Source organism: Mycobacterium sp. 1423905.2, assembly GCF_001673155.1.
Taxonomy (GTDB): Bacteria; Actinomycetota; Actinomycetes; order Mycobacteriales; family Mycobacteriaceae; genus Mycobacterium.
Map to the genome: position 1 here is coordinate 1 of NZ_LZLE01000352.1, position 45693 is coordinate 45693.

The following is a 45693-nucleotide window of genomic DNA, read 5'->3' on the forward strand; positions in this document are numbered from 1 at the left end:
GTTTCTGGGCACTACGGAAACCTGGGCCGACCTGCGACGCCGGGTGGGGGCGCTGGCCGGTGCCTTGAGCCGCCGAGTGAGTCGGCTGACTGGCCAGTTGCGCGGTCAACTATGCCTTCCTTTCACATACGCACCGCTTGCGCCAGATTGATATTTGATAAAACATAGTGTTGCCCGGGTCACATTAATGGCCTGGGTGGCCCTGTGACAAGACTTCGTTACCAGCTCAGTCCAGACCTGTAACAAACTCCGACTACACGAGAAAGTCCTGGCAGGCCCCGTGAACGCACCTCTGTCGGCTAAGCAGCGCAGCCGGCCGCTACGCCGCGCGCAACTGTCTGACGAAGTCGCCGGCCACCTCCGCGCAGCCATCATGTCCGGCACATTGCGGCCGGGCACCTTCATCCGCTTGGACGAGACGGCGGCTCAGCTTGGGGTGAGCATCACGCCGGTGCGCGAGGCGCTGCTGAAGCTGCGCGGCGAGGGGATGGTGCAGCTGGAACCGCACCGTGGCCACGTGGTGTTGCCGCTGACTCGTCAGGACATCGAAGACATCTTCTGGTTGCAGGCGACCATCGCCCGCGAGTTGGCGGCCGCGGCCACTGCACGCATCTCCGATGTCGAGCTCGCAGAACTCGACCGCATCAACGATGGGTTGGAGTCGGCCGTCGCCGTCGGCGACACCGAGACCATCGCCTCGCTCGAGTTCGCCTTCCATCGGGTGTTCAACCAGGCCAGCGGGCGGATCAAATTGGCGTGGTTCCTGTTCAATGCCGCGCGTTACATGCCCGCCCAGATGTACGCCGCCGACCCCGGGTGGGGGGTGGCCGCCGTCGACAACCATCGGCAGTTGATCGAGGCGTTGCGGCGACGCGACACCGCGGCGGTGATCGAGCACACCGTTTGGCAGTTCACCGACGCGGCTCGCCGGTTGACCGAGGCGCTGGATAAGACGGGGATCTTCAGTTAAGCCAGCTGCTCGGCGCGCTGTTTGACGTTCGCGGCCAGGGCGTCGAGCACGTTGTTGAGCATCATCTTCACCATCGGCGCGGGCACCGGCATGCTCGGCTCGACGTCGATGTCCACGGTCAGCAGGCTGCTGGCACCGGTCGCCACCACACTGAACAGTTGCTCCTGTTTGGCGAACAGGTCGCCTTGCTGCATGACGGTCTGGATCTGGTTTTCCCCCGGGTAGTACACCGCGTGGATATAGATGCCTTCGAGGCCGTTAATAGAGGTGTCCAGTCGCACCTGACTGGGACGGCCGTCGTCGTAGCGGGCGAGCACCCAGGCGCCTTTGACTCCCTCGTTCCACTCCGGGTAGCGCTCGATGTCGGCGACGATGCCCATGATGGACTCGGCGTCCGCGGCGACCTCGACGGTCTTGCTCATAACTGCCATTGGCGCAGCATACTGAATCGGCTGCGGCGGACCTTATTTCACGCACGCCGTCGACAACAGTGCGCGGATCTCCTCGGGGATCGGCACCGCTTTGCGGGTGGTCCGATCGACGTAGACGTGCACCCAGTGTCCCAGCGCGGTGATCGGTCGGTCGGCCTGCGGGCCGGTCTGGAAGACCCCGAGCCGATAGGTGACGCTGCTGCGTCCCAGCCGGGTGACTGCCAGCCCTACCTCCAGGCTTTCCGGGAAGCGCAGTTCGGAGAAGTATCGGCAACCCGATTCGGCCACGATGCCCAGCGCCGGGATGGTCAACGGGTCGGTGCCGGTGGTGACGTTGATCCAGGCGTTGATCGCGGTGTCGAACAGCTGGTAATAGACGGCGTTGTTGAGGTGGCCGAACATGTCGTTGTCGGCCCAGCGGGTCAGCACCGGCCAGAGCACCGGGAAATCGGTGCTGGTGAGCTTGTCGGGTGCGGGTGGCACCGACGGGATTTCAGACACCTCAGCCATGGTTGTATTCCAACATGATTCACATTCGGGGCGCGGTGCTGGACCGGATTGGCTCGCCTCGGCCGTATTCGCAATCGAGGCCGATCAGCGTCGGTGAGCTCGACCTGGACGGCCCGCAGCGCGACGAGGTCCTGGTTCGTATCGAGGCGGCCGGCGTCTGTCACTCCGATCTGTCGGTGGTCAACGGCAACCGGGTGCGGCCGGTCCCGATGCTGCTGGGGCACGAGGCCGCCGGGGTCATCGAGGCGGTCGGCCCCGACGTGTCCGATGTCGCGGTCGGCCAGCGGGTGGTGTTGGTGTTTTTGCCGCGCTGCGGTCACTGCGTGGCCTGCGCGACCGAAGGCCTGACGCCGTGCGAGCCGGGCAGTGCGGCCAACACCGCCGGAACGCTGCTGGGCGGCGGCATTCGACTGGACCGCGGCGGCCATCCGGTGTTCCACCATCTGGGCGTGTCCGGCTTTGCGACGCACGCGGTGGTGAACCGGGCCAGTGTGGTGCCGGTACCTAAGGACGTGCCGCCGCAGGTCGCCGCACTGTTGGGATGTGCGGTGCTGACCGGCGGCGGCGCGGTCCTCAATGTGGGCACTCCACGGCCGGGTCAAAGCGTGGCCGTCGTCGGGCTTGGCGGAGTCGGTATGGCGGCGGTGATCACCGCGCTGACGTATGAAAATGTGCGGGTGATCGGCGTCGACCAGTTGCCGGCGAAGCTTTCGGCCGCCGAAGCGCTCGGCGCCCACGAGACGTACACCCCGCAGCAGGCCGCCGACGCCGGGGTCAAGGCCGCCGTGGTCATCGAAGCGGTCGGGCATCCGGCCGCGCTGGAGACGTCGATCGGATTGACCGCGCCCGGCGGGCGCACCATCACGGTCGGGCTGCCGCCGCCCAGTGCGCGAATCAGTGTGTCGCCGTTGGGGTTCGTCGCCGAGGGGCGTTCGTTGATCGGCAGCTACCTGGGATCGGCGGTACCCAGCCGCGACATCCCGCGGTTCGTCGAGTTATGGCAGTCGGGGCGGCTACCGGTCGAGGCGTTGGTGTCCTCGCAGATCCGGCTGGACGACATCAACGCGGCCATGGATCACCTGGCCGACGGCACAGCGGTGCGCCAGCTCATCACGTTCTGAGTCGGTCGGCTAGCCCTGCCACGCCGCGTCGGTGAGCAGGGTCTCGGTCAGATCAAGGCTGGCGCAATCGATTCCGGCTGCGGTCAGCGCCTGCAGTTTGAACGCGCGGGCGGCCGCGCTGAGCACGTGTTGTGCTCTGGTAAGTCCCCGGTCGACCCCGAGCGGCCACCCCTCACCCCATAGGGCAACTTCGGTGAGCCGGTGATCCAACGCCTTGCGAACCCGGTCCCGAACACAATTGTGGGCGGAGAACGCCTCGACGCCCACGGCCAGACTGTGGCTCGAGGCGCCCAGCCGTGACTCCATCTCCACCGGTTGCAGGCCGAGGATGCGCAGCGGCCGGGTGTCGCAGCCGTGCGGCAACAGCACGGCCACTTCCCAGCCCGCCATCGCCCGGTCATAGAGCCAACCTCCGGCCGATCGCACGACGTCGATGGCGTTGGTGGCCACGACGTCGAGCTGATACCGCAGACATTCGCCGTCGGGACGGGGTGAGCGCGCAGTACGCGTCCGAGTGCTTACCGAAGTGACCATCAATCCGTTCCTCTGCCACACCAGGACCGGTGCGCTGAGTGTGGCTGTCGCGCTCGTCATAGGCTGTCGCCGCGTCCGCCCGAAGGGCGGCGGCTCTCCGGCTAGCGTGACACTTTTGTCCGGATTTGTAAAGGTTCGGCGGCTGGGTCAACGGTCGCGGCGCGCGGCGATTCCGGCCAGGATTTCCTCGGTGTGCTCACCGAGTTTCGGTGCAGCGCTGCGGGGTGTCCACGGCGTGCCGTGGAAATCGGCAGGTGTTGCGACCATCGGCACGCTGGCGTCCGCGTCGGGGACATCGACGATGCCGCCCGCTGCATGGAACTGTTCGTCGGCCACTACGTCTTCCAGAGAGTTGATCGGCGACCAGAAGAAGTCAGGCTCAGCGGCGAAGACTTGGGCCCACTCGTCGAGCGTCTTGGTGGCGAAAATCCGGTCCAACTCCGCGATCAATCCGACGGCGTTCTGAGCCCGGGAGCGGGCGTCGGCGTAGTGGACGTCGGTCAACCAGTCGGGTCGCTCGACGGCGCGGCACAAGGCGGGCCAATGCCGGTCGACTTCCAGTCCCACGATCCAGAAGCGCCGCCCGTCGCTCGCGGCGTAGTTGTTCATGCACGGGTTGCCCATCGTCTCCCGTTGCCCGATGGCAACGGGCTGACCAGTGAGCAGATAGGTGTTGAGGTCGAAGCTCACCGTGTAGGCGCCTTGCCGGTAGAGCGACGTGCTGACGAGTTGGCCCGCTCCGGTGCGCGCGCGGGCCAGCAGGGCCGCGCATACCGCGGCGGCCAGACTCATGCCGGCCGAGTGATCACCCATACCGCCGCGCTGAAATGGAGGTGTGTCGCCCGGGCGGGTGAGCAGGTGGGCGACACCGGCGCGGGCCCAGAACGCCGCGACGTCATAGGCGGCGCGGTCGGCGTCCGGACCAGTTTCGCCATAGCCGGTGATCAGTCCGTACACCAGGTGGGGATGATTCCCGGCTATCGATTCGTAATCCAGGCCCAGGCGCCGCAACGCCCCGGGCCGTACGTTGGTGACGAAAACGTCTGCGTCGGCGAGTAATTCGAGTGCCGTGTCGCGGCCGTCGTCGGTGGTGAGGTCGAGCACGATGCTGCGCTTGGAGCGGTTGTCCATCTCGAAGGGCGGGTTGACTCCCAAGTCGCAACCCAGCATGCGGCCGAACAATCGGCCCGGGTCACCGGTCGGCGGTTCGATTTTGATGACGTCGGCACCCCAGTCGGCCATGATCGCGGCCGCAGCCGGCCCCGCCACCCACACTCCGAGCTCGACAACTTTGACGCCCTCTAACGGTCCCGGCATGGTGGCACCCTAATCAGCCGCCTCAAAAGGGAGGTTCGTCGGGTGGGGGGTCTGGTGCGGGTTCAGCGGGCCGCCAGTCGGGCGGGAGTTCTTCGGGTTCGCGCGGGTCGTTGACCCAGCTGCAGAAGGGACTGGTGCTGGGGCCGCCCATGAACGCAAAGAGCATGTCCCGCATGTGATTACGGAAGCGGCGTGCGGCGATCTCTTCTTCGCGGGCCTGCTGCAGGTAGCGGCGCGCTTCATTCATTGGCCGCTGTTCACGGTTATGCCTGCGCTGGGCGGCGATGCGAGTGCTGCGCCGTTGGGCTCGGCTGCGTTTGACCGGCACTGGTGGCGCACAGGCCGGGGGACGCGCCTGCGGGAAGAGATCTAGCCCCGCTGGGACCGTGCGGTACGTGCGCCCAATCGGTGACGTCCAGATGACGGTGCCATCGATCAGCTGTTCGTCACGCCAGCCACCAAAGGTCTTGAGCCGGTGATGCAGCCGGCACAAGCACTTCATGTTTTCGAAGACCGTGCCGCCGCCCGCATTCGGGTCTTGGTGGTTGAACGGCACCGTATGGTCGAGGTCGCAGACGACAGCCGGACGGCTACACCCGGGGAACCGACACGTCAGGTCCCGGCACCGGACCGCGCGTTCCAGCGCCGCCGAAGGCTGATACCGCAACGCCTCGGCCGCACTAGTCAACGGATTGACCGTATGCAGCGACGCCGTGGCCGCCAACTGGCGCACTTGCTCTGCATCGATGATTCCGTAGCCCTCGAGGTAACCGGGTCGCTCGCTGTCGCCCAGCACGGTCTGGTCGGTTGCGACCACGTTGACCACCACCCGCACTGCGCCTGACTCGATGCAGTCACCTGCTTTGGCCGGGCAGTCCGGCTGACCGCACGTACACGCCAAAGCGCGGCCTTCGGCCAAGGCGGACAGCGCATCGGCTCGACGCTGATCCAGCGTGCGCGGATCGGCAGCACACACCTGGGTGGCTAATTGCGACAGTCGCCGATCAAACGCCGTGGCCGCCACCGCGGCGACCCGCCCATACACTTCGGCCATCCCGTCGTCGGCGGCGGTGATTGCGATATGGCGATCCTGATCCGCAGTCTCCCGGCGCTCACGCGCGGCGTCCGGATCCATGACACGCACCGTGGCATCCACCGCATTGACGATGCGGCGCTTCGACCACCCACGCCAGGAAGCGATCCGCGCGACCAGCGACTCATCGACCGCCGCCATGACCCTTGCGTCAGTGATCAGATCGGTCCCTCCGATGATCAGTCGTACTGTGCGCCAATCGGTACCGCCTCGCGCCAGCAGCGCCCCGATCTTGGGCAATCGGGTATCGAGCGCTTCCGCATCGCTCACCACATAGCTCGCTGCCGCCAGCGACAGATTCATCACCGCGGCCACCTCGGCCGCGGTCTGCTCGAAGGCCCCGATGTCGGCATAGCCGCCGTGCTCGTCGGCGCGTTCGGCGGCATCCAGGCGCCTCCGTAACAAAGCCGCCACTGCCGCCATCCGCTGCGCCATCAACACCGACTCGTGTTGATATGTCGACGCGATGACGGCCACCAATGCTTCCGGGCCGAACGTACGCATCGATTCGAACATGTTTTCGATTGTAACTGCGGCTACTGACAACATCGCGTGCCGACCACTCCTGCGAGACTGGAAACCGTTGCCGCCGTGCGAGGAGGAGCTGTAGATCATGAGCCTGGTAGCCGGACGCGGTCCCCTCAGCGCCGACCCCACCGGTTGGTTCACCCCGCCGATCCCCGCCGACGTCGTCTACATCGAACCGCACCCGCGTCGGGTACAAGCGTTCCGGAACGGCCGCTGCGTCATCGACACCGAACAGGCGCTCCTGGTGCACCGCCGAAATCAACCGCTCAGCTACGCCTTCCCCGCCGACGCTGTCACCGACCTACCCAGTGAACCGGAACCGAACGCCCCAGGATTCGTTCATGTCCCATGGCAAGCCGTGGACACCTGGCTGGAAGAAGGACGCCAGCTCGTCCACTACCCACCCAACCCCTATCACCGGGTCGACTGCCGCCCCACCACGCGCAGGCTGCGGGTGTCCGTAGGTGACACCGAGTTGGTCGACACCGACGACACGGTCATCGTCTTCGAAACGGCGCTTGCCCCGGTGCTTTACGTAGATCCCAAACACGTCCGCACCGATCTGCTGCGGCCGTCGAGCACCTCGAGCTACTGCAATTACAAAGGCACCGCGACGTACTGGTCCACCGACGACACCGAAGACGTCGCCTGGAGCTACCACGATCCACTGCCGGAAAGTGTTGCGATCAAGAGTTTTCTAAGCTTCGACGCCAGCCGCGTTCAGGTCTTCGCCGAACTTCCATAACTGGGCCGCCCCAGCCCGAGGTGATGCTGGGCGATCATGTTGCGGAAGACCTCGAGCGTCCCGCCATAGATTCCCATCGGCAACGACAATCGGAAGATCGCTTCCACGACGCCGTCCCCCACGGCGCCGTCGGCGTCCGCGGGTAATGCCGACACCGAACCCAAGACATCCATCAGGTCGATGGAGATGTCACGCATCGTCTGGCCGATCGCCACCCGCCCGAACATGCCCGGAGTGGACAGTGCGGCTTCCATCCGGGCGTAGCTGCGTCCCAACCGGTGCCGCACGGATTCGTCCTCGCTGCCCACCACGAGTGCGGCGACGGTGTCCACCGCTTCGGCCATCAGCATGCCGTGACCGGCCATCGCCGCAACGTCTTGCAGCCCATGGTCTTCGGGGTCGGTCATACCGTGCTCGGCGTCCAGCGCCGCCCGCATCACCGTCCACCCGCCGTTGACTTCACCGATTCGGTAGCGGTCGTCGACTCGCACGTCGCTGTAGTAGACGATGTTGGTGCGGTCTCCGTCGAGCGTCCGGATGCCTTGTATTTCAATGCCGGGCGTATCCAGTGGCACCAGGAACATAGTGAGGTTCTTGTGTTTCGGTGCTTGCTGGTCGGTGTTGGTGAGCAGGAAGACGTACTTGGCGTTCTGCGCGTTCGAGGTGAACATCTTCGACCCGTTGATCACCCAGCCCGCACCGTCGCGGACCGCTCTGGTCTTGCAGGTGGCGACATCGGAGCCGCCTTCTGGCTCGGTGTAACCCAGGCACAACCGGATGTGCCCGGACAGCACCCCCGGCAGGACCGCGTCGCACAACTCCGGGCTAGCGAACTGCTGCACCAAGCGGGCGACCACCGACGTGGTCCCCCAGTGATACCAAGGCGTGTGCGCCCGGCCGATCTCGAGGTTGAAGATGCGACGACGAACGGCGCTGAAGCCGCCTTCGGATTCCAGCCGCCAATCCGAGGCCAGATATCCCGCCTCCCCCAACGCCAAATGCACCTTCTCATCGAAATTTTCGCCGAATTCACGGTTGCGCTGGCGCACCTCGTCGGTGACGTGCTTGGTGACGAAGGCACGCGTTTCGGACAGGAAGGCCTCGTCTTCGGCGGAGAGCGTGACCCGGGCGAAGTCCATTCAGATCACATCGATGACCGTGGCGGAGAACCGCTCAATGATTTCCACCGCATGCGCCACACTGTCCCCAGGCAGGCTCACTTGCAGCCACGTAACCCCGAGCGCGGCAAGCTTTTCCAGTCCGCTGAGATACGCATCGGCGTTGAAGCCATCGCCGGCGGGACTGCCGCCCTCGAAGTTGGTGAACGCGACGTCGACCGCCGACCAATCCTTGCCGGCCGCATCACAACGCCGACGCAAGTCGTCGATGCCCTCGACCAACCGGTCCACCGAGTCGATGACCGCGGTACCCGCCGTGCGGGCCAGACCCGCCGGTGCGGGGAACGGGCACCAACCGTCGCCGTGCTCGGCGACGCGCTGGCGCGCGGCCGCGGTGTTGCCGCCAATCCAGATCGGCGGGTGCGGCACCGACGTGGGGCGCGGGTGCGCAGTGATGCCGCGCGCCGTGAAATGCCGACCTTCGAAGGACAGGTCGTCCGACGTCCACACCGCCCGGATCACGGCGAGCGCTTCCTCGAACAACTCCGCACGCTCGTCATAGTCGACACCGACGGCGGCGAATTCCTTCTTGAGATATCCGACTCCGACCGCCAGCGTGAAACGCCCACCGGACAACAAGTCCAAGGTCGCCCCGGATTTGGCTACCACCAACGGGTTCCGATACGGCAACACCACGATGTTGGGGATCAGCCGCAGCGTTGTGGTGCACGCCGCCGCGAAACCCAGCGCCACAAAAGGATCCAACGCATCATGGCCGCCGGCATCCAGCCATCGCTGCGACGGCGCCGGGTGATCGGTGAATCCGAACCCGTGAAATCCTGCCTTCTCGGCCGCCACCGCCACCGCCGCGATGCCGGCTCCGCTGACCAGCTCCGGGTTGTAGGGATGGCTGTGCATCGGGTGAGTGATGGTGAAGCGCATGGGAGGTCAGAACCGCGCGCGGGAGTCGATCGTCGAGTCCGTGGTGCGCAGCGGCCGGATCAGCGCCTCCTGCGCGAAGGAGGCGATCAACTCGCCCTGCTCGGTGTGCACCGTGCCGCGCACATACGACATACCCGCGCCGACTTGAGTGCTTTCGTGACTGTAAAGCAGCCAGCCGTCCCAGCGCACCGGCTCATGGAAGGCGACGGAAATCGACATGGGCGCCGTCGACACCGTCAGGTGCGCCTGACTGGTGCCGATCCCCTCGTGTGCTCGCATGGTGGTCGAAATGCCGAGATGACCGGTGAAGTACGCGACCAGCGCCTTGGCCAAATCGTCCCGGCTGGGTATCGGGTCGTAATGCAGCCAGGCGTATAGCTCCGGCGGCCCGACCTCATCGGGACTGTTGACGTCGACCACGTCCACGAGTCGCAACTCGCGGCCGACCATCGGCATCTCCGAGACGTGGGCGTCGGCGGGCGGCGCTACGTCGGGGCGCGGCAGGTGGTGGCGAATCACGTCCCCGGTCGGCACGTCGGTCAGCACCGTCACGCTCACGCAGCGCCGGCCGTTCTGCTGCACGGCCACGATGGCGGAGGCGGTCGAGCGTCCTTCGTGTACCACGTCGACGACCAGTTCCACCGGCGGACCGACCATGACCGCACGGACGAACACCGCCTGCACCGAGCGCACCGACTTACCCGGAAAACGTTGCGCGACAGCCGTTATCGCTTGCGCTACGAGCTGGGTGCCTTCCACTACCTGCCGCTCGTCCTGGCCGGCGATACCCGTCTCGGCGGTGAACCGGTCGGTCCCGTCCGCGCGTGCCTCGAACAGTTCGAGCAGACCGTCAACCGACCACTGCGCCTGTTCTGAATCTGTGGTCAATGTGCTCACCTCTCAGCTCAGGGCTCAGCGTGACACTTTAGCCCTGCTTTGTAAAGGTGGCTGGACCGTCGGGCCCGCGTTGACAGCACCACCGTGGGTGCGTGACACTTTGGCGATGATTTGTAAAGTCATGCTGGAACCCACACCGTTGTCGGACGGCTTCTGCTTCGGGGAAAGCCCGCGCTGGTTCGAAGGCCTGCTGTGGTTCTCCGACATGCTCGGCGAGGCCGTCCACACCGCGGACCTACGGGGGTCGCTCACCACCTTGCCCCTGCCGGGCCACAACCCGGCCGGTCTGGGCTTCCGCGCCGATGGATCACTGCTGATCGCGTCTGCCGAGCAGCAGCTGATCTTGCGCTACGACGGTGACACCGTCGTCCCGATCGCTGACCTTTCGCACCTGGCGCCGGCCAGCCTCAGCGACATGGTGATCGACCGCGCCGGGCGCGCCTACGTCGGCTGCCAAGCGTTCACTGGCGGGGTACTCATTCGCGTCGACCCCGACAACAGCGCGACCGTCGTCGCCGCAGACCTCGACTTTCCCAACGGTCTGGTCATCACCCCTGACGGGCAGACCTTGCTCGTCGCGGAGTCCATGGCGCGGCGGCTGACCGCGTTCACCATCGGCCGCGACGGCGCACTACGGGATCGCCGCGTCTTCGCCGACGGTCTGGACGGCCCACCCGATGGCATCGCGCTCGACGCCGACGGCGGGGTCTGGACCGCCATGACGCTGGCTCACCAGTTCCAGCGCATCACCGCCGGCGGCACCGTCACCGACTGCATCGACATGGGCGAGCGCGTGGCCGTCGCCTGCACACTCGGCGGTCCGCAGCGTCGCACCTTGTTCCTGCTCTCCAGCACGGACGCCAACCCGCAGCGCCTCGGCGGCACCCGACTGTCCCGCCTGGATGCCGTGATCGTCGATATCCCGGGCGCCGGTCTGCCGTGAGTCGGCCATGACCGACGCCTACTACGAACTGCTCGACGACGCCGACGCGCTCGGCGAGAAGTTCCGGGCGACCGATCTGGTGCGCAGCACCTGGACGGCGGCAATCCAGCACGCCGCGCCGGTATCGGCCTTGTTGGTGCGGGCGCTGGAGCGTTGTGACGCCCGAGACGACACCCGGCTGAGCAGAGTGGTCGTCGACCTGCTCGGTCCGGTTCCGGCCGAGGGAGACCTGTGGGTGCGCCCGCAACTGCAACGGCGCGGCAAACAGATCGAACTGGTCAGCGCGGAGATGCTGGGCATCGGCCCGGACGGCGAACCCCGCCCCGTCGCGCGGGCCAGCGGCTGGCGCTTGCAGTACCTCGACACCGCATCGCTGGTGCACGCGGGTACAGCGCCGCCGCGCCCGCGGGCCGAGGCGCGCAGCCGCAACCTGGAGAAAGACTTCGACCGCAATTACGTACACAGCCTGGACTGGCGCTGGCTCACCGAACCCTTGAGCCCGGGGCCCGGCGAATCCTGGATCAACCCGACCGTCGACTTGGTCAACGGCGAGACCATGACCCAGCTACAGCGACTGTTCGCGGTGGCCGACTGCGCCAACGGCATCGGCAGCCGACTCGACATCACCAAATGGACATTCCTGAACACCGATCTGGCCGTACACGTATTTCGTGTACCTGACGGGGATTGGATCGGCATCCGCGCGGAAACCAATTACGGGCCCGACGGCATCGGCACGACGGTCGGCACCCTGTTCGACGAGCAGGGCGCGGTCGGTGCGATACAACAATCCGTGCTCGTGCGCCGGCGGCCCCAGTGACAGACACGGGAAATTTCGTAAGGTTTCACACATGAGCCAGGCGGCGCAGACGGCAGACATCAACGAGACCGACACCTCGACTCGTCAGCGCATCCTGGCGGCCACCGCCGAAGTGCTGGCTCGCAGCGGCAAATCCAAACTCAGCCTGTCCGAGGTCGCCGCCCAGGCCGGCGTCTCGCGCCCCACCCTTTACCGCTGGTTCGCGTCGAAGGAGGAGTTGCTCTCGGCGTTCGCGACCTACGAGCGCCAGGTCTTCGAACGCGGCTTGGCCAAGGCGACGTCGGGGCTCAAGGGTGTCGAGCGCCTCGATGCCGCGCTGCGGTTCATCGTCGAATATCAGTACTCGTACTCAGGGGTGCGCATGGTCGACATCGAGCCCGAACATGTCATCGCACAGATGTCGGGTGCCATCCCGGAGATGCGCGAAGGGCTGCAACGGTTGCTGCCCGGACCCAACGCCGCCGTCAAAGCAGCCACGGTGATCCGAATCGCCATCTCGCACTACGTCGTTCGCAGCGACGACGCCGAACAATTCTTGGCCCAATTGCGCCACGCCGTCGGCATCAAGGGCAACGGGGGCTAGTAGCCGGGCGCGCCACGGTCAGGACTCAAACAACACTGCAGCGTTCAGATATCCCGTCGGATCCAGGGCCGCCTTGAGCGTGCGCATCGCCGCGATGTCGGCCGGCTCCCGAGACATCGTCAAGTAGGCGCGCTTGCGGGTACCGACGCCGTGCTCGGAGCTGACATTGCCGCCGCAGTCGGCGACCAGCTCCATCATCGGGGCGTACAGCGCAGGCTCTCGCTCCGGCGGAACGCGCAGCACGTTGAGGTGCAGGTTCCCCTCACCGACGTGGCCGAACAACACCGGCAGCGCGTCGTCGACCCGCTCGTGCACCAACGCGGCCGCGGCAGCGGCGAACCGTGCGATCGACGGCAGCGGCAGCGAGACATCGAATTTCAGCGGTGGCCCGTACCGGCCGAGCGCCTCAGCCAGTGCCTCTCGCGTCCGCCAAAGTCGTTGCTGTGCAGCGCCATCCACGCCTACCGCAGGCTCACCACACAGTGGCACGCTATCCAGTAGATCGGCGAGCCGCTCGGTCTGGTCATGGTCGGCGGCCAGTTCGACCAGCAGCAGCCAGTCGCCCGCGACGGGCCGCTCGCCGGTCAGTTCCGCGGCCCGGCCGTCGATCAACTCCAGCGCCGCGATGCCGTCGACGTCGCGAAACGTCCGCCCGGCCGACACGAGCGTCTCGAGATCATCGAAGCCGCATACCGCGGTGACCCGATGCGAGGGAGCCGGATGCAACCGCAGATCCAGCTCGGTGATCACCCCCAAGGTGCCTTCGGCGCCGACGAAGAGCCCGGTCAGGTCGTAGCCGGTGTTGTCCCGGCGCACCTGGCTGTGCCGACGCAGCACCGCGCCGTCGGGCAGGGCGACCTCGAGGCCGACCACTTGCTCGCCCATGTTGCCGTAGCGCACCGTGCGCAGCCCCCCGGCGTTGGTCGACGCCATGCCCGACGGTCGCGGTGTCGCGTGCCGCCAGGTCGACGCCGAAGGTCAGGCCGGCGGTGACGGCGGCCTGCTGCACCGCCGCCAACGTGGCACCCGCACCCGCCCGCAGGCGGCGCTCGTCGGGGTCGACTTCGCCTACCGTGCGTAGCCGTTCGGTGGACAGCAGCACGTCGTCGTGTTCGGGAACCGTGCCTGCTACCAAGGACGTGCGGCCGCCTTGCACGGTGACGTGGGCCCCCGCATCGCGGCACATCCGCAGAACCTCGGCGACTTCCTCGGCCGACCCGGGGCGCACCAGGGCCCTCGCGCGGCCGCGGTATCGGCCGGTGTAGTCGACGCTGCGTCCGGCCAATACGTCGGGGTCGGTGATGACGTGGTTGGCGCCCACCATCCTGGTCAGACTCCGCAGCATATGCGCGGTTATAGCACCGCGTTACATCTGTTTGTGCGGTACGTCGGTCACCAGGCCGCCGTCCATGACGAACTCGCTGCCGGTGGCGTACGAGGCGTCGTCACTGGCCAGGAAGACGACGAAGGTGGACACTTCGCGAGACTCAGCCGGGCGGCCCATCGGGATGGTGACCATGTCCTCGGGCAGGTGTTCGGTCATGGGGGTGCGGATGAAGCCCGGGTGCAGCGAGTTGACCCGGATGTTCAGCGGCGCAAGTTCCAGGGCCGCCGACTTGGTGATGCCCCGCACCGCCCACTTCGACGCGACGTACGGGTGCACGCCCGGGGCGCCGCGCAATCCCTCGATCGAGGAGACGTTGATGATGGAGCCGCCGCCGGCTTCGGTCATCGGGTCCACGGCTACCCGCATGCCGAGGAAGGTTCCGGTCAGGTTGACGTCGATGACCTTTTGCCACTTGTCCATCTTGAAGCTGCGCAGCGGCCCCAACGCGACGATCCCGGCATTGTTGACCAGCACGTTGAGCTTGCCGAATTCGCCGGTCGCCGTGGCGACCGCTGCCTCCCACTGGTCGAGTTGGGTCACGTCGAGGTGGACGTAGCGGGCGGCGTCACCGATTTCCGCGGCCAGCGCCTTGCCCTCGTCGTCCAGAATGTCGCCGATCACCACCTTGGCACCCTCGGCCACCAGCAAGCGGGCGTGTTCGGCGCCCATGCCGCGGGCTCCGCCGCTGATCAGCGCAACTTTGCCGTCTACCCGTCCCATGTAGCCGGGCTCCTTTCGGTTAAGTGGTTACCAAGTCGTTCGGCGCGTAGAGCCCTTTCCCGGTGACCAGCGGGAGGTCCACGGTGGTCCGAATGCCGGGCGGCGCAGCGACGACCGCCGGAATCGAATTCACGATGCGGCCCGCGGCGCCGACGATCGCGGCGTGGTTGTGGTCGCCCTTGCGGCTGGTCGGCACGATGTCCACCGCATACGACGGCTCGCCGGTGATCTCGACGCGATAGGAGCCGCCGCCGGCCGCGGGTTGCGGCCAGTCGGGTCGCAGGTCAGGACGTAGCCGGGTGATGTGCTCGATGACGATCGCCGGGTGGCCGTTGACCATGCCGCGGATCTCGAATCGCAGCGCGGCCAGCGTGCCCTGCGGGACCCGACCCACGGCGATGTCGAAATCTTCCGGTGCCGGCGCGCGCTCAACGGACTCGTTGATCTCGTCGACCTCCACGCCCAGTCCGGCCGCCAACTGACGGATCGCGGTCCCCCAAGCGATGCTCAGCACGCCGGGCTGCAACAGCATCGGCTTTTCGTCCAGTGACCTGCCGAATCCCATGTAGTGCATGACCTCGGCCCCGTCGTAGGTTGCGTAGTCGGCAATCTCCATGCACCGCACTTGCTCGATGCGCTGGCAGGTCCCGGCGAGCGCGAAGGGGATGAGGTCGTTGATGAATCCCGGGTCGACGCCGGTGATCAGGATGCTGGAATTGCCTTGGCGCGCGGCATCTTCAACGCGGTCGATGTACTTGTCGGGCATGACGCCCCACGGGTACTGCAACAGCCCGGGTGACGACCCGACGACGTTGACGCCGGCGGCCAGGATCCGCATGACGTCGGTCATCGCTTCGGGCAAGCGGGTATCTCCCATGGCGCAGTAGACGATGCATTCGGGGCCGGTGGCCAGCACCGCGTCAAGGTCGTTGACCGCCGTGATCCCCGTCTCGACCGGGGCGTCCAAGCCGACGCCGCAGAGCTGTCCGGCGTCGCGACCCACTTTCTCGGGGTTGGACACGCACAGCCCAGTGAGCTCGAACTGGGGGTTGGTGATGAGTTGGGCCAGCGCTAACCGGCCGACATTCCCGGTGCCGACGTGGGCGACGCGGATCGCCATAGTGTCTCCCATCCGAGGTGCAACGCTGCAACTTTTCTAGACAGTAGTCCATTATTTGTGCGTCGGCCGCCGCAGGCGCAGGATTTCTTCAGCGTTCGCGGTGACACTTCGGCCCACAGCCGCGACAGGAGGAAGCGATGGCGACGGTCTCCGCCAAAGTTCATGCGGCTCTTCCCGAGTGGGAGCCCTTCGCGCATGCCGTGCAAGCCCGCAGACCCGACGCCGGTACCTGGTGCGAGGGATGGACCGTGCGCGACGTGCTGATCCACAACACCGGTAACGCCGACGAATTCACCCGGGTGCTCCAAGCGCACATGAACCAGCGCCCCGTGCCGACCCGCAGTTTCGAGGAGCGAGAGGCACCGTACCGAGCGATGACCGACACGGACTTGTGGTCGGCCTTCATCGAACGCTGCGAGCGGCTCATCGACACCACCGAAGCGGCGTCCGAATTGCCACCGGACGAGAAGATCGGATGGACCGGCCGCATCGTCACGCCGGGATTCTTCGCCGAGCACATGCGTGAGGAACTGGTGTTGCACCGATGGGACATGACCGGTGACGACAGCACATCGGTGTGGGCCCTGAGGCAGCCGTGGATGACCACTCACACCGTGCGCGACGTCGGCAAACCCTTGATGGCGCGCGGCAGTAAGGCCTTGGCTTTGGCGCCGGATCAACAGATCGGCGGCCGGTTGCGCTCCCCCGGCACCGACGATGTCTTGGTCACCGCCACTGCCGAGGCCACCACCATCGAGCTCGTCGCCCCGGAGGGGTCGGCCACCATCGAGTGCGACCCCGCGGTGCGGGTGCTGTTTCTCTGGGGTCGGCGTCCGGCCGACCCGTCCCGCTGGCACAGCCAAGCCGGTCCCGAAGCGCTGGGTCAGCTGCGCGCACTGCTGCGCGGCTACTGAGCCGGATCGTTAGTGTTCGACGAGTGCCCCGAGTGAGGAGCGGACATGGCGCAACGCGAGGACGTCTGGTTCCCTTCCGGCGATGATCGGATCAGCGCCTGGCTGTACCGCCCCGCCGGTGCGGACGATGTGCCGCTGGTGGTGATGGCCCACGGCCTGGGCGCGGTGCGCACCATGCGGCTCGACGCCTACGCCGAGAGATTCAGCGCGGCCGGGTATGCCTGTCTGGTTTTCGACTACCGCAACTTCGGCGACAGCGAAGGCCAGCCGCGCCAGCTGATCGACGTCGGCATGCAATTGGACGACTGGGCCGCAGCGGTTGCGTACGGCCGGACCATACCGGGCATCGACGCTAATCGGATTGCCGTGTGGGGCACGTCCTTTGGTGGTGGTCATGCGATCGCACCGCGGCGCGGGTGCCGGGTATCGCGGCCGCGGTGGCCCAGTGCCCGTTCACCGACGGCATTGCCTCGTTGCGGGCGGTGAACCCGGTGACGGCCGCACGTGTCACGGTGCGGGCGGCGCGCGACTTCGCCCGATCCGCGGCGGGTAAGCCGCCATTGATGATTCGCACGGCCGGTAGGCCGGGGGAAGTCGCGTTGATGACCGCGCCCGACGCCTACTCCGGATACCTGCGTCTGGTGCCCGACGGCGTGGAACTACGCAACGAGGTCGCCGCTCGGATCGGTCTGAAGGTTGCCACCTATCGTCCGGGGCGCAGCGCCGCAAAGGTGCCTTGCCCGATCCTGTTCTGCGTCTGCGCTTCCGACTCGGTGGCGCCACCCGGTCCCACCTTGCGCTACGCGGCGAAGGCGCCCCGTGGTGAGGTCAAGGTCTATCCCCAGGGCCACTTCGCCATCTATGTGGACGACGCGTTCGAGCGGGTCGTCGCCGACCAACTCGGCTTCCTGGGCCGGCACCTCAAGCCTTCCCGCTAGTTCGAGCAAAGGTTTGGCCGAAACGCCAGACTTTGCGACGCGACGGTTTTACCCTCTGTTTACTACCCACTACCCGCGGTTGCGGCTAGTTCGTGGTGACCGGATATGGGGACCGGTCGTGAGGAAGGACGGGGATGTCGTACGTAGTCGCTGCTCCGGATGCGCTTGCGTCAGCCGCTGCCAATGTGGACGGGATCGCCGCCGCGCTCAGCGAGGCCAACGCCGCTGCGGCGGGCCGGACATCGGGCTTGCTCGCCGCGGCAGAGGACGAGGTGTCGGCGGCGATAGCGCAGCTGTTCAATGCCTACGGCCAGGAATACCAGGCCGTCGTGCAACAGGCGGGCGCATTCCACAGTCAGTTCACTCAAGCCTTAGCCGCGGCGGGCAACGCCTACGCCCAAGCAGAAGCAGCGGCCGCGACGGCACTGACCACTGCGATCAACACACCGGTCCAGTCGCTGCTGGGACCGGGGGCGGTCGGGACCGGGGGCACCGCCAGCACGCTCGCGTCTGGACCCTCAGCACTGCTGGCGAACCGGGTGGCGCTGATCATGGGCGGCACCAACAATCCGCTTCCTGTCGCCCAGTACGTCGCGGACATCAATGCCCACTACATTCAGCCGCTGTTCCCCGGAGCGACTCCAGTCGGCCTGCCCACGCCCGAGCAGTTCTGGCCGGTCACCCCGAACCTGGGGAACCTCACCTACAACCAGTCGGTCGCCAAGGGCGTCGTGGCGCTGCACAACGCGATCGCTTCCACGATTAACACCAATCCAGTCGTCGCCTTCGGCTATTCGCAGAGCGCCTCGATCATCAACAACGAGATCGTCGCGCTTATGGCGGCCAACAACCCCTTCCCGGCGACCGACCTGTCCTTCATCCTGGCCGCCGCCGGCAATAATCCGAACGGCGGACTGCTGGCCCGCTTCCCCGGCTTCTACATTCCGTTCCTCGACGCGTCGTTCAACGGGGCGACGCCGTCGAATACTCCGTATCCGACCACTTTCTTCACCGCGCAGTACGACGGCATCGCTCATGTCCCCCAATATCCGAGCAATATCCTGGCGGACATCAATGCGCTGATGGGCTATTTCTACGTCCACAGCAGCTACCCGGATTTGAACGCGCTCAACGCGGTGCAGCTGCCCACGTCGCCCGGCTACACGGGCAACACCGAGTACTACATGTTCTTGACCCAGAACCTGCCACTGCTGCAGCCGATTCGCGACATCCCCTACGCGGGACCGGTGATCGCCGACCTGCTGCAGCCGCCGCTGCGCGTGATGGTCGACCTCGGCTACAACGACTACGGCTACGCGGATCTGCCAACGCCGGCCAGTCTGATCAACATCCCGAACCCCTTCAACGTCGCCTATTACCTGGGCCAGGGACTGCTGCAGGCCCCCTATGGCGCCGCGGTGGAGATCGGTGTGCAAGCCGGCTTGTGGGGACCGGAGTACTTCCCCGACGCCTATCCGTGGGTTCCGTCGGCCAACCCTGGGCTGAACTTCTACTTCGGCCCGGCGTTGAGCCAACCGCCGGTGACGGAACTGTCGCTACTCAGTGGCGCACTGGGCAACCTGTTCCACATCATTCCGTCGATCCACTACTGATCACGGCCCCAGCGGCGAGGTGGTGCGGATCGCCTCGTCGCGGATCAAACCACGCAGCAGCGCGGTGCTGAACTCGGCGGCGATCTCCTTGGCGGAGCGCCGGCCGCTGGGCCGCAACCACCGGTAGCTGCCGAACGTCATCCCGATGTAGCCCAGGGCCAGCACATGCGAGTCGCACTCGTAAAACTCACCACTGGCGATGCCGCGGTCGATCAGACCGTGCACGTGCTCGTACACCAGCGCTTCCTTCTCGCGCACCTCGGCGACCTGTTCGGCGGTGAACCACTCGGCGATGTACGGCTGCTCCTGGAAGTACACCGCCGCCCGCTCCGGGTTGCTCGCGATCCCGGTCAACAGCCGAACGGTGTATTGATACAACGCTTCCCGCGCGGTCCAGGAGGGGTCGTCGTGCACGGCGGCGAGCGTGCCCTCGGCGGCCTGGCGGTAGATGTCGAACAAGATCAGCGACTTGCTGGCGTAGTAGTGATACACGGTCGCCTTGTTCAGTCCGATGACGTCGGCGACATCGTCCATCCTGGTCCCGTGATAACCGCGGGCAGCGAACAGCTTGGTGGCCACGGCCAGCAACTCTTCACGGCGCGACAAGCCAGTTTCGGACGGCATCGGGACTCACTATCTCGGTCAGTTATCAATCAACTGGTTGGACAGTCTAGGCGTGGGTCCGGCCGCCTGTTGCACCGACGCACATGCGACTAGACTTGCTGAGGCAGACCAAGTCGCGAGTTGAGGGGTGGAGCGATGGACCCGAGTCCGGACTACGACGCGAGCGACGAGATCGAGTTCTTCTTCGGCTATCTCACCTGGGGCTTGCGCGGCGTCGAGAGCGGCAACGGCTACCCGCCGCCGGCCTACCCCCCGGTTTAATCGGTCTACAGAGCCTTCAACTCCTCGGCGACCTGCGTCACCGATTTCTTCGCGTCCCCGAACAGCATCGTGGTTCCCTCGCCGTAGAACAGCGGGTTGTCGATGCCGGCGAAACCTGAGTTCATCGACCGCTTGAGCACGATCACCGACTTGGCCTTGTCCACGTTGAGGATCGGCATGCCGTAGATCGGGCTGGACGCGTCGTTGCGGGCCGCCGGGTTGGTGACGTCGTTGGCGCCGATGACGATCGCGACGTCGGTGCGGGCGAACTCGTCGTTGATGTCGTCCATGTCTTTCATGGCGTCGTAGTCCACTTCGGCCTCGGCCAACAGGACGTTCATGTGCCCGGGCATCCGGCCGGCGACCGGGTGGATCGCGTATTTCACCGTCACACCCTTGTTCTCCAGCAGCGCCGCCATGTCCTTAACCGCGTGCTGAGCCTGCGCGACGGCCAGGCCGTAGCCGGGGACCACGATCACCTGGTTGGCGTAGGCCATTTGGATTGCCGCGTCGGCCGCCGAGGTGGACTTGACGGTCCGGTCGCCGCCGCCGTCGCCGCTCGGGGCCACGCCGCCGCCACCGAAACCGCCCGCGACGATCGCCGGGATAGAGCGGTTCATCGCCTTGGCCATCAGGTTGGTCAGGATCGAACCCGAGGCGCCGACGATCATGCCGGCCACGATCATCGCGGTGTTGTTCAGCGCCAGGCCCGCCGCCGCAGCCGACAACCCGGTCATCGCGTTCAGCAGGGAGATGACGACCGGCATGTCCGCGCCGCCGATCGGCAGCACCACCATCAAGCCCAGTACACCGGCGGCGAGCAGGAGTCCGATCATCCACCACAGCGGCGCGCCGCCGCTGCCCGGATGCGCGTTGACACCGATCACCACCGCGGCGGCTACCGCGGCGGCGAGCAGCAGCAGGTTGATCGGTTGCTGCGCCTTCCCGAAGCCAATTGGTGCTCCGGAGATGATCTCCTGCAGCTTGCCGAACGCGATGATCGAACCCCAGAACGAGATGGATCCGATGATGGCCGCGAACAACGAGGCGACCACGATGTGCACGGTCGGTGACTCGTCATGCTGGAACGCCGAAAAACCCTTGGTTTCCATGAATTCCGACAGCGCGATGAGCGCCACCGTGCCGCCGCCCACGCCGTTGAAGAACGCCACCAACTGCGGCATGGCGGTCATCTTGGTCAGCCGCGCGGGCGGGACACCCAGCACCACACCGACCACCAATCCGGCGATGATCAGCGGCCACTGGCTGGTGTGCCGGATCGCGATCAGCGTGGCCGCCACCGCGATCGCCATGCCGACCGCGGCGATCAGGTTGCCGCGCACCGCGGTCTTAGGGCCGGTCAGACCCATCAGGCCGTAAATGAACAGCGAGAACGAGACGATGTAGAGGCCGATGACGAGGTAGTTCATTTGGTCACCGGCTCCTCGGCTTTGGCGGCCGGGAGGGCCTTCTTCTTGCCCTTGAACATGCCCAGCATCCGGTCGGTGACGATGAAGCCGCCGATGACGTTGAGCGTGCCGAATACCGTCGCGACGAACAGGATGATCTGTACGGCAAGGGACGGATGCTCGACCGAGCCGAATACCACCAGCGCGCCGAGCACCACGATGCCGTGGATGGCGTTGGTGCCCGACATCAGCGGGGTGTGCAAGGTGTTGGGCACCTTCGAGATCACGGCGAAGCCGACGAATCCGGACAGCACCAGGATCGCCAAGTTGGCCAAGAGGTCGTCGTACATTTCTGAGCTTTCTGTTCTCGAGTCAGTCGCGGGTCACGCACGACGCCGCGATGACTTCGTCGTCGAAATCGGGGGCCAGCTTGCCGTCGGTGATCAGCAGGTCCAGCAGTGCGGTGATGTTCTTGCTGTAGAGCTCGCTCGCGTGTTCCGGCATGGTCGCCGGCAGGTTGAGCGGTGAGGCGATGGTGACGTCGTGCTTGACCACCGTCTGTCCAGGTTCGGTGAGTTCGCAGTTGCCGCCGGTCTCGCCGGCCAGGTCGACCACCACACTGCCGGGCTTCATCGCTTCCACCGCCGCAGCGGTCACCAGCCGCGGCGCGGGCCGTCCCGGGACAAGCGCGGTGGTGATCACGACGTCGAATCCGCTGATCGCCTTTTCCAGCGCCTTCTGTTGCTGAGCGCGTTCTTCGTCGGTGAGCTCACGGGCGTAACCGCCCTCGCCGGCCGCGTCGATGCCGATATCGAGCCATTGCGCGCCCACCGAACGCACCTGATCGGCGACCTCGGGGCGCACGTCGTATCCGGTGGTGCGCGCGCCCAGGCGCTTGGCCGTCGCCAGTGCCTGCAACCCGGCCACGCCGACGCCGAGCACCAGCACGGTGGCCGGCTTCACGGTGCCCGCCGCCGTCGTCAGCATCGGGAAGAAGCGCGTCGATTCGGAGGCGGCAAGCAGGACGGCTTTGTACCCGGCCACGTTGGCTTGCGACGAGAGCGCGTCCATCACCTGCGCCCGCGAGATCCGGGGAATGGCCTCGAGCGCGAACGCCTGGACGCCGGCTTGCTTCAGCGCGCCGATCGAGTTCTCCACATTGCGCGGGGCAAGAAAACCGATCAGGGTCTGACCGCTGCGCAGTCGACCGACCTCCTCTGCGGTGGGAGGCGCAACCTTCACCACGATGTCGGCGTCCCACGCGTCGCCGATGCTCGCCCCTGCGGCGGTGTAGAGGTCGTCGGGGAGGAGAGCTTTCACGCCCGCACCCGACTCGACCACTACGGCCACGCCGCTGTTCACCAGCGAGGCGACCGCCTTCGGTACCAGCGCGACGCGCCGCTCGTCGGGGCCTGACTCAGCCACCACCCCGACCCTGGTGGCGTGGGTCTGCGGATCTGTCATGGCTACTTTCCTTAGGTCTGCCGGGCGAATTGCCCCAGCTACCCTAACGGTCGCCTTCCCAGCGCCCCAATTTCGCCTTCTGATGGCCGCCGATGGCGGTCGTCGGCGACGGGCTGAAACCGAGCGTCACCTCGCGTGTCCTATGGTGGCGGACATGGACTTCGCGATGTCGGCCAAGGCCAGCGACTACCACAAGCGACTGTCCGACTTCATGGTCGAGTATGTGTTCCCGGCCGAGGCCGAGTACGAGAAGTACCGCCACGAAGCCGGCCCGGGCGACCACTCCGTGCCGCCGATCATCGAAGAGCTGAAAACCAAGGCCAAAGCGGCCGGGCTGTGGAACTTGTTCCTGCCGGCCGAGTCCGGGTTGAGCAACCTGGACTACGCGCCGCTGGCCGAGCTGAGCGGCTGGAGCATGGAGATTGCTCCCGAGGTGATCAACTGTGCTGCCCCCGACACCGGCAACATGGAGACGCTGCACCTTTTCGCTACCGAGGAGCAGCGCAAAGACTGGCTGGAGCCGTTGCTGAACGGCGACATCCGCAGTGCCTTCTCGATGACCGAACCGGCGGTCGCCAGCAGCGACGCCCGCAATATCGAGACCTCCATCGTGCGCGACGGCGGCGACTACGTGATCAACGGCCGCAAGTGGTGGACCTCGGGCGCGGCCGATCCGCGGTGCAAGATCCTGATCGTGATGGGCCGCACCAATCCGGAGGCGGCCAGCCACCAACAGCAGTCGATGGTCCTGGTGCCCATCGACACCCCCGGGGTCACCGTGGTCCGGTCGACCTCGGTGTTCGGCTGGCAGGACCAGCACGGCCATTGCGAGATCATCTACGACAACGTCCGGGTGCCGGCCACCAATCTGCTCGGTGAAGAGGGCGCGGGCTTCGCCATTGCCCAGGCCCGACTGGGACCGGGCCGTATTCACCACTGCATGCGCGCTCTGGGCGCCGCCGAACGGGCGCTGGCGCTCATGGTGGACCGGACCCAAAAGCGGGTCGCGTTCGGTCGTCCGCTGGCCGAGCAGGGCGTGGTCCGGGAAGCAATTGCCAAGTCCCGCAACGAGATCGACCAAGCCAGGCTGTTGTGCGAGAAGGCGGCCTGGACCATCGACCAGCACGGCAACAAAGCCGCGCACATCTTGGTCTCCCAGATCAAAGCGGTCGCGCCGCAAGTGGCGTGCGACGTCATCGACCGCGCCATCCAGGTGCACGGCGGTGCGGGCGTGAGCGACGATACGGTACTGGCCAGGCTCTACGGCTGGCACCGCGCGATGCGCATCTTCGACGGGCCCGACGAGGTGCACATGCGGACCATCGCCCGCGCCGAATTGGGCCGGGAGAAGTCACCGTTCGCCGCGGCGGTCACCTGACATGACGGTCCGGGACTTGCCGGGCGCGTGGAACTTTCGCGATGTCGCAGAAAGCACCGGAGCGCTTCGACCCGGACGGCTGTTCCGGTCCAGCGAGTTGAGCCGCTTGGAGGAAGGCGGACGGGCAATACTGCGTCGACTCGGCATCACCGACGTCGCCGATTTACGCTCGTCGCGCGAGGTGTCCCGGCGCGGTCCCGGACAGGTTCCCGACGGTGTCGATATTCACCTGCTGCCCTTCCCTGACCTCGCCGACGACCAAGCCGGCACCGACGACGAGGCGCCCCACGAAACCGCGTTCAAACGCCTGTTGAGCGACGGCGCCGACGGCGGGGCTGACCAGTCCGAGGCCTCGATCGAGGAGTCCGCGGTCCGGTACATGACCGACGAATACCGCCAGTTTCCGACGCGCAACGGTGCCCAGCGCGCGGTCCATCGGGTGTTCACGCTGTTAGCCGACGGGCGCCCGGTGCTCACCCATTGCTTCGCGGGCAAGGACCGCACCGGCTTCGTGGTGGCGACCGTGTTGGAGGCCGCGGGCGTGGACCGGGATGCGATCGTCGCGGACTATCTGCGCAGCAACGACTCGGTGCCACAGTTGCGAGCCCGCATTTCGGAGATGATCGCGCAACGCTCTGACGTCGAACTGACTCCCGAGGTGGTCACCTTCACCAAGGCCCGATTATCCGACGGTGTGCTCGGGGTGCGCCCCGAGTATCTGGCGGCGGCTTGGCAGACCATCGACGAGAACTTTGGGTCGCTGGACGGATACCTGCGCGACGCCGGTATCGACGATGGTGCCGTCCAGCGCCTCCGCAACCAACTGCTCGGCTGATATGCCGTAACTATGCGGTCGGCCCAAAGGCCAGACACGCACGCGAGATCCCTTTAGGCTCAGCGGATACCGTTCGCCAGGAGGGATGAGGGCGTTGAGTTACTTCACCGCGGAGCCGCTGCTGTTGGCAACCGCGGCCACTGATCTGGCCGGCATCGGCTCGGCGATCAGCGAGGCCGCTGCCGCCGCGGCTAGTCCGACGACCGTTCTGTTGCCCGCGGCCGCCGACGAGGTGTCAGCCGCCATCGCCAAGTTGTTCGGTGCGTTCGCCGAGGAATACCAAGCTCTCAACGCGCAGATCTCGGCTTTCCACAACGAATTTCAGCAGCGCTTGCTGGCCGCGGCCAACTCCTACGCCAACGCCGAGGCCGCCAGCGCGGCGGCACTCGTGCAGCAGGCGATCAGCGGACTGCCGACGCAGACGGCGCCGCCGCCCCCGCCCGGCCCCATGAGCCAATTGACGGCGCTGGTTTTCGGTGGCACCGGAACGCCGATTCCCGGCCAGACGTATATCGACGCGATGTTTACCCGATACGTTCAACCGCTTTTCCCGACCGCCCTTCCTCAGGGTCTGTTCACGCCCGAGCAGCTTTATCCGATCACCGGTGTCAAGACATTGCCCCTGGCAACGTCGGTGCAGCAGGGCCTGCAAATCATGGATGACGCCATTTGGCAACAACTCAACGCCGGAAATCGCGTCACGGTCTTCGGCTACTCCCAGAGCGCGATCATCGCTTCATTGGAGATGCAGCACCTTATTTCGCTGGGCCCGAACGCGCCGCTGCCCAGTCAACTGAGTTTCGTCTTCACCGGCAACGAGATGAATCCCAATGGCGGTCTGCTCGCCCGCTTCCCGGGGTTGAATATCGCCAGCATCGGCTTGCCGTTCTACGGAGCAACGCCGGACAATCCCTATCCGACAACCACGTACACCATCGAATATGACGGCTTCGCCGACTTCCCCCGCTATCCGCTGAATCTCATTTCCGACCTGAACGCCGTCTTTGGCATTCTGACGCTGCACACGCAATATGCCAGCATTCCGCTTTCCGATGTGGCCAATAAGGTCCTGCTGGATACCGTCGGGACCACGTCGAATCAGTACTACATCATTCCGTCCGCACATCTGCCACTGCTGGATCCGGTTCGCGCTATTCCGGTCATCGGACAGCCGATCGCGGCGTTGATCGAGCCGGACCTGAGGGTGATCGTCAACCTGGGTTACGGCGATCCCAACTACGGCTACTCGACGAGTCCGGCGAACGTGCCGACGCCCTTCGGGCTCTTCCCCGACGTCCCGCCCAGCGTGGTCGCCGATGCGTTGATTGCCGGAACTCACCAGGGGCTCAACGACTTCGCCGCCGCCCTGCCCGCGGCGCTGACCACCGCTCCCACCATCGCGCCGCCGGGGCTGCCCCCGTTCCTGACCTCCGTGCTGCCGCCGGCACCTGCTCCGGTTCCCGCTACGCCACTCAACATCGCGAACACATTCGCTGCTGCGATCTCCGACGCGTATTCGACGCTGTTGCCAACCGCAGACCTCGGCCTGGCCCTCGGCGCCACCCTGCCCGCTTACAACGCGACCCTGGCGTTGAGCCAGTTGGCGCAAGGCAACCTGATCAACGCATTCGGCTATCCGGTTGCGGCCACGGTCGGAATGGCCACATTGGGCGGCATGATCGAATTCATCGCTGTCGCAGAGCAATTGATTGCAATTGCGCAAGCTTTCCAAAGCCTCACTATCTGACTTCGCCCAAAGACGGGACAGAGAATCGCAGTCCCTCTAGTCTGACTGGGATTCTTGCCGCCGGTTGCAGAGGATGGGCCCGTGTCATATCTGATCGCCGAACCGCAAGTCATGGCATCGGTTGCGGCGGAGATCGAGGACATCGGTTCAGCCCTCACCGCCGCCAACGCCGCTGCGGCAGGCCCCACATCGACTCTGCTCGCCGCCGCCGGGGACGAGGTGTCGGCGGCGATCGCCAACTTCTTCGGCGCATACGGCCAGCAATACCAAGCCATCGTCGGTCAGATCGAAGCGTTCAGCACCGAATTCCAACGGACACTGGGTGCGGCCGCGAACGCCTACGCGCAAGCCGAGACCGCTGCTGTCACCGCGTTACAGGGGGCATTGGGCGCGCCTGCCTCACCGGTGTTGCCGACGGCGACCCTGCCGCCGTTCCCGGCGAATGCGATTCAGTTGATTTTCGGCGGCACAGGTGTCCCCATACCGACGCAGAAGCTCATCACCGCCGCCGAGAACCTTTACGTCCACGGTGCCAATGCGTTGGGCGTCAACACACCCGAGCAGCTTTACCCGCTGACCGGCGTCCGGAGCATGTTCTTCAACCAGTCGGTCAGTCAGGGGCTGACCATTATGGACAACGCGATCCGAAGCCAGATCGCAGCCGGTCAATCGGTGACCGTCTTCGGTATTTCGCAGAGCGCCGTCATCGCGTCGCTGGAGATGCAGAAACTGGCGGCCGCGGGCAACCCATTTCAAGGGATGCTCAACTTCGTCCTGACCGGCAATGAAATGAACCCGAACGGCGGCCTGCTGTCACGATTCCCCGGCCTGTCGCTGTCCAGCCTGGGTCTGGACTTCTACGGCGCCACACCGGCGAACACGCCCTACCCGACGGCTATCTACACCCTGGAATATGACGGCTTCGCCGACTTCCCCCGCTACCCGCTCAACTTCCTGGCCGATCTGAATGCGGTCGCCGGCATTGTCTTCGTGCACCCCACCTACTTCGACCTGACAGCGGCACAGGTGAACAGTGCGCTGCAGCTGCCGACCTCGCCCGGTTACGCCGGCCACACCAGCTACTACATGATCCGCACGCCGAACCTGCCGCTGCTCGAGCCGCTGCGTGCCCTACCCGTCATCGGCAACCCACTGGCGAACTTGATCCAGCCCGACTTGAAGGTGTTGGTGAACCTCGGTTATGGCGACCCGGCGTACGGCTTCTCCACCGCGCCGGCCGACGTGTGGACGCCGTTCGGACTGTTCCCAGACGTCAGCCCGCTCACCGTCGCCAACGCGCTGGCCACCGGCACTCAACAGGGCATCGCCGACTTCTCCCGCGACATCTCTCAGCTGATGGCGCATCCGCCAGCGCTGCCGTCGTTCACCCTGCCGGCGCCGACGGATCTCACGCTCAAGCTGGGCCCAGCACCGACGCCGCTGCAGGTGGCTAACACGGTGGCCTCGATCGTCTCCACCAACTACGCGGTGCTCCTCCCCACGGCAGACACGCTCACCGCGCTGTTCACCAGCGTCCCCGCCTACAACCTTCAGTTGTTCGTCGACCAGCTGGCGCACGGCAATCTGATCAACGCGATCGGGTATCCCATCGCGGCCGACATCGGGTTGGGCACGGTAGCGGGTGCGGTCGAATTCCTGGTGCTGGCCGAGGCCGCGTCGAACACCATCAAGGACATTCAGAGTCTGATCCCTTAACCGCGTCAACCGCTCAGCAGATCCACAGGTACTTATTTAGCCAATACACGCTATTTCGCCGTGAGCCACGCCACACCGATCTAGTCTGTCTAATGCCCGGGCTTCGCGATGGTCGGCTGCACCGCCTCATCGACACCACAGCCAAGCGGTGTCCCCGCGAAAAGCCCCGTCTGCGAGAGGATTTGGTCGATGGCATTCTTGACGACACAACCGCAACTGCTGGCTGACGCCGCCACCAATGTGGCCGACATTCGTTCGGCGATCGCCGCGGCCAATGCCGCCGCCGCCGGCCCGACGACCAGCCTGGCCGCAGCCGCGGCAGATGAGATCTCCGAAGCCATCGCGGTTCTGTTCGGCAGCCACGCACAGGAATATCAGGCGGTCATCGGCCAGGCCACGGCCTTCCATGAGCAGTTCGTCGCGGCGCTGACCGCCGCGGGGAATGCCTACGCCGCGGCCGAAGCGCAAGCCGCGACCACCTTGAACTCGCTCACCGCGCCGCTGTTCGGTGGAGTGGTCGCACCGGCAGCTGCCGGCGGCGCAATTGCGCCGTTCGCGGCCGCGGCGCTGCCGACGTCGATATTGCCCGCCAACTTTGTGGCTCTCATCATGCAGGGCAGCGGCACGCCGATTCCGACGGTCCCCTACATGCATAGCGTCGCGCCGTATATTCCCGGTGTCTCCGCTCTGACATCGTTGTTCCCCTTGGTCACTCCCGAAGGTTTGTATCCGTTAACCGCTGTCAAAGACCTGCCGCTCACGGTGTCGGTGAACACCGGTGTGCAGATCTTGGACAACGCCCTCTTCGGGCCGCAAGGGCTGATTTCCGGCGCGGCACCATTCGGCGGGAACGCCGTGAACGTCCTGGGTTACTCGCAAAGCGCCATCATCAGCTCGCTCGAGCTGCAGAACATCGCCGCCGGATTGACGGCCCACCCGCTCCCGAGTCAGCTCGCATTCACGTTGCTGGGCAATCCGATGAACCCCAACGGCGGCTTGTTCGCACGGTTCCCCGGACTGCAACTGCCCAGCCTGGGTCTGGACCTCTATGGAGCAATGCCCACGCACACCGGTTACCAGACGACCACCTACACGCTGCAATACGACGGCTACGCCGACTTCCCGCGCTACCCGCTCAACTTGCTGGCCGACCTGAACGCGTTCGCCGGCATCCAGTTCGTGCACGGCAACTATCCGGACATCAACCCGAGTGCACTTCCCCCCGGGTTCAACCTGGTTCAGTTGCCGACCACTACCGGCCCCGCCGGGCTCGACCAGTTCTACATGATCACCTATCCGAATCTGCCTCTGTTGGAGCCGCTTCGGGCACTACCGGTGATCGGCAACCCGCTGGCCGACCTGGTTCAGCCGAACCTGACCACGCTGGTCAACCTCGGCTACGGTGACCCGCACTACGGCTACTCGACCAGTCCTGCCGATGTGCCAACACCATTCGGCATCTTCCCGTCGGTGAACCCGGTGAGCCTGGCCGGCGATCTGATCGCCGGAAGTCAGCAGGGCTTCGGCGCCTTTGTCGGCGACCTCCAAGCGATGGCACCGGCATCGCCGGCCGCGTTGGTCAACTCCCTGACATCTGCCTTCAGCGGGGGCGGCGGTGGGGGTGGAACGGGCGGATTCTCACTGCCGGCGCTGACCGCGGGCTTCTCGCCGGATGCCTTCATCGACCAATTGCAGGCGTTGAACACCAACGTCACCAGCTCGATCACCAACGCGGCAGCCAACACCTACGCGGTGTTGCTTCCCACCGCAGACATCGCCAATGCGCTGGTGACCTCGGTTCCGTCCTACGACTTCAACCTGTTCCTCGATGGCATAGAGCAAGTCATCGGCGGCGACCCGGTCGGCGGACTGACCTATGCGTTCGGTGCTCCGATTGCGGCCAACACGGCGTTGTACGCGCTCGCCGGCGGGTTCGAATTGAACGTGCTCATCAACGCCGTCGAGGGAATCATCTAACGGTAATCCACGGGTAGTCCTTGGGGCGTAGCGAATTTCCGCTGCGCCCCAATCCCTTTCGATTACCGCCTACACAATTCAGAATTGACGCCCGCGAAGACCTGTACGTCGGGCCATAACAGATCTACCCTGGCAATTACTGGGCTTCGCATGGCCCGTATAGGTCGGGTCATCGCATTCACAGCATCGTCGGAGAGCTGCTAAAACCCCCCGTCGGAAGGGAATTAGGCGATGTCGTATTTGGTCACCCAACCGCCGGTGCTGGAAACCGCCGCCGCGAACGTCGCCGAAATCCAGTCGGTCATCGCAGCGGCCAACGCGGCCGTCGCAGGCCGGACGACTAATGTGCTGGCCGCCGCGGCCGACGAAGTTTCGGCGGCAATTGCAAAGCTGTTCGCTGGTTACGGCGAGGAGTACCAAGCGGTTGTCCGGCAGGCGACGGCCTTCCATCAGCAATTCACTCAGGCGCTGACGTCGGCCGGACTCGCTTATGCACAAACCGAACTGGCGAACGCGCTCACCACGGCATCCGGCGCGGTTGCCGCGAGAGCGACCCAGGCCGCCGCACCGCTGCTGCAGGTGATGTCGGACCCCGCGACCACCTGGTCGATTGTCCTGGGCGCCAGCGGATACCCGATCCCCGCACCGGATTACATCGATGACCTTGCGGCACTGTTTATCTCACCGTGGCGGACCATAGGTTCAAATTTGCAGGGCCTGAACACACCCGAAGGCTTGTACCCGCTCACCGGCATCAAAGATCTGACCCTCAACGACTCGGTGGCGCGTGGCCTGACCATCCTGGACAACACCATTCGCCCATTGCTCAGTGACTTGCAGACGGTGAACATTCTGGGCTACTCGCAGAGCTCAGTCATCTCCTCACTGGAGATGCACTTGCTCAACCCGGCTAACATCCCGATGCCCAGTTTGGGTGATCTGTCCTTCACCCTGCTGGGAAATCCAGCGAATCCCAACGGCGGTCTGCTCTCTCGCTTCCCGGGCCTGAGCCTGCCCAGCCTGGGTATCGACTTCGGCATCGCCACCCCGGACAACTCCTTCCCCACCCGGATCTACACCATCGAGTACGACGGCTTCGGGGGCTTCCCGCAATATCCGATCAACTTCCTGGCCGACCTCAACGCCTTCATGGGCATCCTGACGCTGCACGGCACCTATCCGTTGCTGACCGCCGACCAGGTTGCCAACGCCATCCAATTGACGAACACGCTGGGCCCGGTGCAGACCGAGTACTTCATGATCCCCACCGCCCATCTGCCGCTGCTCGATCCGGTGCGGGCGATACCGGTCATCGGCAATCCCATCGCCAACCTCGTCGAACCGGATCTGCGGGTTCTGGTCAACCTGGGCTACGGCAACACCGCCCATGGCTGGTCCCCCGATCCGCCCAACGTTGCCACCGGCTTCGGTGTGATTCCGCCGGTTCACCCCGGCGATGTCGTGGCCGCATTGGCCGCGGGCAGCCAACAAGGCATTGCCGCGTTCTCCGCCGACCTGGCCAACAATGTCCTGCCGGCCTTCGCCAACCTGCCCAACACCCTTCCCGCCGCGGTCAATTCGGCCTTGCAGCACGCCGGAACAGGCGGAGCCGCGATGCTTGCCGGAATCCAGTCCAGCCTGTCGTCGCCGCAGAGCTTCATTCAGTCGTTGCTGGCCGCCAACCTCAAGCTCGCCTACACCTCGTCGAACATCGCCGCGACGGCTTACGCGGCCGTACTGCCGACCGCCGATGTGCTGAACGCAGCGGTGACCGCGATCCCGGCTTATGACGTGTACTTGTTCGGCAACGGACTCCTGCAGGCCTTCAACGGCGATCCCGTCGGAGGACTGATCAACGCCTTCGGCGGCCCGGTGGCCGCGAACGTCGGATTGGCGACGCTACTGGCCGGCTTCGAACTGCGGGTCATTCAGCACGCGGCGCAGTCGATCAGCAGCGAACTCAGTGGCCTGCTCTAACCCCGCTACGGCTCCAGCACGACTTTGCCCAACACCCGCCCGGCGTCCAACGCCTGCAACGCCGCACGAGCCTCGGACAGCGGATAACGTTGCGGCGGAGGCGGTCTCAACCCCAGGAACACCAGTTGATTGAGCCCCCACGAGAATAAGGCTGCCGAACCCGGCACCTTGTTCAGGTACTCGCCCCACGCCACGCCCACCACACTGACGTTGCGCAGCAACAACCGGTTGACCGTGAGGGTGGGGATGCTGCCCGCCGCGAAACCGATCACCAACAATTTGCCGTCGATGGCCAGCACGCGCAGGGCGTCGTCGAACACCGAACCTCCGACGGGGTCGACCACGATGTCGACGCCCCGACCGTCGGTGTGCTCGTAAACCTGCTCGGTCCATCCGTCGACCAGCGGAAGGACCACGTGCGCCCCGAGTGAGGCGACATAGTCCACGGCCGTCTCCCGATGCACCGCGGCGATCACCTTGCCCGCGTTCATCGCCTTGGCGATCTGTACGGCGGCGGTGCCCACTCCACCCGCGGCGCCGAGGACCAACACCGTGTCACCCGGGCGCATCGCGGCCCGCCGCGTCAGTGCAAAATACACGGTGTTGTAATTGACCAGCAGCGAAACCGCTTCCGCGTCATCAAGTTCCGGTGGGCTGCGCACCACGTTCGCTATCGGCACGGCGACTTGTTCGGCGTACCCGCCGAGGACGCCGAACGACGAGACCCGGTCTCCCACTTCGAAGCCGGACCCTTCGGGCGCCGAGCGCACCACGCCGGCCGTCTCCAATCCCGGGACGAACGGCGGGCGTAGCTTCAGTTGGTATTCGCCCTTGGTCAAGAGCAGGTCCGGGAAGCACACCCCGGCCGCGCGGACCTCGATGACCACATTGTCACCGTCGCCGGGAACGTCGTCGATATCGGTGTAGACCATGCCGGACGGACCGGAAAGCTTCTGTACGACACAGGCTTTCATCGAAGTTACAACTTGAATCCAGCTTTTTGCGCATTCGACAGGTCGGTGATCTCGCTCCAATGATCAGCGATGTCCTGCACCGAGGGCGGATTGTCGAAGGTGAGGCCCTCGTTCTGGAACAGCGCCACTCGCTGCACCTTTCCGCCACCGACGACGAACACCGATCCGTTGTCGGGGCATTCTTCGGTGCACAGGTATGCCATCACCGGCGCCACGAATTCCGGAGTGAGCTTTTCCAGCACCTCCTTGGGCAAGATGTCCTCGGTCATCCGGGTGGCCGCGATCGGAGCCAGCGCATTGGCGTGGATGTTGTACTTGGCCCCTTCCAGCGCCAGGGTGTTGATCATTCCAACCAGGCCGAGTTTGGCTGCACCGTAGTTGGTTTGGCCGAAGTTGCCGAACAGACCGCTGGTGGACGTGGCTACCACCACGCGACCGAAGCTCTGCTCGCGAAAGTGCGGCCAGGCGGCGCGGACGACGTTGTATCCGCCGTACAGGTGCACCTTCAGCACGGCATCCCAGTTCTCCGACGTCATCTTGTGGAAGGTGCCGTCGCGCAGAATTCCGGCGTTGCTCACCACGCCATGAACGGCGCCGAACTCCTCGAGCGCGGTCTTGATGATGTTGGCCGCGCCGTCTTCGGTGGCGACGTTGTCGTAGTTCGGGGCCGCGCGGCCGCCCGCGTTCCGGATCTCGGCCACCACCTGGTCGGCCATCGCCGAGCCGGCTCCGGTGCCGTCGCGGGCGCCACCCAGGTCGTTGACGATGACGCTGGCGCCTTCCCGAGCGAGGGTGAGGGCGTATTCACGGCCCAGCCCCCCGCCGGCTCCGGTGACGACGACGACGCGATCCTGCACTCCGGGCATCTGGTTCCTCTCTGAAATTTTTGCGAATCGGGAAGGTGACGGGTTCGGTCAGAACATCCGGCGCGCCATCTTGAAGGCACGTTCGGTGTAGGGCGGGTAGATGAAGCTGGACAAATCCGGCCGGGTGGGCTTGGTCAGCACCGACTTGCGGTGGCTGAACTCCTCGAAGCCGTAGCGGCCGTGGTAGGCGCCCATCCCCGACGCACCGACCCCACCGAACGGCAGCTTGGCCGTCGACACCTGGAAGGCGATGTGGTTGATGAGCATGCCGCCGGCCGGCACTTCCTTGATGAACCGCTCGCGCGTCTCCCGCGCTTTGGTGAACAAGTACGCCGCTAGCGGCTTGGCCCGTGAGTTGACGAAACGTATTGCCTCGTCGAGGGATCGAACGGTGATCACCGGCAGGATCGGCCCGAAGATCTCGTTTTGCATCAGCGGGCCGTCCGGACTGGGATCGACGACCACGGTGGGCTGGATGCGCAGGGTCGACGGGTCGACCTCACCACCGACGGTGACTTTGCCGTCCCCTTCGGTCAGGTAGCTGCTGATCCGGTCGAACTGGCGCTGGTTGACGATCCGCACACCGTTGGGCTTGTCCGCGGTGAACTGGTTGATGGCGGCGCCGATCTTGCGCACCAGCTCGTCGCGGATGCTCAGGTCTGCGATCACGTAGTCGGGAGCTACACACGTCTGCCCGTTGTTCAGCAGCTTCATCCACGCGATCCGCTTGGCCGCCACGTCGACGTCGGCGTCGGCCGCGACCACCACCGGGCTCTTGCCGCCGAGTTCGAGGGTGACCGGGGTCAGATGCGGTGCGGCGCCCTCGTAGACTTTGCGGCCGATCTCGGTGCCGCCGGTGAACAGCACCCGATCCAGGCCCTGAGCAAGCAGCTCTTGACTGACCGATCCGTCGCCCTCGATCACCGCGATCGCGTCGTTGTCCAGGTAACGCGGAACCAGCTCGGCCATCAGGTGCGCGGACGCGGCGGCGATCTCAGAAGGCTTGAGCAAGACCGCGTTTCCGGCGGCGATCGCCCCGACGGCCGGCCCCAGGGTCAAGTAGAACGGGTAGTTCCAGGCGCCGATGATCAGCACGGTGCCGTACGGCTCGTACTCGATCCAGCCGCGACCCGGAAGCTGCGGCACCTCCAGTAGTTGGTACCGGCGGCGCGTCCACCTGCGCAACTTCTTGGCCGCGTACTTGGCTTCCCCGGCGGTGGTGGCGATGTCGGCGATGTAGGCCTCGAACGGGTTGCGGTCCAAGTCCTCGGCGAGGGCCGCGGCGATCGCGGGTTCGTTTTCCTCCATCAGCTTGGCCAGCTGCAGCAGTTGCTGCTTGCGCCAGTCCAGGCTGCGCGTGCGACCGGTCGCAAAGGTCTTGCGCAGTTTCGCCACGGTGGCGGGGACGTCGTTTGATTGCGGTGCACCGGAGGTGGGTGCAGCTGTGGCCAGGGAGTCGGTGGTCATCGTTGTCCTTCCTTCTCCGGAGCTGCGCGCTGCTGTTCGCATGCGGTCGTCTACCGGGTGATAACGCGATCCTAGTCACCCCGCTGCGGCAGCCATAGAACGCATGCGGCGTCCTGGCATGTGCCGGACACTCAGGCCGGAAAACGCAGCCGACCGGTCGGTTCAGCCCTTGGCCGCCGTCACGAAGTAGTTGGTGAACGGCTGGTCCTCCGTTTGCGGCGGGCGGCCGAGTCGCTGCGCCTCCTCGCGCGCCCCGACGACCTCGGTGGCCCAGCCGTGCGCACCGAACCACTGCGCAGTTTCCGGCCGGCCCTCGTCGTCGAACCAGAGGTCGAACGGGTTGAACGAGGTGTCCGCGCCGCGCGCTTCTCGTTTGGCGCGCAATTGGGCCCACCGTTTCTCGGCCTCGGTTCGTTTGGCCTCGTCGACGCCGAACATCTCCACGGCCACCCGGCTGCCGGGTCCGCTCAACGCGTCGATCGAACCAAACATGGTTTCCTGCGCTGCCGCCGGGAGAAACGGCAACAGCCCTTCGGCCAGCCAGGCGGTCGGACGCTCGCTGTCGAGACCGGCAGCACGCAACGCTTGCGGCCAGTCGTGCCGCAGGTCGACCGGTACCGCGCGTCGGTCGGCGGTCGGCGCGGCTCCGTGCGCGGCCAGCGTCCGTTCCTTGTACTCCAGCACTCCAGGCACATCGATCTCGTAGACGACGGTGCCGTCCGGCCAACCCAGGCGGTAGGCGCGCGAGTCCAAGCCGGCCGCCAGCAGCACCACCTGGCGGATACCGGCCGCGGCGGCGTCGGTGAAGTAGGCGTCGAAGAAGTGCGTGCGGACGGCCTGGGAGTTGACCATCTGCTGGGCGTCGACGCTGAAGCCGTCCGCCGTCTCCTCGTCGGGCTCGGTACTCCACCAGGTGGAGACCTGTTCGCGGACTCCGGCTAGTTCCGGCGTGGACACCAGCGGTTCGGCGAACTGGTCGCGGATCAACGGGTCATCACTCGCGGTCTCGGCGGCCCGGGCCAGTGCGACCATGACGGCGGTCGCCCCGACGCTGGTCGCGATGTCCCAGGAGTCGTCGGCCGTGCGCGGCACTACAACCGTTCCGCGGTCACGAAGTCGGAGAAGGCTTGCTTGTCGTCTGCCATCGGAACACCGTCGACCCAGCGGCCCACCCGGCGCATCTCGTCAGTCGCATTCTGAGCCGTCGCGCGCCACCCGTGATCGTTGAGCCAGTCGGCAAGAACCGCCCGATCCGGGTCGTGGTAGATCAACTCCTGCACGTCGACCGTCTGCTCCATCCCGAGCGTCTCGGCCACCTTGCGGAATCGTTCGCGCATTTCTTCGCGGCGTTCGTCGGCATGGTTGCCGGCGGTTTCGGCGGAAATCCGGCTACCCGGCGGACTGATCTCACCGATGCGCGTGAACAGCAGGTCCTGAGCTTGTGCGGGCAGGTACATCAACAGGCCTTCGGCCAACCACGCGGTCCGCTCCGACGGGTCGAAGCCGGCGTCGCGCAGCGCCGCGGGCCAGTCTTGACGCAGGTCGATCGGTACTTCGTGGCGATCGGCGGTCGGCGTCACGTCGTTCTCGGCGAGCGTCGCCGACTTGAACGCGAGCACCTGCGGCTGATCGATCTCGTACACCGTGGTGCCGGCCGGCCAATCCAGCCGGTACGCCCTCGAATCGAGGCCCGAGGCCAGGATGACGATCTGCCGGATGCCGTCGGCGACCGCGTCCCGGAAGTAGGTGTCGAAGAAGTGGGTGCGCACGGCTTGATAGCTGCGCATGTGCTGCACGGTGGCAGCGGTCTCAGCGTCGATCGCCTCCACCTTGGCCACCATGTCCTCATCGAGCATCGCTTCCCAGAGCACCCCGGCGCGGGCGCTGGTGACCAGAAGCTTGGCGTAGGGGTCCCGGATCAGCGGGTCGGGCTGCTCGGTCTCGACGGCGCGAGCGGCCGCCACCATCACCGCGGTGGCACCGACGCTGGTCCTGATGTCCCAGGTGTCGTCATGAGTGCGCAGCGTGCTCATACGCAGATCCCCTGTCTGTGATCAGTTAGTGGGTCCGCCGAGACGGGCCCGGACGAGTTTGGTGTGCACGGCCTCGTCGACCATGTCTTCGGATACCGGCCGGCCCAGGCGGGCCATCTCCTGATGGTTGTTGACGCTCTCCACCTGCCAGCCGTGGTCTGCCAGCCATTGTGCGGCGTCGGAACGGTTGGGCTCGTGGTAGGTCAGCGCCTCGACGTTGATGTCCAGCCCCAGCCGGTCGCGCATCAGTTGCCAGCGCCGTTTGTTGCCGTGGGTGTTCAACGTGAAGACCTCGACCGCGAACTGACTGCCGGGCGCGCTGAGTCCGGTCACCATCTCGAACAGCCGATCCTGGGCGTCACTGGGCAGGTAGGCCAGCAGCCCTTCGGCCAGCCATGCGGTCGGCCGCTGCGAGTCGAACCCCGCCGCTGACAACGCCGCTGGCCAGTCGTCGCGCAAGTCGACCCCGACGGGACGCCGGTCGGCGGTGGGGACAGCGCCGTGGGAGTCGAGGATCCCGCCTTTGTATTCCAGCACTTGGGGCTGGTCGATCTCATACACCGAGGTGTCGGCGGGCCAATCCAGGCGGTAGGCGCGCGAATCCAAACCGGCGGCAAGGATCACCACCTGACGGACGCCCGCCGCGGCGGCGGCCAGGAAGAACTCGTCGAAGAAGTGCGTGCGCACCGCCTGGTAGTTGCATCCCATCCGATGTAGCCGCCGGCCGTCCTCATCGCCGTCCAGCCACGCCATCTCGGCGTCGGTCAACCGCGCCCAGACGGGGCCGGCTGAGGACACCAGCACCTGCGCGAACTCATCGCGAATCAACGGGTCAGGCCCAGCGGTTTCCACCGCACGCGAGGCCGCGACCCCCAGCGCGGTGGCGCCCACGCTCTCGGTGATCGCCCAGCTGTCGCCCGCGGAACGCAGCGAGGGAACGTCGTTCAGATCAGACATATGGCCGCCATGATACCGAGTAAGTTAGCCAAGCTATGCGCTTTGTGCCCCAGGTCACTGGCGGTTCACGAGACGTACTTGCGGGCACCGCCGTTGAGTTGCATGTCTTCCAACTGCTGGTAACCGCGCTCGAGGTTGGCCGGAACCGGCTTGCGCTCGCGCAGCACCCACGGCAGCCCGCGCACCGCATCCGAAATGCCCTGCACGCTGACCCGATCGCGGGGGAGGCGACGCAGCAGCCGAATGGTGTGCCGGGCGGCGCTGGGCAGCGGTCGGCGAAGCCAGGTGAACCACAGCGTGTTTCGGATGCCATGGCGCCGGCGCAGGTGGGCGTCGCGCAGGCGCGAGGCGTAATGATGGGCGACGACGTCCGGCACGTAGCTCATGTGCCACCCGGCACGGGCGAGATCCGACGCCAGTAACTCCTCCTCACCGCCGAGCCACAATCGCTTGGAGAACCCACCGGCCGCCAGAAACGCTTCGCGGCGCACGATCGAAACTCCGGCCAAAAAGCTGAGCAGCGGGTGGCCGGGGATACCGGGCGGCCGGTCCAACGGCGACTCGGCCATTTCCTCGCAGATGGCGTCGAGCTTTCCGTCGGGCTCGACGGTGATGCTGGCGGTCACCACGGCGAGCGTGGGATGCGCGTCGAGCAGGTCGGCGGCGCGGCGCAGCGCTGCGGGCTCGTACCAGGTGTCGTCGTCGCAGAACGCCACATACGGCGTGTCGACGACCTCGACACCGAGATTGCGACCGACCGCACCCATGTTCTTCCCCGGGGTCAGCAGGGTCACCCGGGGATGCCGGTCGCGCACCAGATCCGCGGTTCCGTCCGTCGAGGCGTTGTCGACGACGACGACGCGCGGCTGTTCTGGTAAGTCAGCGAGCCGGCCAAGGGTGCGGTCCAGTTCCGTGCGACGGTTGTGGGTGATCACCACCACGCTCACGCGACCATCGGGTGACACACGCTCTCCTCGAATGGGGAATCAGCGCCCTCGCCGCCGTCCCCCTCCGAGCCGGCGAGCCGATCCGCTCCTGTAACTACCCCGAGGGCCGATCCTTAAGCAGGAGTATGCCGTTCAGTTGGGCGGGCGCCACAGCGCGCCGGAGAGCATCTGCCCCAACGATGCGGTGATGGTGTCGATTTCTTCGTAGCTGCCGATGAATCCGGCGTAGAACCCCACGCCGCACAACATCACCAACAAGGTTTCGGCCAGCACGGCCACGTCGACGTCGGCGGAGATCTCGCCGCGCTCGATCGCGTCGTTGACCGCCCAGTTCAAGAACTCTCGGCTGATTCGCACCGCGTCCTGTTCGGACCGGATCAAATCGGGGTGACGCTGGGACTCGAGTACGGCAGTCGCCAGAAATGCTGCGGTGCACGGGTTTCGGGAATCGACCTCCATCGCGACGGCGATGAAGGCGGCCAGCCGGCCCATCAACGACGTCTCGCGGCGGGCGCGGTCGATGCCGCCGGTGACGACCAGTTCGTTGGTCCGCTCCACCACCTCCCGGTACAGCAGCCGCTTACTGGAAAAGTAGTGATTGATGGCCGGTCGCGTCAGGTCGGCGCGGACGGCGATCGCTTGAAAGGTGGCGCCGTCATAACCGCGTTCACTGAACACTTGACGAGCCGCGCTAACGATGCGTTTGCGCGTCTCGTCTGCTTTCGCTGCCGGGGGACGCCCCGGACCGCGACTGGCCGTGAGCGGCATCATTATAGTGTGCCACCGCGATCAAGAGGCATTACCGCGTTCGGAGGGGATGCTACGAAACTTGCCAGCCTCGTAGTCCTCGAGCGCCTGGATCACCTCGGCCCGTGAGTTCATCACGAAGGGTCCGTAGTGGAACACCGGTTCCCGGATCGGCCGCCCGCCCAGCAGCAACACATCCAGACCAGGACCGCGGCCGGTCTGCGGCGCTGCGACGGTGAGTCGATCACCGGCCCCGAGCACCGCCAGCTGGCCGTGCCGGATCGGATGATCGACCGACCCGACCGAACCTGCGCCCGACAGGACATACACCAGTGCATTGAAATCACGACGCCACGGAATGCTCACGCGTGCACCGTTTTCGATGGTTGCGTGCGCGAGCGTGATCGGGGTGTGGGTCTGGCCCGGTCCGCAGTGGCCGTCGATGTCGCCGGCGATGATGCGAAGCAGTGCGCCGCCGTCCGTCGAGGCGACCAAGGCTGCGTCGCTGCCTTCGATGGCCTGATAGCGCGGTGGCGTGAATTTGTCTTTCTTCGGCAGGTTCACCCACAACTGGATGCCGTGGAACAACCCGCCGCTTTTCACCATCTCGGCGGGCGGGGTCTCGATGTGCAAGATGCCCGAGCCCGCCGTCATCCACTGTGTCGCACCGTCGGTGATCAGCCCGCCGCCGCCATGGGAGTCCTGGTGGGCGAAGGTTCCGTCGATCATGTAGGTGACGGTTTCGAAGCCGCGGTGTGGGTGCCAGTCAGTGCCGCGCGGTTCGCCCGGCTGGTAGTCGACCTCGCCCATCTGGTCCATATGGATGAACGGGTCCAAGGCTGCGGTGCTGACCCCGGCGAACGCCCGGACCACCGGGAACCCCAGACCTTCATAGCCGCGCGGGCCGGTGGTGATCGATTGGACGGGACGCTCGGTTTCGGCGGCTGCGGCCAGTGTCAGTCGGGGCAAGGTGAGGGTATCTGCGGTGATTGCGGGCATTTCGACTCCTTTGCGAAAGATACCCATATAACCGGACCAAGGTCCGCTTATTCCCCGCACCCTAGGATGGCGTGGTGGACGAACCGGAGCCGCCAACGGCCCCACCCGCAGCGGCCGGCGGACGCTTCGGCGCAGCCATCAGGCAAGCCGGCTACCTGCCCAAGTGGTTCTCACTGGGCATCACCATCGGCGTCATCGCCGGCCTCGGTGCCGTCGTCTTCTACCTCGCGCTGAAGTACACCGGCGAATTCCTGCTCGGTTACCTCGCCGGCTACCACATCCCCACGCCCGTCGGGGAGGGCGGCAGCCGCGGCTCCACCGGTTTCGCGCGGCCCTGGGCCATTCCGTTGGTTACCACCGGCGGTGCCCTGCTGTCCGCGCTGATCGTGGCCAAGCTGGCACCGGAAGCCACCGGCCACGGCACCGATGAGGCGATCGAGGCGGTGCACAGCGATCCGCGCGCCATCCGCAGCCGGGCGGTGCTGGTGAAGATGGTTGCCAGCGCGCTGACCATCGGGTCCGGCGGGTCGGGCGGCCGCGAGGGACCGACCGCGCAGATCTCCGCCGGCTTCTGTTCCTTGCTGACGCGCCGGCTCGGCTTGTCCGACGAGGACGGCAGGATCGCGGTGGCATTGGGCATCGGCGCGGGCATCGGCGCGATCTTCGCCGCGCCGCTCGGCGGTGCGGTGCTGGCCGCGTCGATCACCTACCGCGACGACTTCGACTACCGCAGTCTGCTGCCCGGTTTCATCACCTCCGGGACGGCGTACGCGGTGCTCGGTTCGTTCCTCGGGTTCGACCCGCTGTTCGGCTATATCGACGCCGAATACCGCTTCGAGCGGGCCGGCCCGATGTTGTGGTTCGTGGTCATCGGTCTGATCGCCGCGGCGGTCGGATACCTGTACGCGCGGGTCTTCCATACCACCGTGGCCCTCACTCGTCGGTTGCCGGGTGGTCCGGTGCTCAAGCCGACCGTCGGTGGACTACTGGTCGGCCTGCTCGGCCTGCTGATCCCGCAGATACTCAGCAGCGGTTATGGGTGGGCGCAACTGGCGGCCGACCGCACGTCGCTGCTCGCCATCCCGTTGTGGATCGTCGTCGTGTTACCGCTCGCCAAGATCGTCGCGACCTCGCTGTCGATCGGCACTGGCGGGTCCGGCGGCTTGTTCGGTCCCGGCATCGTGATCGGCGGCTTCGTGGGGGCCGCGGTGTGGCGACTCGCCGAGATCTCCGGCGCGCCGGGCGTACCCACCGCGCCGGGAATCTTCGTCGTCGTCGGCATGATGGCGTGCTTCGGCTGTGTCGCCCGCGCGCCGCTGGCCATCATGATCATGGTCGCCGAAATGACCGGATCGTTCTCCGTGGTACCGGGAGCAATCATCGCCGTCGGTATCGCGGCGTTGCTGATGTCGCGTACCAACGTGACGATCTACGAGGCTCAGCGACTGAACCGGGAAGCCGCCGACGCCGAACGCGCGCGCCAGGCGCCGCCGGCTTAGGACTACTCTCTCGCGCTGCCCGCCGCGTCTTTTTCGGTGGTCGAGCCCTCGTGCTTCAGTTGTCCGCCGGCGCTCTCCAGATGCGCGCGCACAAACCACTGGTACTGCTCGAGTTGGCCCGTGTGGCCGATCAACAGGTCTTGGGTGACCGGGTCGAGTTCCTCGGTTTCCTCGATGGACTTACGCAGGTCTTCGATCACGCCGGTGTAGACCAGGTCGAGGGCGGCCAGATGCGACTGCACGCAATCCCGGCCGATCGAGTAGTCGTCCCAGGTGCGGTCGCGGATGATCGCGCCCGGAGTTCCCTCGGGCGAACCACCCAGTGCCGCAATGCGCTCGGCGACTTCATCGGCATAGCCGCGCACCGTCGTCACCTGCGGGTCCAGCATCTCGTGCACGCCAATGAAGTTGGGGCCCACGACATTCCAGTGCACGTGCTTGAGCGTCAGATGCAGGTCGTTGTAGGTGCTCAGTTGCTTCTGCAGCAGCTCGATCAGCCGCGCTCCCTGCTTGTCCGTCAAGCCCGGAATAGTGAACTGTGTCATCAAATATCTCCCCTGAGTCGCACACTGTCACTTCCTTCGACGGGTACCCGATGGCCCTGTCCTTAACCGCGACCCCAGTCACAGGTACCGGATGTGCTGAACGGGCAATCGGGGTCCGCGACGCGGCTCATAGGCCAGTCCGCTGGCCTCCAGCAGCCGGACCGCCCGCTGGCGATGTGGTCGCATCGGCTCGAGGAGTTCGAGCATGCCGGCGTCGTCGACGGGATGGCCCAACAAGGTCCAGCCGATCATCTTGGGGACGTGGTAATCGCCCACCGACACCGCGTCGGCGTCACCGAATGCCCGCTGCGCAGTCTCGGCCGCAGTCCAGATTCCGACCCCCGGCAACGACGTCAGCGCCTCCCGCGCCTGCGCCGCCGGGATCGACACCAGCCGCTCCAGCGACGCTGCCCGTTGGGCGCAGGCCACCACCGTCAGCGCCCGCCGAGGGTCGACGTTGGCCCGGTGGAACTCCCACGACGGGATGGTTCGCCAGGTCTGCGCCGACGGCGGCACCCGCATGCCTTCTGGCGCCGGCCCGGGTGCAGGGGTGCCGTATTTGGTGACCAGCACCCGCCAGGACCGGAAGGCGTCGGCGCCGGGCACCCGTTGCTCGATGACCGCTGGAATCAACGCCTCCAGCACCCGCCCGGTGCGGCCCAAGCGCAGATGCGGAACCCGGCGATGCGCGGCGGCCACCGTGGGATGGCTGGGCTCGAAGTCCGAAGCGTCGTCTTCGGCGCCCAACATCGCGGGCAGTAGAGCGAGGTATTCCTCGGCGCCGTCGCCCCAAGCCTGGCAGTGCGCCGTGTCAGCTGCGGTTCGGCTGAGGCGGGCCGTGACCGGCCCGCTGTTCAGCAGACTAGTGCGCCAGATCGTGCCGTCGCCGGGCATCCGGAAGCAGGGATCGCGTGGACCTCGGCGCAAGGGCGCCAGCGTGTGCCCGAAGCTGACCGCGCCCGGGAAGGTCACGGTGCGCGTAAGACCCAACGCATGACTCCCTACCCGTGCTACCGGTGCTTCGGCGCCGTCGACGGCCCCGTCAATTGACCACAAACTATCTCCCAGGTCAGGATGACCTTATGATGACGCCGTTCGACGATCCGCACGCCGAACTGGCCTGGATGTTTCTCCAGAGCATGAGCGAAGGCGGCGATCTCGACGAAGGGTTCGCATTGCTCAGCGACGACTTCACCTACTGGAGCATCGCGATCCGCACGACGATCAACAAAGCCACCATGCGCCGAGCGGTCGAACGGCGCAAGCAGGTTTTCGAGGCGGACATCGACCTCCTCCGCTGCGTCAACGAAGGCGACACCGTGGTCATCGAAGGTCAGACCGACGGCGTGACCAACGACGGGACCCAGTACGAGAGCCCCTTCGTCTGCATCTTCGAAACCCACGACGGCATGATCACGTCGATGCGTGAATACAGCGACACCCAGTCGCTGGCCAAGGTCTTCCCCTGACTCCGTTCAGTCGGCGACGACGCTGATCTGGGCCTTGTTGGGGTAGAAGGCCACATGCCCGGCGATCGCAGCGACCGCGGGATAGGGCTGCTCGTAGGTCCAGATCGCGTCGGCGACGGTGTCACCGGCCGAGGTAGTCACGCTGTAGTAGTTGGCTTCGCCTTTGAACGGGCAATAGCTGGTCGTGTCGCTGCGTGACAGCCGCTCCTGGACTACGTCGCTGAGCGGAATGTATTGCACCGCAGGCAAGGTGGCCTCCTGCAGGCGCAGCGCCGCGGTGGTGTCGGCGACCAGTTCACCGTTGATATGGACCTGCACCCGACCCTGGGTCGGCTCGATGGTGATCGGGTGTCCAGCGTTGGGCTCTTTGATTTCCGGGTGGCTCATAACAAAATGCAACGTCAGCCGGCGGTCAACATTCCCGTCCGAATGCGTAACGATGGTACTGCGCCAAGGTCCGCAGACCTGGAACTTTGCTCATCACCCGGCCCATCAAGCGCACCGCTGGTGGGGAGAAGTCGAAGGTTGCGCTGTCGAATACCGATTGCCATGCCAGCA

43 protein-coding genes and 4 pseudogenes are annotated in these 45693 nt (G+C 65.8%); 19 read left to right on the forward strand and 28 right to left on the reverse strand.

Going from position 1 to position 45693, the window contains the following annotated elements; genetic code table 11:
* Both A9W95_RS28490 and A9W95_RS24020 read left to right on the forward strand, forming a co-directional pair.
* Window positions 1-76, forward strand: a pseudogene (locus tag A9W95_RS28490) (hypothetical protein); the annotation flags it as partial.
* Window positions 77-280: 204 nt separating this feature from the next.
* A complete protein-coding gene (locus tag A9W95_RS24020; protein ID WP_067418636.1) occupies window positions 281-970 on the forward strand; it encodes a GntR family transcriptional regulator in 690 nt (229 codons plus the stop codon).
* Here A9W95_RS24020 and A9W95_RS24025 read toward each other — a convergent pair.
* Together A9W95_RS24025 and A9W95_RS24030 are read right to left on the reverse strand one after the other, a co-directional pair.
* Window positions 967-1401 carry an SRPBCC family protein gene (locus tag A9W95_RS24025; protein ID WP_067418637.1) on the reverse strand — a complete coding sequence of 145 codons (435 nt, stop codon included), beginning with the start codon at window positions 1399-1401 and terminating at the stop codon, window positions 967-969. The two genes, A9W95_RS24020 and A9W95_RS24025, sit on opposite strands and share 4 nt — an antisense overlap.
* Window positions 1402-1434: 33 nt before the next feature.
* Window positions 1435-1911 carry a thioesterase family protein gene (locus tag A9W95_RS24030; protein WP_067418639.1) on the reverse strand — a complete coding sequence of 159 codons (477 nt, stop codon included), beginning with the start codon at window positions 1909-1911 and terminating at the stop codon, window positions 1435-1437.
* 14 nt (window positions 1912-1925) lie between these two features.
* On the opposite strand from A9W95_RS24030, the gene A9W95_RS24035 reads away from it, so the two are divergent.
* Window positions 1926-3032 (forward strand): alcohol dehydrogenase catalytic domain-containing protein, encoded by a 1107-nt coding sequence (locus A9W95_RS24035; RefSeq protein WP_067418694.1) that lies wholly within the window; start codon window positions 1926-1928, stop codon window positions 3030-3032.
* A gap of 9 nt (window positions 3033-3041) precedes the next feature.
* Here the strand turns inward: A9W95_RS24035 and A9W95_RS24040 are convergent, their stop codons facing one another.
* The 3 genes from A9W95_RS24040 to A9W95_RS24050 all read right to left on the reverse strand — a co-directional run bounded on the left by A9W95_RS24040 (window position 3042) and on the right by A9W95_RS24050 (window position 6492).
* Window positions 3042-3566: a hypothetical protein gene (locus A9W95_RS24040; RefSeq protein WP_067418641.1), complete on the reverse strand. Its 525-nt coding sequence runs from the start codon at window positions 3564-3566 to the stop codon at window positions 3042-3044.
* Between the two features lie 147 nt (window positions 3567-3713).
* Complete coding sequence (locus A9W95_RS24045; RefSeq protein ID WP_067418643.1) at window positions 3714-4883, reverse strand: CaiB/BaiF CoA-transferase family protein; 1170 nt, start codon at window positions 4881-4883, stop codon at window positions 3714-3716.
* 22 nt (window positions 4884-4905) lie between these two features.
* Window positions 4906-6492 (reverse strand): HNH endonuclease signature motif containing protein, encoded by a 1587-nt coding sequence (locus tag A9W95_RS24050; protein ID WP_067418644.1) that lies wholly within the window; start codon window positions 6490-6492, stop codon window positions 4906-4908.
* Between the two features lie 97 nt (window positions 6493-6589).
* Between A9W95_RS24050 and A9W95_RS24055 the strand changes: the two genes are divergently transcribed.
* Window positions 6590-7249 (forward strand): DUF427 domain-containing protein, encoded by a 660-nt coding sequence (locus tag A9W95_RS24055; protein WP_067418646.1) that lies wholly within the window; start codon window positions 6590-6592, stop codon window positions 7247-7249.
* Here A9W95_RS24055 and A9W95_RS24060 read toward each other — a convergent pair.
* The 3 genes from A9W95_RS24060 to A9W95_RS24070 are packed head-to-tail and all read right to left on the reverse strand — an operon-like array spanning window position 7225 to window position 10206.
* Window positions 7225-8388, reverse strand: coding sequence for an acyl-CoA dehydrogenase family protein (locus tag A9W95_RS24060; protein WP_067418648.1), 1164 nt, complete (start codon window positions 8386-8388; stop codon window positions 7225-7227). The two genes, A9W95_RS24055 and A9W95_RS24060, sit on opposite strands and share 25 nt — an antisense overlap.
* On the reverse strand, window positions 8389-9309 hold the full coding sequence (locus A9W95_RS24065) for an LLM class F420-dependent oxidoreductase (protein ID WP_067418649.1): 921 nt from the start codon (window positions 9307-9309) through the stop codon (window positions 8389-8391). It lies immediately after the preceding gene.
* A gap of 6 nt (window positions 9310-9315) precedes the next feature.
* Window positions 9316-10206, reverse strand: a complete 891-nt coding sequence (locus tag A9W95_RS24070) for an acyl-CoA thioesterase II (RefSeq protein WP_082983302.1) — start codon at window positions 10204-10206, stop codon at window positions 9316-9318.
* A gap of 124 nt (window positions 10207-10330) precedes the next feature.
* Between A9W95_RS24070 and A9W95_RS24075 the strand changes: the two genes are divergently transcribed.
* Genes A9W95_RS24075 through A9W95_RS24085 form a run of 3 tightly spaced genes read left to right on the forward strand, consistent with a single transcriptional unit; the run spans window position 10331 to window position 12552 of the window.
* Window positions 10331-11149, forward strand: a complete 819-nt coding sequence (locus tag A9W95_RS24075; RefSeq protein ID WP_067418698.1) for an SMP-30/gluconolactonase/LRE family protein — start codon at window positions 10331-10333, stop codon at window positions 11147-11149.
* A gap of 7 nt (window positions 11150-11156) precedes the next feature.
* Window positions 11157-11969, forward strand: a complete 813-nt coding sequence (locus A9W95_RS24080) for a thioesterase family protein (RefSeq protein ID WP_067418651.1) — start codon at window positions 11157-11159, stop codon at window positions 11967-11969.
* Between the two features lie 31 nt (window positions 11970-12000).
* The gene (locus A9W95_RS24085) at window positions 12001-12552 is read left to right on the forward strand and encodes a TetR/AcrR family transcriptional regulator (protein WP_067418652.1); all 552 of its coding nucleotides are present in this window, start codon (window positions 12001-12003) and stop codon (window positions 12550-12552) included.
* An 18-nt stretch (window positions 12553-12570) separates the two neighbouring features.
* Here A9W95_RS24085 and A9W95_RS24090 read toward each other — a convergent pair whose 3' ends face one another.
* The 4 genes and pseudogenes from A9W95_RS24090 to A9W95_RS24100 form a co-directional block, all read right to left on the reverse strand.
* The gene (locus tag A9W95_RS24090) at window positions 12571-13437 is read right to left on the reverse strand and encodes an FAD-binding oxidoreductase (RefSeq protein WP_371328113.1); all 867 of its coding nucleotides are present in this window, start codon (window positions 13435-13437) and stop codon (window positions 12571-12573) included.
* A 3-nt stretch (window positions 13438-13440) separates the two neighbouring features.
* A pseudogene (locus tag A9W95_RS28495) lies at window positions 13441-13897 on the reverse strand (FAD-binding oxidoreductase); the annotation flags it as partial.
* A gap of 21 nt (window positions 13898-13918) precedes the next feature.
* Window positions 13919-14659 (reverse strand): glucose 1-dehydrogenase, encoded by a 741-nt coding sequence (locus A9W95_RS24095; protein WP_067418654.1) that lies wholly within the window; start codon window positions 14657-14659, stop codon window positions 13919-13921.
* 19 nt (window positions 14660-14678) lie between these two features.
* Entirely contained in the window at window positions 14679-15779 is a 1101-nt protein-coding gene (locus tag A9W95_RS24100) for a diacylglycerol kinase (RefSeq protein WP_067418656.1), read from the reverse strand.
* Between the two features lie 137 nt (window positions 15780-15916).
* Between A9W95_RS24100 and A9W95_RS24105 the strand changes: the two genes are divergently transcribed.
* The 3 genes and pseudogenes from A9W95_RS24105 to A9W95_RS24115 all read left to right on the forward strand — a co-directional run bounded on the left by A9W95_RS24105 (window position 15917) and on the right by A9W95_RS24115 (window position 19244).
* On the forward strand, window positions 15917-16693 hold the full coding sequence (locus tag A9W95_RS24105) for a maleylpyruvate isomerase N-terminal domain-containing protein (RefSeq protein ID WP_082983303.1): 777 nt from the start codon (window positions 15917-15919) through the stop codon (window positions 16691-16693).
* Window positions 16694-16738: 45 nt separating this feature from the next.
* Window positions 16739-17631: pseudogene (locus A9W95_RS24110) on the forward strand (alpha/beta hydrolase).
* Between the two features lie 134 nt (window positions 17632-17765).
* The gene (locus A9W95_RS24115) at window positions 17766-19244 is read left to right on the forward strand and encodes a PE-PPE domain-containing protein (RefSeq protein ID WP_067418657.1); all 1479 of its coding nucleotides are present in this window, start codon (window positions 17766-17768) and stop codon (window positions 19242-19244) included.
* On the opposite strand, the gene A9W95_RS24120 is transcribed toward A9W95_RS24115, so the two are convergent.
* The gene (locus tag A9W95_RS24120; protein ID WP_067418659.1) at window positions 19245-19868 is read right to left on the reverse strand and encodes a TetR/AcrR family transcriptional regulator; all 624 of its coding nucleotides are present in this window, start codon (window positions 19866-19868) and stop codon (window positions 19245-19247) included.
* A 135-nt stretch (window positions 19869-20003) separates the two neighbouring features.
* Between A9W95_RS24120 and A9W95_RS27030 the strand changes: the two genes are divergently transcribed.
* Window positions 20004-20129 carry a hypothetical protein gene (locus tag A9W95_RS27030; protein ID WP_116645728.1) on the forward strand — a complete coding sequence of 42 codons (126 nt, stop codon included), beginning with the start codon at window positions 20004-20006 and terminating at the stop codon, window positions 20127-20129.
* 5 nt (window positions 20130-20134) lie between these two features.
* On the opposite strand, the gene A9W95_RS24125 is transcribed toward A9W95_RS27030, so the two are convergent.
* From A9W95_RS24125 to A9W95_RS24135, 3 genes are read right to left on the reverse strand one after another with little or no spacing between them, the layout of a single operon-like run.
* Complete coding sequence (locus A9W95_RS24125) at window positions 20135-21559, reverse strand: NAD(P)(+) transhydrogenase (Re/Si-specific) subunit beta (RefSeq protein WP_067418661.1); 1425 nt, start codon at window positions 21557-21559, stop codon at window positions 20135-20137.
* Window positions 21556-21888: an NAD(P) transhydrogenase subunit alpha gene (locus tag A9W95_RS24130; protein ID WP_067418663.1), complete on the reverse strand. Its 333-nt coding sequence runs from the start codon at window positions 21886-21888 to the stop codon at window positions 21556-21558. Before A9W95_RS24130 ends, A9W95_RS24125 begins: the two co-directional genes overlap by 4 nt.
* A gap of 22 nt (window positions 21889-21910) precedes the next feature.
* A complete protein-coding gene (locus A9W95_RS24135) occupies window positions 21911-23002 on the reverse strand; it encodes a Re/Si-specific NAD(P)(+) transhydrogenase subunit alpha (protein WP_067418665.1) in 1092 nt (363 codons plus the stop codon).
* 166 nt (window positions 23003-23168) lie between these two features.
* On the opposite strand from A9W95_RS24135, the gene A9W95_RS24140 reads away from it, so the two are divergent.
* The 6 genes from A9W95_RS24140 to A9W95_RS24165 all read left to right on the forward strand — a co-directional run bounded on the left by A9W95_RS24140 (window position 23169) and on the right by A9W95_RS24165 (window position 32632).
* Window positions 23169-24380 carry an acyl-CoA dehydrogenase family protein gene (locus tag A9W95_RS24140; protein ID WP_172826714.1) on the forward strand — a complete coding sequence of 404 codons (1212 nt, stop codon included), beginning with the start codon at window positions 23169-23171 and terminating at the stop codon, window positions 24378-24380.
* A 1-nt stretch (window position 24381) separates the two neighbouring features.
* Window positions 24382-25215: a tyrosine-protein phosphatase gene (locus A9W95_RS24145; RefSeq protein ID WP_067418668.1), complete on the forward strand. Its 834-nt coding sequence runs from the start codon at window positions 24382-24384 to the stop codon at window positions 25213-25215.
* Between the two features lie 94 nt (window positions 25216-25309).
* Window positions 25310-26962: a PE-PPE domain-containing protein gene (locus A9W95_RS24150; protein WP_067418701.1), complete on the forward strand. Its 1653-nt coding sequence runs from the start codon at window positions 25310-25312 to the stop codon at window positions 26960-26962.
* Window positions 26963-27043: 81 nt separating this feature from the next.
* On the forward strand, window positions 27044-28678 hold the full coding sequence (locus A9W95_RS24155; RefSeq protein ID WP_067418669.1) for a PE-PPE domain-containing protein: 1635 nt from the start codon (window positions 27044-27046) through the stop codon (window positions 28676-28678).
* A 189-nt stretch (window positions 28679-28867) separates the two neighbouring features.
* The gene (locus tag A9W95_RS24160; RefSeq protein WP_067418671.1) at window positions 28868-30655 is read left to right on the forward strand and encodes a PE-PPE domain-containing protein; all 1788 of its coding nucleotides are present in this window, start codon (window positions 28868-28870) and stop codon (window positions 30653-30655) included.
* Between the two features lie 231 nt (window positions 30656-30886).
* On the forward strand, window positions 30887-32632 hold the full coding sequence (locus A9W95_RS24165) for a PE-PPE domain-containing protein (protein ID WP_067418673.1): 1746 nt from the start codon (window positions 30887-30889) through the stop codon (window positions 32630-32632).
* 5 nt (window positions 32633-32637) lie between these two features.
* Here the strand turns inward: A9W95_RS24165 and A9W95_RS24170 are convergent, their stop codons facing one another.
* The 9 genes and pseudogenes from A9W95_RS24170 to A9W95_RS24210 form a co-directional block, all read right to left on the reverse strand.
* Window positions 32638-33606, reverse strand: coding sequence for an NADPH:quinone oxidoreductase family protein (locus A9W95_RS24170; protein ID WP_067418675.1), 969 nt, complete (start codon window positions 33604-33606; stop codon window positions 32638-32640).
* Between the two features lie 5 nt (window positions 33607-33611).
* Window positions 33612-34472: an SDR family NAD(P)-dependent oxidoreductase gene (locus A9W95_RS24175; protein ID WP_067418676.1), complete on the reverse strand. Its 861-nt coding sequence runs from the start codon at window positions 34470-34472 to the stop codon at window positions 33612-33614.
* A 48-nt stretch (window positions 34473-34520) separates the two neighbouring features.
* Window positions 34521-35939 carry an aldehyde dehydrogenase family protein gene (locus A9W95_RS24180; protein WP_067418678.1) on the reverse strand — a complete coding sequence of 473 codons (1419 nt, stop codon included), beginning with the start codon at window positions 35937-35939 and terminating at the stop codon, window positions 34521-34523.
* Between the two features lie 162 nt (window positions 35940-36101).
* Window positions 36102-36971 (reverse strand): SAM-dependent methyltransferase, encoded by an 870-nt coding sequence (locus A9W95_RS24185; RefSeq protein WP_371328114.1) that lies wholly within the window; start codon window positions 36969-36971, stop codon window positions 36102-36104.
* A gap of 59 nt (window positions 36972-37030) precedes the next feature.
* Entirely contained in the window at window positions 37031-37963 is a 933-nt protein-coding gene (locus A9W95_RS24190; RefSeq protein WP_156746385.1) for a class I SAM-dependent methyltransferase, read from the reverse strand.
* Between the two features lie 30 nt (window positions 37964-37993).
* Window positions 37994-38929: a class I SAM-dependent methyltransferase gene (locus A9W95_RS24195; protein WP_067418683.1), complete on the reverse strand. Its 936-nt coding sequence runs from the start codon at window positions 38927-38929 to the stop codon at window positions 37994-37996.
* A gap of 65 nt (window positions 38930-38994) precedes the next feature.
* Window positions 38995-39894 (reverse strand): glycosyltransferase family 2 protein, encoded by a 900-nt coding sequence (locus A9W95_RS24200; protein WP_253851747.1) that lies wholly within the window; start codon window positions 39892-39894, stop codon window positions 38995-38997.
* 114 nt (window positions 39895-40008) lie between these two features.
* Entirely contained in the window at window positions 40009-40647 is a 639-nt protein-coding gene (locus tag A9W95_RS24205; protein ID WP_172826712.1) for a TetR/AcrR family transcriptional regulator, read from the reverse strand.
* A pseudogene (locus A9W95_RS24210) lies at window positions 40647-41622 on the reverse strand (pirin family protein). Before A9W95_RS24210 ends, A9W95_RS24205 begins: the two are co-directional and overlap by 1 nt.
* A gap of 74 nt (window positions 41623-41696) precedes the next feature.
* On the opposite strand from A9W95_RS24210, the gene A9W95_RS24215 reads away from it, so the two are divergent.
* Complete coding sequence (locus A9W95_RS24215) at window positions 41697-43121, forward strand: chloride channel protein (RefSeq protein WP_067418703.1); 1425 nt, start codon at window positions 41697-41699, stop codon at window positions 43119-43121.
* Window positions 43122-43123: 2 nt separating this feature from the next.
* Here the strand turns inward: A9W95_RS24215 and dps are convergent, their stop codons facing one another.
* Both dps and A9W95_RS24225 read right to left on the reverse strand, forming a co-directional pair.
* A complete protein-coding gene (gene dps / locus A9W95_RS24220; RefSeq protein ID WP_067418688.1) occupies window positions 43124-43666 on the reverse strand; it encodes a DNA starvation/stationary phase protection protein Dps in 543 nt (180 codons plus the stop codon).
* A 78-nt stretch (window positions 43667-43744) separates the two neighbouring features.
* Entirely contained in the window at window positions 43745-44656 is a 912-nt protein-coding gene (locus tag A9W95_RS24225) for a DNA-3-methyladenine glycosylase (RefSeq protein WP_067418689.1), read from the reverse strand.
* 95 nt (window positions 44657-44751) lie between these two features.
* Between A9W95_RS24225 and A9W95_RS24230 the strand changes: the two genes are divergently transcribed.
* Entirely contained in the window at window positions 44752-45135 is a 384-nt protein-coding gene (locus A9W95_RS24230; RefSeq protein ID WP_156746384.1) for a nuclear transport factor 2 family protein, read from the forward strand.
* A gap of 6 nt (window positions 45136-45141) precedes the next feature.
* On the opposite strand, the gene A9W95_RS24235 is transcribed toward A9W95_RS24230, so the two are convergent.
* Window positions 45142-45522 (reverse strand): DUF427 domain-containing protein, encoded by a 381-nt coding sequence (locus tag A9W95_RS24235; RefSeq protein ID WP_067418693.1) that lies wholly within the window; start codon window positions 45520-45522, stop codon window positions 45142-45144.
* Window positions 45523-45693 lie beyond the last annotated feature (171 nt).

Coding starts and splice junctions, on each gene's coding strand:
- A9W95_RS24025 (WP_067418637.1), bottom strand. CDS start 1,401: ATGGCAGTTATGAGCAAGACCGTCGAGGTCGCCGCGGACGCCGAGTCC.
- A9W95_RS24030 (WP_067418639.1), bottom strand. CDS start 1,911: ATGGCTGAGGTGTCTGAAATCCCGTCGGTGCCACCCGCACCCGACAAG.
- A9W95_RS24035 (WP_067418694.1), top strand. CDS start 1,926: ATGATTCACATTCGGGGCGCGGTGCTGGACCGGATTGGCTCGCCTCGG.
- A9W95_RS24040 (WP_067418641.1), bottom strand. CDS start 3,566: ATGGTCACTTCGGTAAGCACTCGGACGCGTACTGCGCGCTCACCCCGT.
- A9W95_RS24045 (WP_067418643.1), bottom strand. CDS start 4,883: ATGCCGGGACCGTTAGAGGGCGTCAAAGTTGTCGAGCTCGGAGTGTGG.
- A9W95_RS24050 (WP_067418644.1), bottom strand. CDS start 6,492: ATGTTCGAATCGATGCGTACGTTCGGCCCGGAAGCATTGGTGGCCGTC.
- A9W95_RS24055 (WP_067418646.1), top strand. CDS start 6,590: ATGAGCCTGGTAGCCGGACGCGGTCCCCTCAGCGCCGACCCCACCGGT.
- A9W95_RS24060 (WP_067418648.1), bottom strand. CDS start 8,388: ATGGACTTCGCCCGGGTCACGCTCTCCGCCGAAGACGAGGCCTTCCTG.
- A9W95_RS24065 (WP_067418649.1), bottom strand. CDS start 9,309: ATGCGCTTCACCATCACTCACCCGATGCACAGCCATCCCTACAACCCG.
- A9W95_RS24080 (WP_067418651.1), top strand. CDS start 11,157: ATGACCGACGCCTACTACGAACTGCTCGACGACGCCGACGCGCTCGGC.
- A9W95_RS24085 (WP_067418652.1), top strand. CDS start 12,001: ATGAGCCAGGCGGCGCAGACGGCAGACATCAACGAGACCGACACCTCG.
- A9W95_RS24090 (WP_371328113.1), bottom strand. CDS start 13,437: ATGGGCGAGCAAGTGGTCGGCCTCGAGGTCGCCCTGCCCGACGGCGCG.
- A9W95_RS24095 (WP_067418654.1), bottom strand. CDS start 14,659: ATGGGACGGGTAGACGGCAAAGTTGCGCTGATCAGCGGCGGAGCCCGC.
- A9W95_RS24100 (WP_067418656.1), bottom strand. CDS start 15,779: ATGGCGATCCGCGTCGCCCACGTCGGCACCGGGAATGTCGGCCGGTTA.
- A9W95_RS24105 (WP_082983303.1), top strand. CDS start 15,917: ATGGCGACGGTCTCCGCCAAAGTTCATGCGGCTCTTCCCGAGTGGGAG.
- A9W95_RS24115 (WP_067418657.1), top strand. CDS start 17,766: ATGTCGTACGTAGTCGCTGCTCCGGATGCGCTTGCGTCAGCCGCTGCC.
- A9W95_RS24120 (WP_067418659.1), bottom strand. CDS start 19,868: ATGCCGTCCGAAACTGGCTTGTCGCGCCGTGAAGAGTTGCTGGCCGTG.
- A9W95_RS27030 (WP_116645728.1), top strand. CDS start 20,004: ATGGACCCGAGTCCGGACTACGACGCGAGCGACGAGATCGAGTTCTTC.
- A9W95_RS24125 (WP_067418661.1), bottom strand. CDS start 21,559: ATGAACTACCTCGTCATCGGCCTCTACATCGTCTCGTTCTCGCTGTTC.
- A9W95_RS24130 (WP_067418663.1), bottom strand. CDS start 21,888: ATGTACGACGACCTCTTGGCCAACTTGGCGATCCTGGTGCTGTCCGGA.
- A9W95_RS24135 (WP_067418665.1), bottom strand. CDS start 23,002: ATGACAGATCCGCAGACCCACGCCACCAGGGTCGGGGTGGTGGCTGAG.
- A9W95_RS24140 (WP_172826714.1), top strand. CDS start 23,169: ATGTCGGCCAAGGCCAGCGACTACCACAAGCGACTGTCCGACTTCATG.
- A9W95_RS24145 (WP_067418668.1), top strand. CDS start 24,382: ATGACGGTCCGGGACTTGCCGGGCGCGTGGAACTTTCGCGATGTCGCA.
- A9W95_RS24160 (WP_067418671.1), top strand. CDS start 28,868: ATGGCATTCTTGACGACACAACCGCAACTGCTGGCTGACGCCGCCACC.
- A9W95_RS24165 (WP_067418673.1), top strand. CDS start 30,887: ATGTCGTATTTGGTCACCCAACCGCCGGTGCTGGAAACCGCCGCCGCG.
- A9W95_RS24170 (WP_067418675.1), bottom strand. CDS start 33,606: ATGAAAGCCTGTGTCGTACAGAAGCTTTCCGGTCCGTCCGGCATGGTC.
- A9W95_RS24175 (WP_067418676.1), bottom strand. CDS start 34,472: ATGCCCGGAGTGCAGGATCGCGTCGTCGTCGTCACCGGAGCCGGCGGG.
- A9W95_RS24180 (WP_067418678.1), bottom strand. CDS start 35,939: ATGACCACCGACTCCCTGGCCACAGCTGCACCCACCTCCGGTGCACCG.
- A9W95_RS24185 (WP_371328114.1), bottom strand. CDS start 36,971: ATGGTCGCACTGGCCCGGGCCGCCGAGACCGCGAGTGATGACCCGTTG.
- A9W95_RS24195 (WP_067418683.1), bottom strand. CDS start 38,929: ATGTCTGATCTGAACGACGTTCCCTCGCTGCGTTCCGCGGGCGACAGC.
- A9W95_RS24205 (WP_172826712.1), bottom strand. CDS start 40,647: ATGATGCCGCTCACGGCCAGTCGCGGTCCGGGGCGTCCCCCGGCAGCG.
- dps (WP_067418688.1), bottom strand. CDS start 43,666: ATGACACAGTTCACTATTCCGGGCTTGACGGACAAGCAGGGAGCGCGG.
- A9W95_RS24230 (WP_156746384.1), top strand. CDS start 44,752: ATGACGCCGTTCGACGATCCGCACGCCGAACTGGCCTGGATGTTTCTC.
- A9W95_RS24235 (WP_067418693.1), bottom strand. CDS start 45,522: ATGAGCCACCCGGAAATCAAAGAGCCCAACGCTGGACACCCGATCACC.